Source organism: Streptomyces sp. NPDC001536 (assembly GCF_042894505.1).
Classification (GTDB): domain Bacteria; phylum Actinomycetota; class Actinomycetes; order Streptomycetales; family Streptomycetaceae; genus Streptomyces.
On record NZ_JBIAVQ010000008.1, the window covers coordinates 150,729 to 204,623 of the forward strand.

Consider the following 53,895-nt stretch of genomic DNA (forward strand, 5'->3'; position numbering starts at 1 on the left):
CGTTCTTGCGCACATGGAAGGCGCGGCCGTTCGCGGTGCGGTCGGACACGTAGTCGGTGGTGCACTGGCCGAAGCGCCCGGGTACGTAGCTGATGATCGCGTGCGGCCGGCCGGCGGAGTCGGTGAACTGGCTCTCCTGGTTCATCAGGGAGTGGTCCGGGTTCAGCGAGTCGACCACCAGGCCGCTGTCGGTGACGGCGACCTTGTCGGAGCCGCCGGTGGTGCCGACGACGGTGCCGGCGTTGTTGCGCCAGGTGCGGCCGCGGTCGTCGGAGTAGACGTAGCCGGTGTCGTGGTTGGTGATGCCGCCGCCGGAGCACATCACGGCGCCGTTCTGCTCGCGCCAGGTGAAGAAGGAGTGCAGCCGGCCGTTGACGTCGTAGTCGATGCCGTGCAGGTACATGTTGCGGGCCGTGCTCGAACCGTGCTCGCTGGTGTACGTACCTGTGGAACTGGACCACTCCCCCAGTGCCGTCCACGTCGAACCGTCGTACTCCGCGAGGGCGTTGCGGCCGTTGCCGGAGACGGCGACCCGGTAGCTGAGCTGGAGCTTGCCGTCGGGGGTGGAGATGAACTGGGGGTAGGTGAACTGGCTCGTCGGGGCCAGGCCGTCCAGCGTGGACTGGGGGGCGCCGAAGCGGCTCGCCGTCCAGGTCAGTCCGGAGGGGTTGTCCATGAGGCCGGCCACCGACTTGACGTAGGTGAAGCCGTCGCTGTGGGAGTCCATGTTGAGGTGGAGGCGGCCGTCGACCTTGGAGACGCCCATGGAGATGACGTTGTGGGAGTCGTTGGCCTTGAGCGTGTGGCCGACCTGGACCGTCGACCAGGTGCTGCCGCCGAGGACGCGGCGGCCGACGACGGCGTTCTTGTTCGCGGTGTACCAGACGGCGTACTGGTAGCCCTTGTAGGTCAACAGACCGTTCTTCTGGAACGAGTTGTTGTTGACCAGGCCGTCGTAGGAGACGAAGAAGACGGCCTGGCTGTCGAGCGTGGTGGTGCCGGTCCGGGTGACCGAGGGGCCGGGGTCGGCGGCGCGGGCGGTGCCGTTGGCGAGGGCGGAGGTGGACATGGCGGTCACGATGGCACCTGCCAGCAGCGTGCGTCTTCTCATCGGTGCGGCTCCTGATGGGGAAGTCAGGCGAGAGGCGTCAGGCGAAGAGATGTCAGGCGAGGTGGAACACTTCGGTGAGCGGTTTCATGGCCTCGTCGGGCCGGGCGCCGTCCAGCGACTCGAAGAACGGCGCCATCTCAGCCTGCCAGCGGGCGTTGACGTCGGTGGCTTCCATGCCGGCCACGGCGGCCTCGAAGTCCTCGGTCTCCAAGTAGCCGACCAACAGGCCGTCCTCTCTGAGGAAGAGCGAGTAGTTGTGCCAGCCGGTGGCCGAGAGTGCGTCGAGCATCTCGGGCCACACGGCGGCGTGCCGCTCGCGGTACTCGTCGAGGCGTTCGGCCCTGACCTTCAGCAGGAAGCACACGCGCTGCATCAACACCCCTTGGGAACTCAGAAGTTGAACTGGTCGATGTTCTTGGCGTCGAACACGGTCGGCTTGCCGAGGTTGATCACGCCGTCCTTGCCGATGGTGTAGGTGGTGCCGCCGGCCTTGAAGGTCTCGCCCTCCGCGCCGGTGATCTGGCCCGAGACCAGCGCCACGGCCGTCTGCGCGGCCAGCGCGCCGAGCTTCGCCGGGTCCCACAGCTCGAACGCCTCGACGGTGCCGTTCTTGACGTACTTGCGCATGTCGTTGGGGGTGCCGAGGCCGGTCAGCTTGACCTTGCCCTTGTACTTGGAGCCCGACAGGTACTGGGCGGCCGCCTTGATGCCGACGGTGGTCGGGGAGATGATCCCCTTCAGGTTCGGGTACTCCTGGAGCAGGCCCTGGGTCTGCTGGAAGGACTGCTGGGCGTCGTCGTTGCCGTACGCGGTCTTGACGAGCTTGATGTCCTTGTACTTGGGGTCCTTGAGCTCGTCCTTCATGAACTCGATCCAGGTGTTCTGGTTCGTCGCCGTCTGCGCGGCGGACAGGATCGCGATCTCGCCCTTGTAGTCGATCTGTTCGGCGAGCAGCTGCACCTCGGTACGGCCCAGGTCCTCGGCGGAGGCCTGCGAGACGAAGGCGTTGCGGCAGTCGGCCTTGGTGTCGGAGTCGTAGGTGACGACCTTGATGTCGTTCTTCATCGCCTGCTTGGTCGCGGTGCACAGGGCGCCCGGGTCCTGCGCGGAGATGGCCATCGCGTCGACCTGCTGCTGGGTGAGCGTGTTGACGTAGCTCACCTGCCCGGCGGTGTCGGTGGCGTTGGACGGACCGACCTCCTTGTAGCCGGAGCCCAGCTCCTTCAGGGCCGCCTCGCCGCCCTTGTCGGCGGAGGTGAAGTAGGGGTTGTTGACCTGCTTGGGCAGGAAGCCGACGGTCAGGCCCTTCTTGGTGGCCGCGTTCGGGTCGGCCTTGGCGGTGGAGGCGGCGGAGGCCCCTTCGTTCTCGACGTCCTTCTTGGTGGTGCCACCACATGCGGTGAGCGCCAGGGCGAGAGAGGTTCCGGCGGCGAGGGCCGCGCAGGCACGGCGGAGGGATGACTTACGCATGATGGTTTCCTTTTGACGAGGGTGAGCGGAGGCGCCCCTTCAGGGGCGCGGGGAACTGCGCGACCAGCCACAGCGCACCCGCAGCTTCAAACGGCGCTAGGACGTCAGCCTTTGCGCCCTGGCGATGGAGATCTGCTTGGCAACTCGCGGCCCCAGTACGGACAGCACCAGCAGGACACCGGTAACGACGATCTGCGACTGTGCGGAGACGTCCTGGAGGCTCATCACGTTCTGCAGGGCCCCGAGCAGGAACACCCCGGCGATCGCACCGCCCAACGTGCCCTTGCCACCGTCGAAGTCGATGCCACCGAGCAGCACCGCCGCGATGACGGACAGTTCGAGCCCGGTCGCGTTGTCATAGCGGGCGCTCGCGTAGTGGAACGCCCAGAAGATCCCCGTGAGCGAGGCCATCAGCCCCGTCACCGTGAACAGGATCAGCTTCTGCCGCTTGACCCGGATGCCGGCGAACCGCGCGGCCTCCTCGCTCGCGCCGATCGCGAACGTGGACCGTCCGAACGGCGTGGCGTGCAGGACGACCACGGCGATCGCGAGGAGCGCGAGGAAGGGCGGGAAGGCCTGCGGGATGAAGGTGTCCCCGATGCGTCCCGACGCGAAGTCCAGGTACTGGGTCGGGAAGTCGGTCACCGCGTCGGAGCCGAGCACGATCTGTGCGATGCCCCGGTAGGCGGCGAGGGTGCCGATGGTGACGGCGAGGGAGGGCAGCCCGAGCCGGGTGACGAGCAGGCCGTTGACGAGACCGCAGACCACGCCGAGCAGCAGGCAGATCGGGATGATCGTCTCGATCGTCATGCCCTGGTTCCACAGGGCGCCCATCACCGCGCCGGACAGACCGGCGGTGGAGGCGACGGAGAGATCGATCTCGCCGGAGACGACCAGCAGGGTCATCGGAAGGGCGATCAGGGCGATCGGCAGCGTGCTGCCGATCAGGAACGACAGGTTGAAGGAGTTTCCGAAACCGTCGACCGTTCCGAAGGACAGCAGCAGCACGACGATCAGAACGGCGCCGACGACCGTGTCCCAACGGATCGCTCGCGTAAGAGACTCAGGCATGGCGGGCGTTCCTCTTCTTCAGGGCCGAGGCCACGCGCAGCGCGACGACCCGGTCGACCGCGATGGCGAGGATGAGCAGGATGCCGTTGATGGCGAGCACCCACACGGAGCTGACGCCGAGGGCGGGCAGCACGCTGTTGATGGAGGTCAGCAGCAGGGCGCCGAGGGCGGCGCCGTAGACGCTGCCGGAGCCGCCGGTGAAGACGACGCCGCCCACCACGACCGCGCTGACGACGGTGAGTTCGTAGCCGTTGCCGGTGCCGGAGTCGACGTTGCCGAACCGGGCCAGGTACATCGCGCCGGCGAGTCCGGCGAGGGCCCCGCAGAAGGTGTACGCGGCGAGGATCCGCTTGCGGACGGGGATGCCGGCGAGCCGGGCGGCCTCGGGGTTGGAGCCGAGGGCGTACAGCTCACGGCCGCTGCCGAAGTGCTTGAGGTAGTAGGCGGTGGCCACCAGCACCGCGAGTGCGATGAGCGCCAGGTACGGGACCGCGGAGATGCCGCCGGAGCCGAAGTCGATGAACCCGTCCGGGAGGTTGGCCGCCGTGATCTGGCGGGAGCCGACCCAGATGGAGTCGATGCCGCGGATGATGTAGAGGGTGCCGAGGGTGACGACGAGCGCGGGCACCTGGCCGAGGCTGACGAGCAGTCCGTTGACCAGTCCGCAGCCGATGCCGAGCAGCACCGCGAGGGCGATCGCCACGACGGAGTTGCCGCCGCCCTGGAGATACGTACCGGCGGCGAAGGCGGTGATGCCGAGGGTGGAGCCGACGGACAGGTCGACGTTGCGGGTGATGACGACGAGCGACTGGCCGGTGGCGACCAGGACCAGGATGGTCGCGTTGAGCAGGAGGTCCTTGATGCCCTGCTCGGACAGGAACTCGCTGTTGCCCGCCTGGGTGACGCCGATCATCACCAGGAAGACGACCAGGATGGCGAGTTCGCGCATCTTGAAGACACGGTCGACCAGCCGGGTGCCGCTGGACTTGGGCACCTCGGCGACGGGGGTCTTGTCGGTGGTGGTCACCGTCATGCGGCGGCCCTCCCCGTGGCTGCGGCCATCACGGTTTCCTCGGTGGCTTCGGAGCGCGGGATCTCGGCGGTGAGGCGGCCCTCGTGCATCACCAGCACGCGGTCGGCCATGCCGAGGATCTCGGGCAGGTCGGAGGAGATCATCAGGACGGCCACTCCGTCGGCGGCCAGCTCGCTGAGCAGCCGGTGCACCTCGGCCTTGGTGCCGACGTCGATGCCTCGGGTGGGCTCGTCGACGATCAGCACCTTGGGGCCGGTGGCCAGCCACTTGGCGAGGACGACCTTCTGCTGGTTGCCGCCGGACAGGGTGTTGACCGTGTCGGCGATCCGGGCGTACTTGACCTGGAGCTTGACGGCCCAGTCGAGGGAACGGCTGCGCTCGGCGCCGCGGTCCATCAGGCCGGCCTTCACGGTCGTACGGAGTCCGGTGAGGCCGATGTTGCGCTCGATGGACATGTCCATCACCAGGCCCTGTGCCCGCCGGTCCTCGGGGACCAGGGCGAGCCCGGCGGCCATGGCCGTGGAGGGGGCGCCGTTCGTCAGGGACCTGCCGTCGACGTCGACCTCCCCCGCGTCCCAGCGGTCGATGCCGAAGACCGCCCGGGCGACCTCGGTACGGCCGGCGCCGACGAGTCCGGCGAGGCCGACGATCTCACCGCGCCGCACCTCGAAGGAGACGTCGGTGAAGACGCCCTCCCGGGTCAGCCGGCGCACACTGAGCGCCACCTCGCCCGCCTCGACGTCCTGCTTGGGGTAGAGCTCGTCGAGATCGCGGCCGACCATCCGGCGCACGAGGTCGTCCTCGGTCATGCCCTCGATCGGCTCGCTGGCGATCCAGGCGCCGTCGCGCAGGGTGGTGACCCGCTGGCAGATCTGGAAGATCTCCTCCAGCCGGTGGGAGATGAAGAGCACCGCGGCGCCCTGTTCGCGCAGGGTGCGCACGACTCCGAAGAGACGGGCGACCTCGCTGCCGGTCAGGGCCGCGGTCGGCTCGTCCATGATCAGGACGCGGGCGTCGAAGGAGAGCGCCTTGGCGATCTCGACGATCTGCTGGTCCGCGATGGACAGACCGCGTGCGGGACGGTCGGGGTCGAGTTCGACGCCGAGCCGCCGCATCAGGGCGGCCGTCGCCGTGTGGGTGGCCTTGTGGTCGATGCGGCCGAGCGCGCGCCGCGGCCGGCGGCCCATGAAGATGTTCTCGGCGATCGACAGGTCGGGGAAGAGCGTGGGCTCCTGGTAGATCACGGCGATGCCGGCGTCGCGGGCGTCGCCGGGGCCGTGGAAGACGACGGGCGCGCCGTCGAGCAGCACCTGGCCGGCGTCCGGCCGGTGCACCCCCGCGAGGGTCTTGATGAGGGTCGACTTGCCCGCGCCGTTCTCGCCGGCGAGGGCGTGCACTTCGCCGGGGAACAGCTCCAGGGACACGTCCCGCAGGGCGCGTACGGCACCGAAGGACTTCGAGATGTCCTCGAGCGCCAGCACCGGGGCCGGACCCGCGTCGGACGGGTGGGTCATGAGGGGCTCCTCGACGACGCCCGGGCCCTGCCTCACGGCGTCGTGAAAGGTTTCAACTTGGTTGCCGGGACGTTAGGCATGCGGTGCATGTCACGTCAATGGGTTCGTGTCGAAAATATTTCGATGCACGTAGGTCACAGCCGGGTCACGGGCAACAGCCTTGGTCGCAGGGGTTGACACCCCTGCGGGCTCCTCATAGCTTCCCGTCTTGAATCGTTTCACACCGAAGCTTTCTCGGAACGCTTCCTGGAGCAGTTCAGAAGCCTTCCGAACCGACGTCACAGGAGCCCTGAAGTGACCGAGCTCGCCGCGGTGAAGGCCGCGCTCAAGACCCAGGCAGTCGAGACGCCGTCGTGGGCGTACGGGAACTCGGGAACCCGCTTCAAGGTGTTCGCGCAACAGGGCGTTCCGCGTACGCCGCGGGAGAAGCTGGACGACGCCGCGCAGGTGCACGCCTTCACCGGTGTCGCCCCGACCGTCGCGCTGCACATCCCCTGGGACAAGGTCGACGACTACGCGGCGCTGGCGAAGCACGCCGAGGAGCGCGGAGTGAAGCTCGGCGCGATCAACTCCAACACCTTCCAGGACGACGACTACAAGCTCGGCAGCATCTGCCATCCCGAGGCCTCGGTGCGGCGCAAGGCGGTGGACCACCTCCTGGAGTGCGTCGACATCATGGACGCGACCGGCTCGACCGATCTGAAGCTGTGGTTCGCCGACGGTACGAACTATCCCGGGCAGGACGACATCCGGGCCCGTCAGGACCGGCTGGCCGAGGGCCTCTCCGAGGTGTACTCGCGGCTGGGTGAGGGGCAGCGGATGCTGCTGGAGTACAAGTTCTTCGAGCCGGCCTTCTACACGACGGACGTGCCGGACTGGGGGACGGCGTACGCCCACTGCCTGAAGCTGGGGCCGCAGGCACAGGTCGTGGTCGACACCGGGCATCACGCGCCCGGGACCAACATCGAGTTCATCGTCGCGACGCTGCTGCGGGAGGGGAAGCTCGGCGGCTTCGACTTCAACTCCCGGTTCTACGCGGACGACGACCTCATGGTGGGTGCGGCCGATCCGTTCCAGCTGTTCCGGATCATGTACGAGGTGGTGCGTGGGGGTGGGTTCTCTCCTGACGTGGCGTTCATGCTCGATCAGTGCCACAACATCGAGGCGAAGATTCCGGCGATCATCCGTTCGGTGATGAATGTGCAGGAGGCGACGGCGAAGGCGCTGCTGGTCGATGGGGCGGCGCTGTCTGCTGCGCAGGCTGCGGGGGATGTCCTCGGTGCCAATGCCGTGGTGATGGACGCGTACAACACGGATGTGCGGCCGTTGCTGCGTGAGGTGCGTGAGGAGATGGGGCTGGACGCGGATCCCATCGCTGCGTATGCGCGGTCCGGGTGGGCCGAGAAGATCGTTGCCGAGCGTGTTGGTGGGGAGCAGGCCGGGTGGGGCGCGTAAGCGTCTGCCGGGTTCTGTCGTCTGCGGGGTGCGGGCCGGATGTGGCTGGTCGCGCAGTTCCCCGCGCCCCTAGGTGTCTCCACTTCCCCTCTGTTCAGAAGGACTGAGAGTTCATGGCCATCCATCCTGAAGCCGCTGCTCTGCTGGCCCGGTCTCATCGGCTCGGTGCTGATCCCCGTAACACCAACTACGCCGGGGGCAACGCGTCCGCGAAGGGCACCGACACCGATCCCGTCACCGGGGGTGATGTGGAGTTGATGTGGGTCAAGGGGTCCGGGGGTGACCTCGGGACGCTCACCGAGTGTGGGCTGGCTGTGTTGCGGCTGGATCGGATGCGGGCGCTCGTCGACGTGTATCCCGGCGTCGAGCGTGAGGACGAGATGGTCGCCGCCTTTGATTACTGCCTGCATGGCAAGGGTGGGGCGGCGCCTTCCATCGACACCGCCATGCATGGGCTCGTCGACGCCGCGCATGTCGATCATCTGCATCCGGACTCCGGGATCGCGCTCGCCTGTGCCGCGGACGGGGAGAAGCTGACCGCCGAGTGTTTCGGGGACAGCGTGGTGTGGGTGCCGTGGCGGCGGCCCGGGTTCCAGCTCGGGCTGGACATCGCCGCGGTCAAGGAGGCCAACCCGCAGGCCGTCGGGTGCATCCTCGGCGGGCACGGGATCACCGCCTGGGGGGACACCTCCGAGGAGTGCGAGCGGAACTCGCTGCACATCATCCGGACCGCTGAGGCGTTCCTGGAGGAGCGCGGCAAGGCGGAGCCCTTCGGGCCGGTGATCGAGGGCTACGGTGCGCTGGAGGCCTCGGCCCGGCGCGAGCGGGCCGCCGCTCTCGCGCCGTATGTGCGTGCCCTCGCCTCGCAGGACAAGCCGCAGGTCGGGCACTTCACCGACTCCGACGTGGTGCTCGACTTCCTGGCCTCCGCCGAGCACCCTCGGCTCGCCGCGCTCGGCACCTCCTGCCCGGACCACTTCCTGCGGACCAAGGTGGCGCCGCTCGTTCTGGACCTGCCGCCGGCCGCGCCGCTGGACGAGGCCGTCGCCCGGCTCAAGGAGCTGCACGCCGCGTACCGCGAGGAGTACGCCGCCTACTACCAGCGGCACGCGCTGCCCGACTCCCCCGCGATGCGCGGTGCGGACCCGGCGATCGTGCTGATCCCGGGTGTGGGCATGTTCTCCTTCGGCAAGGACAAGCAGACCGCGCGGGTGGCCGGCGAGTTCTACGTCAACGCCATCAACGTGATGCGCGGAGCGGAGGCCGTTTCCACGTACGCGCCCATCGAGGAGTCCGAGAAGTTCCGTATCGAGTACTGGGCTCTGGAGGAGGCCAAGCTTCAGCGGATGCCCAGGCCGAAGCCGCTCGCCACGCGGGTCGCGCTGGTGACCGGTGCGGGCAGCGGTATCGGCAAGGCGATCGCGCACCGGCTCGTCTCCGAGGGCGCGTGTGTCGTCGTCGCCGATCTCAACGGTGACAACGCCTCCGCGGTCGCCGAGGAGCTCGGTGGCCCCGACAAGGCCGTCGCAGTGACCGTGGACGTGACCTCCGAGGAGCAGATCGCCGAGGCCTTCAAGGCCGCCGCGCTCGCCTTCGGCGGGGTGGACCTCGTCGTCAACAACGCCGGGATCTCCATCTCCAAGCCTCTCCTGGAGACCTCGGCCAAGGACTGGGACCTCCAGCACGACATCATGGCCCGGGGGTCCTTCCTCGTCTCCCGCGAGGCCGCCCGGGTGATGATCGCGCAGGAGCTGGGCGGCGACATCGTCTACATCGCCTCCAAGAACGCCGTCTTCGCCGGCCCCAACAACATCGCCTACTCCGCCACCAAGGCCGACCAGGCCCACCAAGTACGGCTGCTCGCAGCCGAGTTGGGCGAGAACGGCATCCGGGTCAACGGCATCAACCCGGACGGCGTGGTGCGCGGCTCCGGCATCTTCGCCGCCGGCTGGGGTGCTCAGCGTGCCGCCGTGTACGGCGTGGAGGAGGAGAAGCTGGGCGAGTTCTACGCGCAGCGGACCATCCTCAAGCGCGAGGTGCTGCCCGAGCACGTGGCCAACGCCGTCTTCGCCCTCACCGGCGGGGAGTTGACCCACACCACCGGTCTGCACATCCCCGTCGACGCCGGCGTCGCGGCCGCCTTCCTGCGGTGACGGGCGTGAAGTCGTACGCCGCGGTCGACCTCGGCGCGTCCAGCGGACGTGTCATGGTCGGCCGCGTCGGCCCGGACAGCCTGGAGCTGACCGAGGCCCACAGATTCCCGAACCGCCCGGTCCGGGTGCCCGAAGGGCTGCGCTGGGACATCCTTTCGCTCTACGGCGGTGTCCTGGACGGACTCCGGGCGGCCGGCCAGGTCGACTCGGTCGGCATCGACAGCTGGGCCGTGGACTACGGGCTGCTGGACGCCGACGGGGCGCTGCTCGGCAACCCGGTGCACTACCGGGACTCCCGTACCGAGGGGGTCGCGCAGAAGGTGTGGGCCACCGTGCCCGCACCCGAGCTCTACGCGGCGACCGGGCTCCAGCACGCGCCCTTCAACACGCTGTACCAGCTCGTCGCCGACCGACTCGCCGGTGCCCGGCGGCTGTTGCTCATCCCCGACCTCCTCACGTACTGGCTGACCGGCGAGCAGGGCACCGAGCTCACCAACGCCTCGACGACCCAGCTGATCGATCCCCGCACGCGCGCGTGGTCGTACGACATCGCCGCGCGGCTCGGGATCGACCTGGACCTCTTCGCGCCGCTGCGCCGGCCCGGTGATCCGGCCGGCGTGCTGCGGCCGGAGGTGCTGGAGGAGACCGGGCTCGCCGGACCCGTGCCGGTGACGGCCGTCGGTTCGCACGACACGGCGTCCGCGGTGGCCGCCGTGCCGGCCGGGGGCGAGCGGTTCGCCTACATCTGCACCGGCACCTGGTCGCTGGCCGGCCTCGAACTGGACGCGCCCGTGCTCACCGAGGAGAGCCGGGCCGCCAACTTCACCAACGAGCTGGGCCTTGACGGCACGGTCCGCTATCTGCGGAACATCATGGGGCTGTGGCTGCTCCAGGAGTGCGTACGGGCCTGGGGCGAGCCGGAGTTGGGGGCGCTGCTCCTCGACGCGGCGAAGGTGCCGGCGCTGCGGTCGGTCGTGGACGCGGGGGACGCGGCGTTCCTGGCGCCGGGGCGGATGCCGGAGCGGATCGCCGAGGCGTGCCGTGTCTCGGGGCAGCCGGTGCCCGTCTCGCCCGCCGAGATCACGCGCTGCATCCTGGACTCGCTGGCCCTCGCGCACCGCAGGGCGATCGCCGAGGCACAGCGGCTCGCCGGGCATCCGGTCGATGTCGTGCACGTCGTGGGCGGCGGTACCCGCAACGCGCTGCTGTGCCAGCTGACCGCCGACGCCTGCGGGCTGCCGGTGGTGGCGGGTCCGACGGAGGCGGCGGCCCTCGGGAACGTCCTGGTCCAGGCGCGGGCCCACGGGCTCGTCGGCGATCTCGCGGACGGACGGCGACTGCTCACCCGTACCCAGCCGTTGACCCGCTACGAGCCCCAGGGGGACACCGCACCGTGGCGCGAGGCGGAGGCCCGGCTCGCCGATCGGTGAGCGGGGTCTCCCCGACACCTCGCAGCCGCACTACGCTTCACTCATCCGATGATCGATCACAAGGAGCCGCGATGCGTGTCGCCCTGTTCCTGACCTGTGTCAACGACACGCTCTATCCGGACACCGGACGCGCCGTGGTGAAACTGCTGACCAGGCTGGGCGTCGAGGTCGACTTCCCGATGGCCCAGACCTGCTGCGGGCAGGCGCACTACAACACCGGCTATCGCCATGAGGCGGAGCCGATGGCCCGGCATTTCTCCGATGTCTTCGGGGAGTACGAGGCGATCGTCACTCCGTCGGGATCGTGCGGGGCGATGGTGCGGGAGCTGTATCCGCGGATGGGTGAGCGGGCCCGGGCCGAGGGGCGCGGGGACGGCCTCGCGACCACGCTGGCGCCCGTGGTCCCGAAGACGTACGAGCTCACCGAGTTCCTGGTGGACGTCCTCGGGGTCACGGATGTCGGCGCGTACTACCCGCACAAGGTGACCTACCACCCGACCTGTCACGGGCTGCGCGGTCTGGGGCTCGGTGACCGGCCCCGGCGGCTGCTCCAGGCCGTGAAGGGGCTGGAACTGGTCGAGCTGCCGGGTGCGGAGGAGTGCTGTGGGTTCGGTGGCACCTTCGCGCTGAAGAACGCCGATGTCTCGGCGGCGATGGGCGCGGACAAGGTGCGCAACGCCGAGTCGACCGGCGCCGATGTGCTGTGCGCGGCGGACAACTCCTGTCTGATGCACATCGGCGGCACGATGGCCCGGCTGAGCACGGACATGCGGCCCGTGCACATCGCGGAGATCCTGGCGGGCACGGAGGAGGAGCCGGCGACATGAGCGGAACGTTCGTAGGGATGCCGGCCTTCCCCGAGGCCGCGCACGACGCCGTCAACAACCAGACCCTGCGCGGGAATCTGCGGCACGCGACGCACACGATCCGCGCCAAGCGCGAGAAGGCCGTCACCGAGGTCTCCGACTGGGCGGAGCTGCGGGAGGCGGGCAAGCGGATCAAGGACCACACGCTGCGTCATCTCGACCGCTACCTCGTGCAGTTGGAGGAGTCGGTGACGGCCGCGGGCGGTGTCGTCCACTGGGCGGCCGACGCCGACGAGGCCAACCGGATCGTCACCGAACTCGTCAAGGAGACGGGTGAGTCGGAGGTCGTCAAGGTCAAGTCGATGGCCACGCAGGAGATCGGGCTCAACGAGGCTCTCGAAGAAGAGGGTATCCGCGCCTACGAGACCGATCTCGCCGAGCTCATCGTGCAGTTGGGCAAGGACCGGCCCTCGCACATCCTCGTGCCCGCCATTCACCGCAACCGGGGCGAGATCAGGGAGATCTTCGAGCGCGAGATGAGCGAGTGGGGGCGCCCGGCCCCCGAGGGCCTCACCGACACGCCCGCCGAACTCGCCGAAGCGGCCCGGCTCCACCTCCGCGAGAAGTTCCTGCGCGCCAAGGTCGGTGTCTCCGGCGCCAACTTCATGATCGCCGAGACGGGCACGCTGGTGGTCGTGGAGTCCGAGGGCAACGGACGGATGTGTCTGACCCTGCCCGAGACGCTGATCTCGGTCGTCGGCATCGAGAAGATCCTGCCGACCTGGCAGGACCTGGAGGTCTTCCTCCAGACACTCCCCCGCTCGTCCACGGCCGAGCGCATGAACCCGTACACCTCGATGTGGACCGGCACCTCGGACGAGGACGGTCCCCGGACCTTCCACCTGGTCCTGATCGACAACGGCCGCACCGACACCCTCGCCGACGAGGTCGGCCGCCAGGCCCTGCGCTGCATCCGCTGCTCTGCGTGTCTGAACGTCTGCCCGGTCTACGAGCGGGCCGGCGGCCACGCCTACGGCTCGGTCTACCCAGGCCCCATCGGCGCCATCCTCAGCCCCCAACTCCGGGGCACGGCAAGCGAGATCGACGCCTCGCTGCCGTACGCGTCCTCGCTCTGCGGGGCCTGCTACGAGGTGTGCCCGGTCGCCATCGACATCCCCGAGGTGCTGGTGCATCTGCGGGAGCGGGTCGTGGAGGGCGGTCCGGTGGTCCGCGAGGGCAACAAGGTCGTGCTGAAGCCGGCCAAGGGACATGCCGCCGAGCGCGCGGCGATGCGGGCGGCCCGTTGGGCGTTCGCCCACCCCGGCGCGCTGCGCACCGGCCAGCGCCTCGCCTCCCGCACCCGCCGCCTCCACCCGAGCAGGCTGCCGGGCCCCGGCAAGGCGTGGAGCGGCACCCGGGATCTGCCGCCGGTGCCGGCCGAGCCGTTCCGGGACTGGTGGCAGCGCACCAACGGCGGAAAGGACGGGGCGAAGTGAGCAGCAGGGAACGGATCCTGGGCCGGGTGCGGCGCGCGCTGGCGGACGTCCAGCAGGACGACACGCCGTACGAGCAGGCGGTCTCGCGGGACTATCTGCGCGAGCACGGCGACCGGAGTGTCGCGCAGAGCGTCGATCTGCTGGCCGAGAACCTCGCCGACTACCGGGCGATCGTGCACCGTTGCACCGCCGACGACCTGGCGGTGACGATCGCCGGGATGCTGGCTGCGCGGGGCGCGAGGACGGTGCTCGTGCCGCCGGGTCTCGAACCGTCCTGGCTCGCCGAGACCGAGGCCGAGCAGGTGCCGGACCGGATCGAGAGCACGCCTCACGAGCTGGACCGGATCGACAGTGTGGTCACGGCGTGCGCGGTGGCCGTCGCCGAGACCGGCACGATCGTGCTGGACGGCTCCCCCGACCAGGGCCGCCGCCGCATCACCCTCGTCCCCGACCACCACATCTGCGTCGTACAGGTCCCGGAGCAGGTCGTCTCCTCCGTGCCCCAGGCTCTCGAACGCCTCGACCCGGCCCGCCCGTTGACGTGGATCTCCGGCCCTTCGGCGACCAGTGACATCGAGCTGGACCGGGTCGAGGGGGTGCACGGCCCGCGCACCCTGGAGGTGGTGCTGGTGGGCGATCAGTCGAGCGAGGATGTCAACTCGTAACGGCCGGACGGCAGTCGGTAGGACGCGATGCCGTCCGCGAAGCCCAGGTACTCCACGCCCCGGACGCGTGACAGGGGTGTCCGGCCCTCGCGGACGGTGCCGGGGTCGCTCGTGGGGATACGCAGGGTGGCCGTGCTGTTGGCGGGGACCGCGGCCCGGTAGGTCAGTTCGCGGTCCTCGGCCGTCCAGGCGTTCATTTCGAGTTGTATCGATTCAGCTCGATTGACCGTTGAAGCTGGTGGCGATCGGTAAGCCTGTCTACGGGCTGAGCAGTGAGAGTTTCGCGCCCATGATTGAAACCGTTCAAATCCGGAACCCACTCATCGCCAGCCGGTGGGACCTCACGGGAAGGCGGCGGGCCACGCACGCCGTTAGCGTGAGTGCATGATCCGGTTCGAGCAGGTCAGCAAGCGGTATCCGGACGGTACGACGGCTGTGGACGGCCTGAGTTTCGAGGTGTCCGAGGGTGAACTCGTCACGCTCGTGGGCCCGTCCGGCTGCGGCAAGACGACCACCATGATGATGGTCAACCGGCTGATCGAGCCGACCTCGGGACGGATCCTCGTGAACGGCGACGACATCGCCGGCGTCGACCCGGTGCGGCTGCGGCGCCGGATCGGCTACGTCATCCAGCAGGTGGGGCTCTTCCCGCACCGCACGATCCTCGACAACACGGCGACCGTGCCGGCGCTGATCGGCTGGAAGCGGGCGAAGGCGCGGGCGCGCGCCGCCGAGCTGCTCGATCTGGTGGGCCTGGACCCCAAGCGGTACGGGCCGCGCTATCCCGACCAGTTGTCCGGCGGACAGCGGCAGCGGGTCGGTGTGGCGCGGGCGCTGGCCGCGGATCCGCCGGTGCTGCTGATGGACGAGCCGTTCGGTGCGGTCGACCCGGTGGTGCGCGAGCAGTTGCAGGACGAGTTCCTGCGGATGCAGGCCGCGGTGCGCAAGACGGTGCTGCTGGTCACGCACGACATCGAGGAGGCGGTGCGGCTCGGTGACCGGATCGCCGTGTACGGGCAGGGGCGGATCGAGCAGTTCGACACGCCCGGGTCGGTCCTCGGGGCGCCGGCGACGCCGTACGTGGCCGAGTTCGTGGGCGCCGACCGTGGGCTGAAGCGGCTGTCGGTGACGGAGATCGAGGCCGACGACCTTGAGCAGCCGCCGCTGGCCCGCCTGGACGAGCCCGCCGGGACAGCGGCGGAGCGGTTGCGGGGGGAGGGGGCACGCTGGGCCGTCGTCCTGGACGACGAGGGCGCACTGCACGGCTGGGTCGGCGTCGACGACCTCGGGGCGGGCGGCACGGTGGGCGACCGGGCGCACCGGATGAACGCCTGGGTGCCGGTGGGCGCGCCGCTGAAGCAGGCGTTCGGCGTGATGCTCCAGCATGACGCGGGGTGGGTCGCGGTGCTGGACGGGGCGCGGTTCCTGGGGGTGCTGACTCCGGCGAAGCTGCATGAGGCGTTGCGGAGATCGGTGGACGCGGATGCGTTGGGGGTGGCGCGGGGGCAGGTGCGGTTCGATTCGGTGGCCGATGCGTGAGCGCTCCGCTGGGTGTGGCGTGATGGGGTGCGTGGGGTGTGTCGGCCGTTTGTCGACTGCGGGTGCGTTGTGGCTGGTCGCGCCCGCGCGGCGGTAGCCGCAAGTTCAACACAGCCCCGCGCCCCTGGAGGGCCCTGCGGGCCTCCAGGGGCGCGGACCGTGGGCGTAGGTCAGGAACCCTTGGTCGGGCGGCGGGTCGAGTCGCGGCTCAGGAGGCCGAAGGCCCAGCGTTCGTTGAAGCCTGCCACGAAGCCGATGGCGCACCAGAAGCCCCAGAAGTCGGTGCCCTTGACTGCGGAGCCGGGGGTCGTGCAGATCTCGGCGGCCGTGGCGGGCGTCTGGAAGACGGGCACGATGCCGCCGCTGAACAGGAAGTAGACGGCCAGTGCGAGGACCCAGCCGACGAAGACGCGGTAGAGGCCTTCGTGGCGCATGCTGCGGGCCATCTGGCCGGGTACGACCACGCCTTCACGGCCGTTGGTCTGCCGGCGCGCCAGCTGGTCGGCGGTGCCGCGCAGCCGGACGAGGACGCTGAGCACCGCGCCGAACGCGCCGACACCTCCGCACACGAAGGCGCCCAGCAGGCTCCAGCGGTTGGTGCAGTTGAGCGTCACGCCCATCGCCCCGAGCAGGCCCACGCCCCACAGCAGCGGTGCGGCGAGCAGCAGCAGGCTGAGGGCGGAGCCCAGACCGAGTCCGATGTTGAGGCCCCGGCTGACGGCCGTCGCGCTGTCCTGCGCCAGCCGGCCCCTCAGGTCGGCGATCTCCTGGTCGAGGTACTCCGCCAGATGGTCGTTCGGCTTCCGGTCGGCGAGCCGCGGGTCGGTGAGCGCGTTGCCGAGCACCCGCACCACGGTCACGCGGGCCGACACTCTCGTGCGGTGTTCGAAGGCGCGTTGCGAGGCCCCGTAGAGCAGTTGCAGTTGGAGTTGCTGCTCGGGATACAGATCGCCGAACTGCACATAGGCGCTGTCGAAGCCGGCCGGCACCACGTCGACGAGTCCCTCGGGCCGCAGCTCGGTGTCCGCCCCGTCGAACGATTCACGCATTCCCCGCCACCACGGGTGGCGGTCTCCCCCGTTGTCGTCCCCCATGAACCGGGTGTACCCGCGCGGGCCGCCCCCGGGAAGCCTCCCCACCGCACCAGTACGGTCACCGATGTCGCGGAGCCGTCACGTCAGCTGTAGACGATCGGGCAGCCGCGGCGCAGGGAGTGCTGGGCGGCGCGCAGGTACAGCGCCACGTAGAAGGCGGTGTCCAGGTCCTCGCCCCATGGGCCCGGTCTGGCGGCGGCGGTCTCCTTCGCCGGTCCGTCCCGGAACCACATGGTCAGGTCAAGGTTGTCGCAGGCGGCCGGTATCCGGTCGTCGGGCAGGCCGACAGCCCTGGCCAGGCGTTCCGCGAGGGCGAGGATCTGAGGTGCCCCGGCGATGACCGTCGTATTCGTGTAAGCCGACCCGATGGGCAGCTCGATCGCCTCGTCGAGCGACATCGGTACCAGCACCGACCAGTCGAGGATTCTTTCCGCCTCCTCGCTCGACAGATGCTCGCGGCACAGCTCGACGAAGCCGTACATGGACGGCACCAGCTTCTCCTCGAACTGCGTCCCGGAGCCCCGCACGAACTCCGTCTCCGCGGGCACGGATTCGTACGGCGGCAGTCCGCGCCGCCGCAGCTCCTCGTTCAGCCCCGCCGCGACGGTCCCGAAGCCGGCGTCCTCTTCCTCGTCCTCGTCCTCACCCTCGTCGAACCACTCTTCCGCCGCCACGCTCACCAGGTAGATCCCCATGCCCCGAACGTACCGCCCACCACTGACAACGCCCCCGTCTCACTTCAGCAGCCCCTTGTCCGCCAGATACGTCCGCGCCACGTCCTTCGCCAACCGCCGCCAGCTGTCCACCTGTTGGTTCATGGAGGCCAGATCGGCCGTCGTCAGGACGTCGTTCAGCTTGCCCAGCGCCTTGGTGACCCCCTCGCTGCCGGCGCGGGAGCGGTTGACGACGGGGACGATGTAGTCGGCGTTCTGGAGGTGTTTGTCGTCGGTGAGGAGGACCAGGCCGAAGTCGCTCAACGTGGCGTCGGTCGTGGTGGTCAGCACCATCTGGTCCTGGCCGCTCTGCACGGCCCGCTTGGCCTGGGTGGTGCCGACACCCTTGGGGTCGACGCCGGTGATGTCGATGCCGTAGGTCTTCTTCAACCCCGGTTCGCAGTACGGCCGTTGGACGCACTCGTCACCGGCGGCGAGCCGTACCTCCAGTCCCGAGGCGCCGAGGTCGCTCAGGGTCTTCAGGTCGTGCCGCCGGGCGTAGGAGGCGCTCACGGCGAAGGCGTTCTGGTCGACGGCCCTGCCCGCGTCCAGCACCGTGAGTCCGCGCGGCGTGGCCAGTCGGCGCAGGGCCGTCATCGTGGCGTCGAGGTCGGGTGAGCCGACCGGGGCCGCGTCGGCGCCGTTGGTCTTGGCGTTGAGCCAGTCGGCGAAGGTGGCCGCGTACTCGGGCACGACGTCGATCTGGCCGGATTCCAGGGCCGGTTCGTACAGTTCGCGGTTTGCGACGGTGAGCAGCGAGGTCTTGTATCCGGCCTGGTTCAGCAGCAGCGCGTACATCTGGGCGAGCACGTCGCTCTCGGTGAACCCGGCGGATCCGACGGTCAGATGGTGGCTGTCGCCGGGAGCGGCGGTGACCGCGTTCTGGTTCTCCAGGGAGGGGCCCGTGGCACAGCCGGTCAGCAGGAGGACGAGACCCATGGACGCGCTTCGTCTCATCGCGTCCCCCGCGCCCACCGGGGCGCCAGCCGTTCGGCGACCTCGAAGACGCCCTCCACGATCAGCGCGAACGCCGCGACGAGCACCGCTCCGGCCACCACCTGCGGCGTACTGGCGAGGTTGAAGCCCGCCGTGATGATCCGGCCCAGCCCTCCCCCGCCCGCCAGCGCGGCGATCGTGGCCGTCGCGACGAGTTGGACGGCGGCGATGCGGACACCGGTCAGCACCATGGGGAGCGCGAGGGGCAGCTCCACCTGGAACAGCATCTGCCGTCCCGTCATGCCCATGCCCCGGGCCGCCTGGACGACGCCGCGGTCCACCTCGCGCATGCCGACGTAGGCGTTGGTGAGCAGGGGCGGGAGGGCGAACAGCACCAGGGCGACGACGGTCGGGCCCTCCCCCCAGTCCCCGACGGGGGTCAGCAGCAGGAGGACCAGTACCGCGAACGTGGGGACCGCGCGGCCGACGTTGGAGATGTTGACCGCCAGGGCGCCGCCCTTGCCGAGGTGGCCGAGGACGAGGGCCACCGGGAGGGCGATCAGACAGCTGATGGCCAGGCAGACGACGGTGAGGACGAGGTGTTGCAGCAGCCGGTGCCAGATGCCGTCGGCGCCCGCCCAGTGGGCGGAGTCGGTGAGCCAGTCCCAGGCGTCGGTCAGGGTGGTCATCCGCGGGCCGCCCTCGTCCACGGGGTGATCAGCCGCTGCACGCCCAGGAGCAGCACGTCGGCCGCGACGGCGATCACGACGCACAGGACGGAGGCGGTGAGGACCTGCGCCTTGAAGTAGGTGTTCATACCCGCGTAGATGAGGTTCCCGAGCCCGCCGAAGCCCACGATCGCGCCCACCGTCACCAGCGACACCGCGGAGACCATGGCGATGCGCAGACCGGCCATCGCGGCGGGCAGCGCGAGCGGCAGTTCGACGGTGAGCAGGAGGCGGACCGGGCCGTAGCCCATGCCGCGGGCGGCCTGCCGGGTCTCCTCGGGGACGGCGCGCAGCCCGGCGAGGATGTTCCGCACGAGCAGGGTGAGCGAGTAGAGGACGAGGCCGGCCACGACCAGGCCGGCGGAGAGCCCGTACACGGGCAGGAGCAGGGAGAACATCGCCAGGGACGGGATCGTGTAGAGGATCGTCGTGACGCCGAGGACCGGACCGGACGCCCAGCCCCAGCGGCGCGCCAGCACGGCGAGCGGCAGCGCGATGACGAGGCCGATGAGCACCGAGACCACGGTGAGCTCCAGATGCTGGACGACCGCGTCGAGGAGGATCTGCCGGCGGGTGCTCAGATACTCGCCGCAGATCCACTCGTTGCGCGCGAGGCAGTCGTCCGGGGGCGCGGTCACGTCTCCATTGCATCGGCGGGTCAGGGGGTCGGCTCGTTGGGGTGACCCGTACGGGGTGTCGCTGGGTACACCCCCCGATACGGGTTCTGGGCCCAATGTGGTCCCCTCGCCGGCTCCGTAATTTCTCTGTCAGGGCACACGGAGTGCCGGACCGAGAGGTGATGACGATGTTTCGCACAGGCTCGCGACGCACGCACGACACGGGACCCGCCGCCGAGGCGCTGCGGCTGGTCAAGGTCACCAAGACCTACGGCAGCGACGACAGCGCCGTCACCGCTCTGGACGGGGTCACGCTCAGTCTGGGCCGGGGCACCTTCACCGCGGTGATGGGGCCCTCGGGTTCCGGCAAGTCGACGCTGCTCCAGTGCGCGGCCGGGCTGGACCGGCCCGACAGCGGCATCGTCGTCGTGGACGGCACCGAGCTGACGGGCGGCGGCGAGGCCGAACTGACGAGGTTCCGGCGGGGGCGGATCGGATTCGTCTTCCAGCAGTACAACCTGCTGGAGACGCTCACCGTCGCGCAGAACACGGTGCTGCCGCTCAAACTCGCCGGGCAGCGCGTCGACCGGAAGCGGGCCCGGGAGGTCCTGACCCAGGTCGGTCTCGGCGACCGGCTCGGGCACCGGCCCGACCAGTTGTCCGGCGGTCAGCGGCAGCGGGTCGCGATCGCCCGGGCGCTGGTCGCCGAACCCCGGGTGATCTTCGCGGACGAGCCGACGGGTGCCCTGGACACGCGCAGCGCGCGGGATGTGCTGCGGCTGCTCCAGGAGGCGGTGCGGGTGCACGGGCGGACCGTGGTGATGGTGACGCACGACCCGGTCGCCGCCTCGTACGCCGACTCGGTGCTGTTCCTCGCCGACGGCCGGCTGGCCGGCGGGCTGACCGCGCCGACCGCGGACGCGGTGGCCGAGCGCCTCGCGCACCTGGGCGACGACGTGACGGCGGGGGTGTGAGCGATGTTCGTACTGGCCATGCTGTCGATCCGGCAGCGCCCCGGACGGTTCCTCGCGACGCTGCTGTCCGCCTTCCTGGGCGCGGCGATCATCATGACGTTCAACTCGATGCACGACACGGCGGCGCAGCGCGGCGTCGACTCGGTGAGCGCGGAGACGCTGACGACCGCGGCGAGCGTGGTCGGGGGGTACGGCTCCCTGCTGGTGTTCTTCGCCGTGGCCTCCACGCTCACGGTCAATGTGCGCCAGCGGGCCGCCGAGCTGGAGCTGCTGCGCTGCTCGGGGGCGACCCCGGCACAGATCAAACGGATGGTGGTCGGTGAGGCGATGGCGGTGGCCGTGGTGGGCGCCGCACTGGCGATCGGCCCCGCGATGCTCGGTGGACAGGCGCTGCTGGACGTGTTCCAGGACAACGGTCAGGTGGCGGCCTCGGTCGACCACGCCTTCGGTCCGATCGCGTTGATGTCGGGTGTCGCCATCACGCTGCTCGCCGCAGCGGGCGCCGCGTTCCTCGCGCTGCGGCGGGTGACGCGCGGTCACCGCCGACAGCACGGCCGGGGGCGGAGGTTCTTCACCTACGCCGCTCTCGTGGCCGGCGCCCTGTCCGCCACGTCCACGTTCGCCTTCTCCGGTACGGACGAGGCGCTGATGGCGCCACCGGCGTACGGGGCGATCCTGCTGTCGGTGGGCCTGGCGCTGCTGGCACCACGGCTCCTCGAAGGCGTCCTGGACCGGCTGCACCTGTCGGGTGCGGCGGGCTGGCTGGCCGTGCGCAATCTGCGGGAGCGGGCCGGGCATCTCGCCGGGATCCTGATGTCGCTGATCCTGTTCACGGCGATGACCACGGCGACCCTCACCATGCAGTCGGTGGAGAGCGACGCCATCGAGGCCTCGGGGCTCGTGAAGTCGGTGGACGCGAAGAACCTGGAGACGCTGAACTTCACGGTCGTCGGGATCATCGTGGTCTTCGTCTGCGTGATGCTGGTCAACTCGCTGTACGCGGCGACCACTTACCGCGGCCGGGAGTTCGGGCAGCAGCGGCTGGCGGGGGCGACGCCGCACCAGGTGCTCGGTGTGGTCGGGGTCGAGACGCTGGTCCTGACGGTCACCGGGGTCTTCTTCGGCACGGTCGCCGCGCTGGCGGGGATCGTCCCCTTCACCGTGGTCCGCACCGACTCGGTGCTGCCGGGTCAGACCTTCGGCATCTGGCTGGCGGTGGTGTCGGTGGCCGTGGTGGTGACGCTGGGGACGAGTCTGGCGACGGCGCGGAAGGTGCTGCGCACTCCGGCGACGGAGGCGGTGGGGCTGGCGGCCTGAGAAGGACGTACGGGATGAGGGGGGGCTGCTTCGGCAGCCGCCCCTCATCTGTTGTCGGCCCTCGGACACCGGATCCGGGGTGACACGGGCGCTGAACAAGCGCTTAGATAGGTGGACTGCCCTGGACCGCCCGCGCCGCCGACCTGGAGGCCCCCGTTGTTCACTTCCGTCGACGACGTCTCCGCACGCCTCGCCGAGACCGGATACCTCGCCTCCCCCTCGGTCGCCACGACCGTCTTCCTGGCCGACCGGCTCGGCAAGCCGCTCCTGGTGGAAGGCCCCGCCGGGGTCGGCAAGACGGAGCTCGCCAAGGCCGTCGCCCAGGTGGCGGGGGCGGAGCTGGTGCGGCTCCAGTGCTACGAGGGCGTCGACGAGTCCCGGGCGCTGTACGAGTGGAACCACGCCAAGCAGCTGCTGCGGATCAGCGCGGGCCGCGACGAGACCTGGGACGAGACCCGCACGGACATCTTCAGCGAGGAGTTCCTCCTCAGCCGCCCGCTGCTGACGGCGATCCGCGGTGACGACCCGAAGGTCCTGCTGATCGACGAGACCGACAAGGCGGACGTCGAGGTCGAGGGCCTGCTCCTGGAGGTGCTGAGCGACTTCCAGGTCACGGTGCCGGAGCTGGGCACGATCACCGCCACCCGCCGCCCCTTCGTCGTCCTCACCTCCAACGCCAGCCGCGAGCTGTCCGAGGCGCTGCGCCGCCGCTGTCTCTTCCTCCACATCGGTTTCCCCGAGGAGGAGCTGGAGCGCCGGATCGTCCAGCTGAAGGTGCCGGGGCTGGACGCGGCGCTGGCCGAGTCGGTGGTCCGGGTGGTGGGCGCGCTGCGGGCGATGGACCTGCGCAAGCTGCCGTCGGTCGCGGAGACCATCGACTGGGCGCACACCCTCCTCGCGCTCGGCGCCGACACGCTCGACGAGACCGTCGTACGCGACACCCTGGGCGTCCTCCTCAAGCATCAGGACGACGTCCTCAAGGCGGCGGCGAAGCTCGACCTGGACGCCCTGTGAGCACCCCCGTCGCCGAACGGCTCACGTCCCTCGTCGCCGCCCTGCGCGCCCACGGCATCCGTGTCGGCACCGGCGAGACGGTGGACGCGGCCCAGGCGATGGCGGCGCTCGGCCTCGCGGACCGGGAGCTGCTGCGCGAGGGACTGGCGGCGACGCTGCTGCACGGCACGGCCCAACGGCCGGTGTTCGACCCGGTCTTCGACCTCTATTTCCCGCGGGGCGTCGGAGCGCCCGAGTCCGCCACCACGGACCGGGACGACCTGCGGGACCGGCTCGCCACCGCCCTCGCCGCCAATGACGAAGCCATGATGGCCCGGCTGGCGATCGAGGCCGTCGACGGCTTCGGCGGATACGGCTCCTCCCCCGCCTCGGACGGCTGGTCGTCGTACCAGACACTCGACCGGCTCCGCCCGCAGACGCTGCTGGCCCGCGTCCGCGCCGACGTCCGGGCGCAGGGCGGGAGTTCGGGGTTCGCCGACCGGCTGCTGGACGACGAGATCCGGCGGCGTATCGAGTCCTTCCGCGCGTTGGTGGCGACGGAGGCGCGGCGCCGGGTGGCCGAGCGGCGGGATCGGGACGAGATCGCCCGGCGGGCGGTGCGGACCACGGCCGACCGGGTCGACTTCCTGTTCGCCGGGAAGGCCCAACTGGCCGAGCTGCGCAGGACGGTTCAGCCGCTGGCGCGGAAGCTGGCCACACGGCTGGCGGCCCGTCGGCGCCGGGCGGCCCGGGGCTCGATCGATCTACGGCGGACCCTGCGCGGTTCGTTGTCGACCGGCGGGGTGCCGATGAAGCCGGTGCTGCGCAGGCGTCGCCCGGCACGGCCCGAACTGGTGCTGCTGTGCGATGTGTCGGGCTCGGTCTCCGGGTTCTCGGACTTCACGATGCTGCTCGTGCAGGCCCTGCACGACCAGTTCAGCAAGGTGCGGGTGTTCGCCTTCGTCAACCGGATCGACGAGGTGACGGGACTGCTGGAACACGGCGCCGCCGACGCGGCGGGACTCGGCGCCCGGATCCAGTCGGAGGCGGCGCTCACGGGCTATCACGGCAGCAGTGACTACGGCATGGCGCTGGGCGAGTTCGCCGAGCGCTACGGCGACGCGGTCGGCTCGCGCACGACCGTGTTCGTCCTCGGGGACGCCCGTACGAACATGAGCGACCCGAACCTGGCGGCCGTCCGGCAGATCTCCGAACGGGCCCGGCGCGTCTACTGGTTGAACCCCGAGCAGCACGCGCAGTGGGGCACCGGCGACTCCGCCGCGCCGGAGTACGCCGAGCTCGTCGAGATGCACGAGTGCCGCAACGTGAAGCAGCTGGGCACGCTGGTGGGACGGCTGCTGCCGATCTGACCGCCGAACTGTGCGGAGGGACATGCGGGCCAGGGAGTACGTCCCTCGGCCGTGCTGGACCTGCTCACCGCACTGAGCCTCCCGGCGCGGCGTGCTCATCGCCGGGCACAGGACCCACCACCGCGGCCCGCACGCCTGGCGGCAAGCGCAGGGGTCCCGACCGACCGGCTCCTAGGCCGCCAACTGCGGGTACAGCACGGCGAGATCGGCCGCGAGGCCGGCCTTCACCTGCCGGGACAGGTCGTCCGCGAGCACCTCGTAGGCGTCGGACTCGATGCCGTCGAGCGCCTGGGCGGCCACGCTCTCGGGGGTGGACTTCGGGGCGTCCACCTGCGCGGCCATGTCCGTGTCGACGTACCCGACATGCAGGCCGGTGACCTCGATGCCGCGCGGCTTGAGGTCCAGGCGCAGGGAGTTGGTCTGCGACCACAGGGCGGCCTTGGAGGCACTGTAGGAGCCGAGCACACCGAGCCAGGAGAGCACCGAGTGGACGTTCAGGATGTGGCCGCCGCCGTTGCGTTCGATGACGGGGACGAAGGCGCGGGTGACCAGGAGGGGGCCGTAGAAGTTGGTCTCGAACTCGCGGCGCACGTCCTCGACGGGTGAGTCGAGGAAGCTCGCGTTCACGGAGCCGCCCGCGTTGTTGATCAGCAGGGTGACGTCCTGGGCCTGTGCGGCGGCGGCCGCCACGGACGCGGGGTCGCTCACCTCCAGGGCCAGCGGCACGGCGTCCGGGTGCGTCACCGTGCGCGGGTCGCGGGCGGTGGCGTACACCTTCTTCGCGCCGCGCTCGTACAGGGCGCTCACCAGCGCGCGGCCGATTCCGCGGCTGCCGCCGGTGACCAGGGCGACGGAACCTTCGATGGCGGTCATGGGGGTTCTCCAGAGATCTCGACACACGGGAAACCGATCGGTTCACCTGTCCGATGCAGAGTAAACCGATCGGTTTCCACATGGCAAGTCGCCCTCGAAGATCAGTCGTCAGTCTCCCTTGGCGTAGTCCTTGGCCATCCCGCCCGCGAAGTCGTAGACGACGCACTGTTCGTCGCCCACCACCCAGGCGTCGTGCCCCGCCGAGACCACGAAGACATCGCCCGGGCCGAGCTCACCCTCGGCGCCGTCGTCCATACGGACGTGCATCCTGCCCTGGACCACATAGCCGTTGTGGTGGACCTCGCAGCTGCTGGTCCCCGCGATGGGCGCGACGGACTCGGACCAGCGCCAGCCCGGTTCGAACGTCCCGACCGCGAAGTCGAGACCCGTCAGATGGACGGCTTCCAGATGCCCTCGGGGGAAGTCCCGCCGCTCGTCCGGCTTGTCGAGGATCTTCATCTCCAGCATGTCGACACTCCCTTCAGCACCGCTCGCTCGGGCCGGGCCGGTCTCCGTCTCCCGGCCGCGACACGCGGCACCGGCGGGGGCCGAGCCCCACCACTCCATCGTCCGCCCGGCAAGCGGGAGCCGCCATTCGGGTGGACTACGCCCCGGTGCCGCAGAGCTCGGCGAAGCGCGCGGCGTCGACATTGCCGCCCGAGACGATCACTCCCACCCGCCCGGGAAGCTCCCCCGCCCGACCGGACAGCAGCGCGGCCAGCGGCGTCGCGCCGCTCGGCTCGACGACGACCTTGAGGTGCTCGAACGCGAACCGCATCGCGTCCCGGATCTCGTCGTCGGTGACCAGCGCGATCGCGTCGACGAGCCGCCGGTTCACCGAGAACGTCAGCTCGCCGGGCGTGTGCAGTGCCTGGCCGTCGGCGATGGTGCGGGGCACCGGGACCGTGACGCGTCGGCCGGCCTCCAGGGAGCGCTTGGTGTCGTCGCCGGCCTCGGGCTCGACGCCGACGATCCGGATGTCCGGGTGGAGCCCCTTGGCCGCCGTGGCGCTGCCCGCGATCAGCCCGCCTCCGCCGACGGGCGCCATCAGCATGCCCAACTCCCCTGCTTCTTCGAGGAGTTCGAGAGCCGCGGTGCCCTGCCCGGCGATGACGTGCGGGTGCTCGTAGGGCGGGATCAGGGCGAGCCCCCGCTCGGCGGCCAGGGCTTCGGCGAGGGCGACACGGTCGCCGGTGTAGCGGTCGTACGTCACGATCTCGGCGCCGTAGCCGACGGTGGCCTCCCGCTTGGAGCGCGGGGCGTCCTCGGGCATCACGATCACCGCGGTGCTGCCGAGTTCGCGGGCGGCCAGCGCGACGGCCTGGGCGTGGTTCCCGGAGGAGTACGTGGCGATACCGCGGGCCAGTTGTCCGGGGGTGAGCCGGGAGGCCGCGTTGTAGGCACCGCGGAACTTGAAGGCGCCCACGCGCTGGAAGTTCTCGCACTTGAGGAGGACTTCGGCGCCGACGCGGGCGTCGAGGGTGCGGGAGCGGAGCACGGGCGTGCGGTGGGCGACTCCCTTGAGCCGCTGGGCCGCGTCACGGATGTCGTCGAGGGTGACAGGCGGGGTCGTCACTCGGTGCCTCCATCAGGGGTCGTCACTCGGTGCCCGCGCCCTCGTCCGTGGTCCGGGCCTGGGAGAGGTAGCTGTAGGCGGAGGCGCGGGAGATGCCGAGGCGGGCCGCGACCTGCTCGATCGCACGGCGCACGGCGAACACCCCGCGGTCGTCGAGGCTCCGGAACAGCGCGAGGCGTTCCGTGCGGTCGAGGGCGCCCCACGGCTGGTGGCGGTGCGTGTCGAGGATGGCGTCCACGACCGAGTCGATGTCGTCGCCGAAGGTGGTGACCGGCAGCTCGGCGGGGGCGCCGCCGATCCCGGCCAGCGCGCCGAGCAGCGCGTGGGCCTCGCTCGCGGCGGTGACGTCGAGGTTGACGCACAGGGCGCCGAACACCGCGCCCGTGGAGTCCCGCAGCACCATCGTGGACGACTTGACCGTCCGGCCGGCCCCGGTGCGGGTGACGTAGTTGAGCTCGTCGCCCGCCGCGTCCCCGCGGGCGACGATCCGCATGCCGATCTCGCTCATCGCCCCGCCCACCGCACGCCCGGTCACCGAACCGGCGAGGGCGACCACGGACTTGTCGGGGTCCCGGTAGTCGTGCAGGACCACTTCGCACACCGGGCCGAACGTCGCCGCCAACCCGTCGACGACGGGCGTCAGGGCGGCGACGATCGCGTCCCGCTCGGCTTGCAGTGCTCGCTCGGACACCATGAGACCTAGACTACACATCCAGTCCTTGGACGTGTAGTCCAGATGTACGTCCGGGCCGTCAGTACCCGACGTAGAACGTGGCGTCCTGCTGCTCGGTACTCGTGGAGATCGGGTCGATCCGCAGCGCGTAGTTCGAGTGACGGATGTAGCGGGTCGGGTTGTTGTACGAACGGAACGAGGACCAGGAGGAGTTGGCGAGTCCGGCCGTACGGTGGAAGGTCGCGTCACCGGCGAACGTGGACGTGCCGTCGTTCGCGTCCAGCCGCAGGTTGTAGCTGTAGTGCCGCAGATAGCGGGTCGGGTAGTTGACCGACTGGAAGGAGACGCCGGAGCTGTCGGCGAGGCCGGGGACGAGCTTCCACTGCGAGTCGGGGTACGGGTCGAAGGGGTACTCGTCGATGCGGCCGACGTAACCGCTGTGGCGGACGTAACGGGCCGGGTAGTTGTACGACTTGAGACGGTTCCAGGCCGGGGCGCCCCACTTGGCCAGGAGGTTGGTGTACTCGGTCGAGGTGATCGTCTCGATCGTGCAGTGCTTGGAGTTGAGGGGCTGGGTGTACAGCTTCTGGTCGACGGCCGTCCAGGTGCCGGCGGCGAGACTGCTCGACTGCCAGGCGTAGAAGACGCCGTTCGGGGTGTAGGTGTCACCCCAGAGGTAATACGTTCCCGTCGTCAGGGACTGCACCACGGTCGGCGCCTCGGTGCCGCCGTGCGCGGCGGCGGTGCTGAACTCGGTGAAGCTGCCCGGATTCAGGGAGGTGGAGCGGGCGCCGACGAGGGTCTGGTTCTTCTTGAAGTAAAGGTAGTTGACGCCGTTGACGCCCACGGTGAGGTTGCCGTCGATGACGTCGTAGCCGGGGTCGAAGAAGACCTGCGGGTTCGAGGTGGTCACGAAGTCGGTGGTGTAGCTGACCATGATGACGTTGTGGCCGCTGCTGTTCACCGACGAGTAGAGGATGCCGTACTGGCCGCGCGAGGCGTCCCAGTAGGCCTCCGGCGCCCAGCTGTGGGTGTCGGTCATGTCGTGCAGTTTCAGCAGCCGGTAGCCGGTGAAGGTGCGCAGGTCGGTGGAGTCCCAGACGTGGATGTAGACGCTGTCGTACGCCCAGTCGGTGCCGTTGAGGTCCGTTGCCAGCACGACGAAGGCGCCGTTCTGCTTGCGCATGATGAACGGGTCGCGCAGTCCCTTCGCGCCCAGGGTCGGGGTCACCACGGGGGCGTTCTGGTTCAGCGGGGTCCACTGGAGGCCGTCGGTGCTGACGGCGAGGTGCAGGCCGTAGTTGGCCTCGAGCATGGTGTTGGACTCGGTGAAGTAGCCCATGACGTACGCCGAGTCGGCGGCGTGGGCGGTGCCGGCACCGAGGGCCAGCGCGCCGGTGGTGGCCAGCGGCACGGTCGCGGCCGCGCCCAGGAACCGTCGACGCGAAAGGTGGGGGATTGCGCTCATTCGCTTCTCCAAGGGGACACCGATTGCCGATATATCGAACGAGGTTCGGTGAATCGATCAGAAGGTAGAAGCGGGTCGGGGTCGCGTCAATCGTTCTCACAGAGCTTGTTGATTCCTGTGGGGCGAGCGTGGCGGGATCGCTCTCCTCGGACTGCGTGATCCGGCCAGATCCGGCGTCTGTCAGCCGGATGACCGGTAGTTGTCAGCTTCGCGGGCTTCCATGACGCCAACTCCCTTCCCCCCACCCCGAGGAGTGAGATGACCGACACCGTTCCCGGCTTCCCGATGCCGCGCGCCGCCGGCTGCCCCTTCGACCCGCCTCCGGAGATGCTGCGACTGCGGAGCGAACGGCCCGTCGCCCGCGTCCGGTTGTGGGACGGCAGCACCCCCTGGCTCGTCACGCGCCACGAGGACCAGCGGGCGCTGTACGGCGACGCGCGGCTCAGCGTCGATCCCCGGCGGCCGGGATTCCCCCACTTCAGCGCGGCCTTCCAGGAGGCCTACTCCCAGATGCCGCCGTCCTTCCTCAACATGGACGACCCCGACCACGCGCGCATCCGGCGTATGGTCACCGCTCCCTTCACCATCAAGCGCATCGAGGCCATGCGACCGGCCGTGCAGCGCATGACCGACCGGTTCGTCGACGCGATGCTGGCCGGCCCGAACCCCGCCGACCTGGTGGCGGCGCTGGCCCTGCCGCTCCCGTCGCTGGTGATCTGCGAACTGCTCGGAGTGCCGTACGACGACCACGAGTTCTTCCAGAGCAGGAGCCAGGTCGGCGTCCGCCGGGACGCCTCCGTGGCGGAATCCCGGGCCGCGAGCGGGGAGTTGCTCCAGTACCTGGACGAGCAGCTCCAGGCGAAGCTCGCCACCCCGGGCGAGGACATGCTCTCCGACCTGGCCGCCAGGGTGCGGGACGGCGACCTCGGCCGGCTCGACGCCGCGATGCTGGGCCTGCTGCTGCTCGGAGCGGGCCATGAGACCACCGCCAACATGATCGCGCTCGGTGTCCTGGCCCTCCTGGAACACCCCGACCAGCTGGCGCTCGTCCGCGACACCGACGATCCCAAGGTCGTCGCGGGCGCCGTCGAGGAGATGCTGCGCTATCTGACGGTGGTCCACAACGGGCAGCGCCGTGTGGTCCTGGAGGACATCGAGATCGGCGGCGAGACCCTCCGCGCCGGAGAGGGCGTCATCATCCCCGGCGCCACCGGCAACTGGGAGCCCGACCGCTTCCCGGACCCCGCCCGCCTCGACGTCACCCGCGACGCCCGCCGCCACATGGCCTTCGGCTTCGGCATCCACCAGTGCCTGGGCCAGCCGCTGGCCCGCCTGGAACTCCAGGTCGTCTACAGCACCCTCCTGCGCCGCGTCCCGACCCTGCGGCGGGCGGTCGCACTGGAGAAGATCCCGTTCAAGGACGACGGGGTGGTGTACGGGGTCTACGAGCTCCCGGTGACCTGGTGACCACCGGCGCGGGCACATCGACGGCGGCCGAGTCCGCAGCGGTACGGTCCGGTGCGGTCAGCCGCGCTTGTCCGGCGCGCACGCGGTCTCGATGTAGCCGACGAAGCCGTGCCAGGGGTCCGGGGCGTCCGGACCGGCGGCGAGGCGTCGGTGTAGGTGTCCATGTGGTCGGCGAAGACGGCCGCGACCAGCTCCTCCTTCGTGGGGAAGCGGCGGAACATCGTGGCGATCCCCACCCCGGCCTCCCGGGCCACGGAGGCCATGGAGGCAGCCGGCCCGTCGCGCGCGAACACCCCGCGTGCGGCGGCGGCGATCCGCGCCCGGTTGCGCTCGGCGTCGCTGCGCAGCGGCTGAGCCGTGTCGTCGGGGCGCTGGGGGCCAGGGTTCATACCGGCCACCCCGGCCATCGGATCACCCTGTCCATTCGGGTGCCGCGTTCAGTCGAGGCGGACGCCCGTGCGGCGTTCCAGGGCTTGGAGCAGGCGGGCCTGGAACTCCGGGTCCTGGGCTGCCGGGTGGGGTGACTGGGTGCGCCGGTGGTACCAGTAGCCGCCGGTGCGCGGGGTCACGTCGGGGTGGGTGGCGAGCCACGTCTGTGTGCGGTGGCCGGCGGTCAGGTCGTCCGGGGCGCCCGCGCCGCCCATGCGGGTGGGGACCCAACCGGGGTCGACCGCATGGCTGGTGGTGCCGTCCCAACGGGAGGCGAGGGCGAGCGCGAGGGTGGTGACCCACAGTTTGGTGTCGTCGTAGGCGGCGCTGCCGGTGGTCAGTTCCCGCAGGTCGGTGGAGCCGGTTCGGTGCATCGAGCTGCTGAGGTGGATGAGCCTGGCCGGCTTGTCCATCAACGCCGTGAGCACATACGGCGCGACGGTGTTGACGGTGACCGCGTCCGGAACGTGCATGGTGCCGGCGTTGTGGATGACGACGTCGAAGCGGCCGAACTCGGCGGCCTGCCGGGCGACTTCGGGGATCTCGTCCGCCCGGGCGAGATCCCCGGTGATGACGCCCTTCCACCGGGCCGCGTCCTGCGGGCCGGTGAGACGCGCCGGGTTGCGCACATGGACGACCACGTCGTGGCCGTCGTCGGCCAGCGCGTCCGCCGTGTGGCGCCCGAGCCCGCTGGACGCTCCGGTCACCAGGATCAGTGCCATGTCGGTGCCCTTTCCTCTGTGGCGTGCCGCGCCTCAATGGGACGGAGCGCTCGGCGACTTCGGAGCGACGGCGGTGGGGTCGTGCGTGACGCGACCGCCCGGTCGGATGCTCCTCGCCCTCCGGCCCGCGCGCGAAGGGCCCCGCCGGACTTCCGTCCGCCAGGGCCCTTCGCGCCGTCGGAGCGGCAGGATCCGCGGGTCAACGCACCCGTCCCCGCGGCTTCAGCGGCACCGGCGGCAGCGCGGGAGCGGGCAGGGGCGCACCGTCGTAGCCCTTGACCTCGCCGAAGCGCGAACCGGTGGTCCAGTCCGCGCGGGCCTGTTCGATCTCCTGCTGGGTGCGGCCGATGAAGTTCCAGAACATGATCAGCTCCTCCTCGAACGGCTCACCGCCCAGGAGCATCAGGGAGGCGTCCGACTCGGCGCGCAGCGGCAGTTCGGTGCGGCCGCAGCCGAGGTAGAGCATGGAGCCGGGCAGGACCGGGACGCCGTCCACCCGGGCCTCGCCGGACATGGACAGGACGGCGTACTCGAAGTCCGGTTCCAGCGGGAGGCGTACGTCCGTGCCGTGGGCGAGGGTCAGGTCGGCGCCGACGATGGGGGTGTATGTCGTGCCGGGCGAGGTCGCGCCGTCGAGGGTGCCGAGGATCAGGGTGGCCGAGAGGCCGGGTGCGGTGACGACCGGCAGTTCGGCGTGGTGCTCGAAGTGCGGGTCGGTGTGGCGGTCGCTGTCGGGCAGGGCCACCCACAGCTGGGCGCCGTGCAGATAGCGGGCGTGGGACTTGGGGCTCTCCTCGGAGTGGCTGATGGCCCGTCCGGAGGTCATCAGGCCCAGCTCGCGCGGGCGGATCGTCTGGAGGCTGCCGGTCGAGTCGCGGTGCAGCACCTCGCCCTGGTGCAGCCAGCTCACCGTCTGAAGGCCCATGTGCGGGTGGGGCGGCACCTGCATGCCGGGTTCGTCGGCGATGTCGTCGGGGCCGTAGTGGTCGACGAAGCACCACGCGCCGACCATGCGACGCCCCAGGTTGGGCAGCAGCCGGCGGACCTCGGTGGACTCGCCGAGCTTGACGGTGCGAGGACTGAGGAGTTCGCGAACGGGCTCCGCCACCACGAAGCCGCGGCCGCCGCACAGGGCGGGAGTCGCCTCGCGATCAAGATTGCTCATGGCGCCCAACCTAGACCCGTGAGCGGCGTCCCGTCAGTCCGTCGTCCGGGCTGTCCCGGCTCGTTCGAAAATAGTAGCCATGTACATAGTAGCCATGTACTGTATTTGTCATGAGCGAGGGTTCCGAGAAGGCGACACCCGGATTCCTGGTGTGGCGACTGTCGATGAAGTGGCGGACCGCGGTGGACCGCGCGATGGCTCCGCTGGGGCTCACCCATGCGCAGTACTCGCTGGTGGCGTCCTTGTACGGCATGCAGCGCGCCGGTGAGCGCCCCAGTCAGCGGCGCCTCGCCGACCATGTGGGCCTGGAGCCGCTCTATGTGTCCAAGCTGGCGCGCTCCCTGGAGTCCGCGGGCCTCCTGGAGCGCACCCGCGACCCTCGCGACCCCCGCGCCGTGCAGCTGGCCCTCACCGAGCAGGGCCGCGACACGACCCGACAGGCCGTCAAGGTCGTCCAGGGGCTCCTGGAGCAGCTGCTGGCCCCGTTCGGCGGCCTGGACAGCGAGCGCACCCGGGACTTCAAGCACGACCTGGTGACCCTGCTCGACGCACCTCTGGATCCGCTCGCCGCCACCGGCGAGCCCGACAAGGAGCAGCCATGACCACCACCACTCCCCTGCTCAACCCCCGCGTCATAGCCCTGGCCCACTACGCCGCCCGCGGTGTCCTGGAGCGGGTCCTGGCCCGCCACGGCGTGACCTTCCAGCAGTCCGTCACCCTGCGGGTCGTGGCCGTCGCCGACGGACCGGTCGAGCGGGGCCATCTCGTCGACGGCGTCGTCGGTTCGCTGAAGATCGACGCCTCGCAGGCCCGGTCCGTGGTCGACGAGCTGATCGCGGCGAAGCTGCTGGCGCCCCTGGAGCCGTCACAGGTGCGGATCACGGACGCCGGCCAGGAGCTGTACGACCGGACGTCCGCCGAGACCGCGCCCATCACGGCCCGGATCTACGACGGCATCCCGACGGAGGATCTCGCCGTCGCCGGACGCGTGCTCACCCTCATCACCGACCGGGCCGACGCCGAGCTCACGGCCCTCGCCACGTAGTGGAATACCGAACCGATCTTCTCCGTTGACGGCCTCGAAGGAGGTCAGAGTGGAGACGACGTACTACGACCACGGAACACCGGCGGAGCGGTGGGAGCGCGCGCGGATGTTCTTCGACGCCAAGGACTACGCCGCCGCGGCGCGTGTCCTGGACGGGCTGGTCGAGGAGGTGCCGGAGCAGACCGGACCGCGGCTGCTGCTGGCCCGCTCCTACTACCACTCGGCCCAACTGCGCCGCGCGGAGACCGAGTTGCGCATCATCGTGGAGCGCGACCCGGTGGAGCAGTACGCCCGGCTGATGCTGGGCCGCACACTGGAGCGCCAGGGGCGGCACGAGGAGGCCGAGCCGCACCTGCGCCTCGCCTCCGCGCTCGCGGGCGACTTCGACACCCTCTGAGCACGACAGCAGGGGCCCGGTTCCGTCATGGAACCGGGCCCCTGCGCTGTCCCGCGGTCAGGCCGCCGCGTCGGCGCGCCCGCCCCGCCGGTGGCTGATCTCGCCGAGGACGATGTCGACGACGAGGAACGCGGCCAGCGGAATGCCGAGGAGCGGGACGTAGTACCCGAGGACCGCGATGGCCGCCACGCACGGCAGCAGGATCAGCGGGGGCACCTTCTGCCAGGCCCCGCGCGGGATCGGACGGCCGAAGGCCGAGCCGCGGCCGCGCTGCCACCACATCCGGTAGCCCCACACGATCAGCAGGATCAGGGAGAGCGCGAGCAGCATCAGGGCGATCTGGTTGACCAGGCCGAACAGCACGCCCGTGTGCAGGTCGATGCCCCAGCGGGTCAGCTTCGCGAGGATCGGGTAGTCGGCGAACCGCAGCACGTCGGTGACCTCGCCGGAGGTCGGGTCGACGGCCACCGCGTCCTGCTTCGTGGGGTAGCTGCGCCCCACCTGCTTCACCACGTACGTCGACGACTCGTCGGCGGGCGGGACGATCTCGACCGGGTCGCCGAGCCCCTCGGCCCGCGCCGCCGCCAAAACCTTGTCGAGGCCGACGCCGTGCTCGGCGTCCCCGGCCGAGGCGGACGCGCCGTGTCCGGAGTGGTCGCCGCCCGCGGTCGCGGAGATCGACGGGGTGGCCTGGTGGAGCGAGGTGCGCAGTACGTCGATGTTGGCGCCGGCGTAGGTGGACCAGGTCAGACCGGTCACCGACAGGAAGAGGAACCCGGCGGCGGCCCACGCGCCGACGCCGCCGTGCAGACCGAGGGTGCGGCGCCGCCCGCTGGTCCCGCGCAGTTTGCGCTGGGCCCGGCGGCGGGTGAACCACATCACGAGCCCCGCGCTCGCGATCACCCACAGCCAGCTCGCCGCGAACTCGCTGTAGAGGCGGCCGGTCTCGCCGAGGTGCAGATTGCGGTGGAGCCCGGAGATCCAGGTGCGCAGGGGCAGGGCGCCGGTCGAGCCGTACTGCTCCAGGGCGCCTTCGACCTTGGCGGTGTACGGGTCGACGAACACGGCGAGGGTGTGGTCGGCGTCGACGCCCTCGACGCCGGAGAGCAGGACCCGGGTCGTGGCGTCGTCCTCCGGGGAGGGACGGACGGCGGCGACGGTGCCCTCGGGGTGGGCCTCACGGGCGGCGGTGACCTGCTCCGAGATGGGCAGTTTGACGTCGCCGACCTCCGAGACGGTCAACTCGTCGGAGTAGACGATCTTCTCGGCCTGGAAGGAGGCGGCGTAGAGGAGTCCGGTGCAGGCGGCCACGAGAAGGAACGGCGCGACCAGCAGTCCGGCGTAGAAGTGCAGGCGCAGCAACAGGGGGCGGAGCGGTGCCCAACTGCTGCGTGACGGCGTCGGATCGGCGGCTTTCGGGGCCTCGTCCGTGGTCCTCGTGAGAGCGGAGGTCATCGGCGGTTCTTTTCTGGGGCAGGGGACGTTTCTCGGCTGTACCGGTCCAGTAGTCGGGGAGAGAGGCCTTCGAGTTCCCGGAGGCTTAAGTGACCTGCGTCACACAAGGGTGGGCCGGCGGGCGTGGCATCCTGGCGCGATGGCAACTCCCCGTCATCACGCGCCCCTTGCCGGGCTGGTCGAGGAACTCCTGGCCGGCGACGGCCCGCTGCCGATCGTGGCGGCCGGCGATCCGGTGCTACGGCGCGGCACCGAGCGGTTCGAGGGACAGCTGGACTCCGCGCTGCTCGCCCGGTTCGTCGAGGCGCTGCGCGTCACCATGCACGCGGCGCCGGGCGTGGGTCTGGCGGCTCCGCAGGTCGGCGTGCCCCTGCGGATCGCGGTGATCGAGGACCCGGCGCCGGTGCCGGACGAGATCAGGGTCGCGCGCGGACGGGTGCCACTGCCGTTCCGGGTGCTGGTCAATCCGTCGTACGAGGCGGTCGGCACCGCGCGCGCCGCCTTCTTCGAGGGCTGTCTGAGCGTGCCGGGCTGGCAGGCGGTGGTGGCGCGCCACGCCGAGGTGCGGCTGACGGGCGAGGACGAGCACGGTCGCGCGGTGGACGAGGTGTTCTCCGGGTGGCCGGCGCGGATCGTGCAGCACGAGACCGACCACCTCGACGGCACGCTCTACCTCGACCGGGCGGAGCCGCGGTCGCTGTCGTCGGCCCAGGCCATGGCGGAGCGCTGGGCGCAGCCCACGCCGACGGAGGCCGCGAAGGCGCTCGGCTTCGACCTGCCGTAGCTCGGTTACTTCGCGCAGGAACTGACGGACGGTGAACTCCGGGGTGTGCTGGGCCCGTTCCTTTCCTTCGGGACGACGTCGACATGGGCACGCATCCGGGCGCGGTCGTCATGGTGACCCACGACGACCGCGCCGTGCGGGCGTTGCGCCCCCTTCGGGTCCCGCCGCGTGACTCAGTTGTCGCGGTAGCTCTCCAGCAGCCGCAGCCACACCTCGCTGATCGTCGGATAGGACGGCACGGCGTGCCACAGCCTGCTGATGGGGACCTCTCCGGCGACGGCGATGGTGGCGGAGTGGATGAGTTCGCCGACGCCCGGGCCGACGAAGGTGACGCCGAGGAGGATCTCGCGCTCCAGGTCGACGACCATGCGGGCGCGGCCCCGGTAGCCGTCGCCGTACAGGCTCGCGCCGGAGACGTTGCCGAGTTCGTAGTCGACGGCGCGGACGCGGTGGCCCGCCTGTTCGGCCTCGGCCAGGGAGAGGCCGACGGCGGCGGCCTCCGGGTCGGTGAAGACGACCTGGGGTACGGCGGAGTGGTCGGCGGTCGCGGCGTGCGCGCCCCAGGGGTCCGTCTCCAGGAGCGGGACGCCGGAGGCTCGGGCCGCGATGGCGGCGCCCGCGATGCGGGCCTGGTACTTGCCCTGGTGGGTGAGGAGGGCGCGGTGGTTGACGTCGCCGACGGCGTAGAGCCAGTCGCTGCCGGTGACGCGGAGGCTGTCGTCGACCTCCAGCCAGGAGCCGGGTGCCAGGCCGACCGTGTCGAGGCCGATGTCGTCGGTGCGCGGGGCGCGTCCGGTGGCGAAGAGGATCTCGTCGGCCTCGATGCGGTCGCCGCCGTCGGTGACGACCACGACGGTGCCGTTCTCGCGGGTCACCGACGCGACCGAGGTGCCGGTGCGGACGTCGGCGCCCGCCTCGGTGAGGCCCTCGTGGACCAGTTCGCCGGCGAAGGGCTCCATGCGGTTCAGCAGGCCCTTGCCGCGGACCAGGAGGGTGACCTGGGAGCCGAGGGCCTGCCAGGCGGTGGCCATCTCGGTGGCGACGACACCGCCGCCCACCACGACCAGCCGGCCGGGCGCGGCCTTGGCGCTGGTGGCCTCCCTGCTGGTCCAGGGCTTGATCTCGTCGAGTCCTGGCAGGTCGGGCAGGACGGCGCGGGTGCCGGTGCAGACGGCCACGGCGTGCCGGGCGGTGAGCACCTTGTCGCCCACGGTGACCGTGCGGGGGCCGGTGAGGCGGCCGTGGCCGCGGTAGAGGTCGGCGCCGATGCCCTCGATCCAGCGGACCTGGCCGTCGTCCTTCCAGTGGGAGGTGTATTCGTCGCGTCGTGCGAGGACCGCGGCCGTGTCGAGGGGGCCCTGCACGGCGGGTGCGAGACCGGGCAGGCGCCGGGCGTCGGCCTGGGCGATGACCGGGCGCAGCAGGGCCTTGCTGGGCATACAGGCCCAGTAGGAGCACTCGCCGCCGACCAGCTCGCTCTCCACGACCGCGGTGGAGAGGCCGGCCGCACGGGTGCGGTCGGCGACGTTCTCCCCCACGGGCCCGGCACCGAGCACCACGACGTCGTACACAGTGGTTTCCGTTTCCGTCATGGGGTCAGTCTTACGGGTGGTGTGCGCTCAGGCCACATGGGTACGCGCGCGGAATACCTACGCGGCCTGCCGTGTTTGCGACGACGGCTTCGCCCCGACATCAGGAAGAGGGATTCACGCCATGAGCAAGACCGTGGAGCTCACCAAGGAGAACTTCGACCAGACGGTCACGGACAACGACTTCGTGCTGATCGACTTCTGGGCGTCCTGGTGCGGGCCGTGCCGTCAGTTCGCGCCCGTCTACGACAAGGCCGCCGAGGAGAACCCGGACCTGGTCTTCGGCAAGGTGGACACCGAGGCGCAGCCGGAGCTGGCGGCGGCCTTCGGGATCCAGTCGATTCCCACGTTGATGATCGTCCGTGACCGGGTGGCCGTGTTCGCCCAGCCGGGCGCGCTGCCGGAGGCCGCGCTGACGGATGTGATCGGACAGGCCCGCAAGCTGGACATGGACGAGGTCCGCAAGTCGGTCGCCGAGCAGCAGGCCAACGCCGAGCAGAACGGCCAGTGACCGCAGGGCCGTTGAGGTACCGCATCCCGGTGGGGGCTCACCACTGGAGGGGAAGTCCCGTGTAGTTCGCGGCCAGTTCGGCGGCGGCGTGCCGGGATGCGGTGATCCGGCGCAGCCGCGCGAGCTGGAGGCGGTGCTCGAAGGGGTCGGCGTCGGGCCGGGTGTGCAGCATCGTCGTCATGTCGTACGAGAACCGGGTCGCCTGCCAGACGCGGGCGAGGCACGACTGCGAGTAGGTGTCCAGGAGTCGCTCGGATCCGGTGCGGTGCAGCTCGGTGAAGGCGCGGCCGAGGAGGCGTACGTCGGACACCGCGAGGTTGAGCCCCTTGGCGCCGGTCGGCGGGACGATGTGGGCGGCGTCGCCGGCCAGCAGGAGCCGTCCGTGGCGCATCGGTTCGTGGACGTAACTGCGCATCGGAGTCACGGACTTGGCGGTGATCGGGCCGCGGCGCAGGGTCCAGTCGGCGTCGATGGCGAACCGGGCGGCGAGTTCGTCCCAGATGCGGTCGTCGAACCAGTCGTCCGGGTCGGTGCCGTTCGGGACCTGTAGGTACAGACGTGACACATGCGATGAGCGCATGCTGTGCAGGGCGAACCCGCGCTCGCCGCGGGCGTAGATCAACTCGTCGCAGGACGGGGCGACATCGGCGAGGATCCCCAGCCAGGAGTACGGGTAGTCGTGCTCGTGGGCGCGGCTCACCTCGGCGGGGACGGTGTCGCGGGCGATGCCGTGGAAGCCGTCGCAGCCGACGACCCAGTCGCAGCTCAGGGTCTGTTCGCGGCCCTCGTGCACGAACCTCACGAGGGGTGTCGCGCTCTCCGGCTTCTCGATCGCGAGCGCCTCGGCCTCGAACAACAGCGGTGGTCCGTCGGCCAGTTGGAGGGCTACGAGGTCCTTCACGATCTCGGTCTGGGCGTAGATGGTGACGGTGCGGCCGCCGGTGAGGACCGGGAAGTCGATGTGGTGCCGTTCCCGGTCGAAGCGCAGTTCGATGCCCTGGTGGACCAGGCCCCGCGCCTCCAGGCGCTCGGCCGCGCCGCACTCGCGCAGGGCGTCGACCGTGCCCTGCTCCAGCATTCCGGCGCGCTGGCGCTGTTCGATGTATGCGCGTGTCCTGGCCTCCAGGACGACACAGTCGATGCCCGCGCGGTGCAGCAGGCGGGCGAGGAGCAGTCCGGCGGGGCCGCCGCCGATGATGCCGACCGTCGTGCGCATGGCACGCCTCCCGTGAGTGACAGCCTGATGCTCAGGCTGTCAGCTGGATTCGCGGTGCACCACCGTCGCTCCCAGTACTTTGTGCGTCTCGGGTACGGCGCCGGGGTTGCGCACCGCGCGGTCGACGAGTTCGGCGAGGTCGCGGCCGGAGGGCAGTTCGAGGTGGACCGTGCTCAGCCGGGGACGCAGGAGCCGGCCGAGCATCAGGTCGTCGGCGCCGATCAGCGCCGTCTCGCCGGGCACGTCGATCCCCTGGTCCTGGAGGGCGCGCATCAGCAGCATCGCGTACTCGTCGTTGTACGCGAACACCGCGTCCAGGTCGAGCTCGCGCCAGCGGGCGGCGAGCCGGGCGGCGGCCTCCTCGGTGTGGGCGAGGGGCAGATGGGTCACGGTGGCGTCGGTGCCGCGCAGGGCGTTGCGTACGCCTGCGAGGCGGGGCAGCGAGAAGGCCTCCAGGCCCGCCTCCTCGGGGACGACGACGCCGATGCGGCGCCGGCCGCGCGCGTAGAGGTGGGTGGCGGCGCAGTGGCCGACCGCCTCGTGGTCCATGAGCAGGGCGTGGGCGCCCTCGACGGACTCGGGGCCGAGGGTGACGACGGCGCGGGCGCCGGAGCGCTTGAGGACCGCGACACCCTTGGGGCCGAGCCCGGCGCCGGGCACCAGGACGGCGACCGGGCGCAGTTCGGCCCAGGCGCGGGCGGCCTCGTCGCCGTGCAGCCCGACGCTGCCGTGCTGCACGACGGTGTAGTCGAGGCGGCTGAGGGCCCACTGGAGTTCGTTGATGAACTGGCCGTAGAGCTGGCCGACGGGGATGGTGGGGGCGGGCATCAGGACCAGGCGGCTGTGTCCGGCGCGCAGGCTGCGGGCGGCCGCGTGGGGCACGTACCCGAGTTCCTTGGCGGCCTCGTGGACACGGCGGCGGGTGGGCTCACTGATCCGGACGGCGCTGGTGTTGTTGAGGACGTAGGAGACGGTCGCGCGCGAGACGCCGGCCAGACGGGCCACATCGGCGCTCGTGGGCACGGAGCGCGGTGCGGGAGACGCGGGGGCGGGCGTTTTCGGTATCTGCACCATGACGTGACGCATCTTTGCAGAACCTGTGCGAGCCGCCTCTCAGTGGGTCGCCCCGGTGCCCGTCACGCGGGCCACCAGATCGGCCCAGCCGGCTTCGAGGCGCTCCATCGGCATGCCGCACTCCCTGGTCAGGTGGTGGATCAGGGCGGGGTCGAGAGAGCTGAGCAGGGTCCGCGCCAGCAGTTCGCAGTCGGCGTCCGGCACGATCTGGCGCAGCAGGACCGTGACGTGCATGGTGAGCGCGCGGTGCGAGGGGTGCGCGAACCGGCGGGCGGGCTCCGGCTCGGCGGCGAGGTGGAGGTCCAGCTGCTCGGCCGTGCGGTACAGCACCGCCACGCCGAACGCCCGCAGCCGCTCCAGGGGCGGCGCCCCGGGACCCAGGGGCGGCGGGCCGCCGAGGAAGTCCTCCTGGAGCCTCTTCGCCGAGTGGTCCAGCAGCGCCATCAGCAGACCCGTCCGGTCGCCGAAGCGGCGGAAGACGGTTCCCTTGCCGACCTGGGCCGCGGCGGCCACCGCCTCCATCGTGACCCCGGCGGCGCCGTGCTCGGCGATCAGCCGGGCGGCCGCCTCCAGCAGCCTGGCCCGGTTGCGTGCGGCGTCGGCACGCAGGCAGGGCTCCTCCTCGGGTGTGCCGAGCTGCAGCAACTCGGCCTCACCCGCAGGTTCCTGAGGCCTGGGAAACGGCGGCAGAGAGGCGGACATGAAGACAGCGTAAAGCATCGGGAATGAAACTGGACCGCGGTCCGGTTAGGGTGATAGAAACTAAACGGACCCCGGTCCGTATTGTGACGGCACTGTTTCAGCATCTTGGAGTTCGCATGTCTGTTCGCATCCTTGCGCTCGTCGGCAGCCTTCGCGCCGGTTCGCACAACCGCCAGCTCGCGGAGGCGGCCGTCAAGTTCGCGCCCGAGGGTGCGAGCGTCGAGCTCTTCGAGGGCCTGGCCGACATCCCGTTCTACAACGAGGACATCGACGTCGAGGGCAGCGTCCCGGCCCCGGCCGCCAAGCTGCGTGAGGCCGCCCAGGCCGCCGACGGCTTCCTGTTCTTCTCCCCCGAGTACAACGGCACCATCCCGGCCGTGCTGAAGAACGCCATCGACTGGCTGTCCCGTCCGTACGGCGCCGGCGCCTTCGGCGGCAAGCCGGCCGCCGTGGTCGGCACCGCGTTCGGCCAGTTCGGTGGCGTGTGGGCGCAGGACGAGACCCGCAAGGCGCTGGGCATCGCCGGCGCGACGGTGCTCGAGGACGTCAAGCTCTCCATCCCCGGTTCCGTGGTCCGTTTCGCCGAGACCCACCCGGCCGACGACGCCGAGGTCGCCGCGCAGCTGACCGAGGTCATCGCCCGCGTGCACGGCCATGCCGGCGAGACCGCTGCCGCCTGACCGTCTCCTCACGGCGAGGGGCTGGAGCCCAGGGGCTCCGGCCCCTTTCTCATGCCCTGGCCCAGTTCGCAGGAGAACGCGCTGTCGACGCGGTCCGGTACGGCGCGGTGGGCGTCCGCGGCGCTCAGGCCACGGCAGTGGCCGCCAGCTCCCGCAGCTGCGTCAACGCGGCCTCGACCGCGGGGCGTTCGCGTCCGCCGTGCCGGGTGCAGGTGAGCAGTTTGCGGTGCGGGTTGCCGGTGCAGGGCACCCGGGTGACGGGCAGGTGCGGGGCGAGTTGGGCGAGGCGCGGGATCAGCGCGACGCCGAGCCGATGGGCGACGAGACATGCCATGACGTTCCAGTCCACGGCGTGGTGCACCACCGAGGGGCTGAACCCGGCCTCCCCGCAGGCGGACATGATGTGCGGGCGGCAGGGGCTGTCCGGCATCGGGGCGATCCAGTCCTCGTGCGCCGCTTCCGAGAGGTCCACGCCCTCTCGCCCGGCCAGCGGATGACCGGCGGGCACGACGAGGTCGAACGGGTCGTCCAGCAGCGGCTGTTGGTCGTAGCGGGGGTCGTTCAGCGGCGGGTTGTGCGGGGTGGCCTCCACGATCGCGAGGTCGCTCTCGCCCTCGAAGAGCAGATCGAAGCTCGCCGGTACATCGGCCTCCTGGATCCGCACACTCAGCCGCGGATACCGCTCCTGGAGCCGCACCGCCATCGGCGCCAGCAGCACCGAGATGGCCACCGGGTAGCCGCTCACCCGCAACAGCCCGCCGGGCGCGCCCTGTTCGGCGCGCAGATCGAGTTCCGCCTGTTCCCAGCGGGCCTGGATGGCGTCCGCGTGCGCCAGCAGGCTCTCGGCCGCCGGGGTGAGCCGGATCCCCCGGCCCTGGGGTTCGAGGAGGTCGACGCCGAGGTCGCGGGCGAGCTGGCGGATCTGCTGGGAGGCGGCGGACGGGGTGAAGTGCAGGGCGCGGGCGGCCGCGGTGACCGTGCCGTAGTGGGCGACCGCGCGCAGGACGTGGAGCCGACGCAGATCAATCATGAAGCCCACGCTTCAAGGTGGGGTCCGGAAAGTCAACCTGGACGTGTACGAAGTGGGCGGCGCACCCTGGAGGTGTCGCGACGGTCAGCCATCCACGACGTACGAGGAGTCCCCATGACCAGCCCGACCGGCACGACCACGGCCGGCACCGTCTGCCCGCACTGCGGATGGCCGGACGGCGCCGAGCCCTTCCAGGTGGTGTCCCGGCACGCCACCGCGGCGGGTCGCACGGTGTGGACCCGCTGCGGCTGCGGCTCGCTCCAGGTGCGTGTGGTCGACGACCGCGGGATGCGGATCGTCTCCCGCAGCGGACCCACCGTCCCCCAGCCCAGTCCTGAGGTCTCTCAGTCCAGTCCCGCCAGCCGCTGAACCGCGGGGGCCGCGAACCGCTCGATGAACGCCGCCGGCTCCCCCGTGCGCGGGGAGAGGATGACGGTGTCGATGCCGAGCTTGGTGTAGCCCGTGATGTCCTGGGTGAAGGCGTCGAGGTCACCGGTGGTGAGCGGGTCCCCGGAGTAGGCGACGGTCTTGCGGATCGCGTCGTAGTCGCGGCCCTCGGTGTCGCAGTGGCCGCGCAGGACGTCGAGTTTGTGGGCGACCTCCTCGGGGGTGGTGGTGAACAGGTTGCAGGCGTCGCCGTACCGGGCCACCAGCCGGAGCGTCTTCTTCTCGCCGCCTCCGCCGATCATGATCTCGGGGCGCGGGTCGCTGACCGGGGCCGGCACGGACAGCGTCTCGGCGAGGCGGTAGTGCTTGCCCTCGAACGGGCCGTTGGTGTCCGGGTCCCACATCTGGAGGCAGATCCGCAGGGTCTCCTCCAGCCGCTCGAAGCGCTCGGAGACCGGCGGGAACGGCACCCCGAGGCCCGCGTGCTCCCGGTCGTACCAGGCGGCGCCGATCCCGAGGGTGGCCCGGCCGCCGGACAGGACGTCGAGCGTGGTGGCGATCTTGGCGAGCAGTCCGGGGTGCCGGTAGGTCACCCCGGTCACCAGGGCGCCGAGCTGGACCGTGGAGGTGCGGGCCGCGAGATAGCCGAGGGTCGTGTAGGCCTCCAGCATGGGGTCCTCGGCCCGGTCGTTGAACTCCATCTGGAAGTAGTGGTCCATCACCGACAGCCAGCTCAGTCCCGCTGCCTCGGCGGCATCGCCCGCGGCGGCGAGTTCGGCGCCGAGCGCGGGTCCTCCCCCGGGATGGTCGAACCGGTTGATGTGCACGCCCACGCGCATGGCCGTCTCCGTTCACCGAGGTCTTCACCGACCCTGGTGACGCTAGGTCCTGGAGCGCTCTCGAAGTCAAGGGGCTCGCCTAGGAGACCGGCTCCTCCTGCTTCCTGGAGGCCCTCAGACTCGTGAAGGTCGTGACGGCGAGGACCAGCACGATGAAGCCGAGCGAGAAGGGGATGCTGATCTCGGGCACATGGACGCCGGACTCGTGCAGCGCGTGCAGCACCAGCTTGACGCCGATGAAGCCCAGGATGATCGACAGGCCGTAGCTCAGGTGGACGAGCCTCTTCAGCAGGCCGCCGATGAGGAAGTACAGCTGACGCAGCCCCATCAGCGCGAACGCGTTCGCCGTGAAGACGATGTACGGATCCTCCGTGAGGCCGTAGATGGCGGGGATGGAGTCGAGCGCGAACAGCACGTCGGTGGAACCGATCGCGAGCATCACGACCAGCATCGGGGTCATGACCCGCTTGCCGTTCTCCTCGATCCACAGCTTGGTGCCGTGGTAGCGGTCGGCCACGCCGAAGCGCCGCTCGACCATCTTCAGCAGCTTGTTCTCCTGGTACTCCTCCTCGTGCTCCTCCTTGCGGGCGTCCTGGACGAGCTTCCAGGCGGTCCAGATCAGGAAGGCACCGAAGAGGTAGAACACCCAGGAGAACGTGGAGATGATCGCCGCGCCGGCCGCGATGAACACGGCGCGCAGCGCCAGGGCCAGCAGCACGCCGACCATGAGGACCCGCTGCTGGTACTGCGTGGGCACCGCGAACTTCGCCATGATCAGGACGAAGACGAAGAGGTTGTCGACGCTCAGCGACTTCTCGGTGATGAACCCGGCGAAGAACTCACCGGCCGGCTTTCCGCCGCTGAAGACCAGCAGGCCGATGCCGAAGAGACAGGCCAGCACGACCCAGACGACCGTCCAGATGCCGGCTTCCTTGATCGACACGTCGTGGGGCTTGCGGCCGATGAAGAAGTCGACGGCGACGAGCACGCACAAGGCGGCTACCGTCAGCAGCCAGACGGAGAGGGACACGTTCACTTGTTACTCCTGGTACGTGTGGGGCCTTCACAGGGTTGTGCCAGGTTCTGATCGCTTCCACCCCCGATAGGTGAACAAAAGGTCATGACATGGCAAGGTCTCCCAGGTCACGCCGGTGCCACCCGCCGTACGGCGGACAGGTTCCGCCGTACGGCGGCGCCCCGGACAGCGCGCAGGGCGCACATCATGTCCGCACGAGCCGCCGCGCTGCCGCGTGAGGAGAAGACATGAGCCTGGTGCCACCGCCCTTCGACCCGGAGCTTGCCGGAGCCCTGGAGCTGATCAAGGAGTTCGTCTCCCCCGGGATGACCCCGGAGGACATCGAGCAGATACGTCAGGGCCCCGGCATCCAGATGCTGGCCGAGCTGGACCTGACGCTCGACGGCTTCTTCAAGGTCGAGGACCGTGTGGTGCCGGGTCCCGAGGACGCCCCCGAGATCTCGCTGCTGATCTGCCGCCCCACCCTGCCCTCGGCCACGGGTCCGCGCCCCGTCGTCTACCACGTGCACGGCGGCGGCATGGTCCTCGGCAACAACCGGGTGGGCGTGGACGTGGCGCTGGCCTGGGCGAAGGAACTCGACGCCGTCGTGGTGTCGGTGGAGTACCGGCTGGCCCCGGAGGACCCCTATCCCGCGCAGATCGAGGACGTGTACGCGGGTCTGGTGTGGACGGCGGAGCACGCCGGGGAGCTGGGGGCCGACCCGGAGCGGATCGTCCTCGCGGGCGCCAGCGCGGGCGGCGGACTGTGTGCGGCCCTCGCCCTGCTCACCCGGGACCGCAAGGGGCCTCGGCCGCTCGGCCAGGTGCTGATGTGCCCGATGCTGGACGACCGCAACGACACCCCCTCCGCGCACCAGATGGCGGGCCTGGGCGTCTGGGACCGTACGGCCAACGAGACCGGCTGGACCGCGCTGCTCGGAGACGGCCGCGGCGGCCCGGACGTTCCGGCGTACGCGGCACCGGCCCGTGCCGAGGACCTGACCGGGCTGCCCCCGGCGTTCCTGGACGTGGGTTCCGCGGAGACCTTCCGGGACGAGGTCGTCGCCTACGCCTCCCGGATCTGGCAGGCCGGCGGGATCGCGGAGCTGCATGTGTGGCCGGGCGGCTTCCACGGCTTCGACGGTTTCGCCCCGCAGGCGGCCCTGTCCCAGCGCGCACGGGCGGCGCATCTGGACTGGCTGCGCAGGCTCCTCGACGCGTGAGCGTGCGGCGCGGCTCACACCGGGTGGTGCCCGGCGTGAGCCGCGGGGCTCCCCTGCCGGGCCCCGCATGCCGCACCATGGACTCATGAAAGAGCTGGCCGGGCGTCTGACCGCGCTGGACCCGGACGCCGGTGCCGCCGTCCAGGTGATCGCCTACTTCGACCGGCTGGCCGAGTCACGGGCCGGTCTGGAGGCACTGGTGCGCGGGGCGGCCGTACTGGCCGGGGTGCCCGCGCGGCTCGTCGACGCGGACCGGCGGGTGCAGGTGCGCGTGGAGGCCGACGGCACGCGCCGCGAGTCGGATCTGGCGCCGGATCCGGCCTGGCCGTCGGCGGCGCTGACGCCCGGCGGGGCGCCCGCGCTGTGGCTGGAGCGTGCGGCCGAGCCCAGCGTGGTGGACGCCGTGATCCTGGAACGGGCCGCCGGTGCCGTGCGGCTCGTCCTCGACCGCACCCGCGGCCGGGCCCCGGCCGACGATCCGGCGCTGGTGGAGACACTGCTCGACGCCACGGCCCCGGAACCGGCCCGGCTGCACGCGGCGCGGCGCCTGGGCCTCGACCCGGCGACGCCCGCGCGCGCCGTGGCCGCCGCCGACGGACTGCCCCGGATCGTCCCCGAGCAGCACGGTGCGGACCTTCCCGCCGGGCGCCTGGGCCTGGGCCCCGCCGTGCCGGTGCTCGACCTGCCGCGCTCCTGGGCCGCCGCGCGCACCGCACTGCGGTTCACCGCGGAGGGCACCGCGCAGGATCCCGGTCAGCGGGTGGTGTACGCCGACGAGCTGGGCGGCACGGCCCTGCTCGCCGATCTGGTCGTACCGGGGGCCGAACCGCCGCCCGACGTCCTCGCGTTGGAGTCCGCGGCCGCGGCGACCCCATGGCTCCTGGCCACCTTGCACGCCGTCGCGTCGACGGCGAGTCTGCGGGCGGCCGCCGCGGAGATCACCGTGCACCACTCCACGCTCCAGGACCGGTTGGTGCACGCCGAGCATCTGCTGGGCTGGCCGGTGCGCACCCCGCAGGGCCGGTTCAGGATGCAACTGGCCCTGACGATGCGCCACTTGGCCCGCTCGTAGCCGCGGTCAGCGGAACTCGTGCACGACCTGGATCTCGCCGACGATGTGCGCGTTGAACTCGTCGAGCTCCTCGGCCGGCACCCACAGCTCCAGGATCGTCTCGCCGCCCGCCCGCTGGACGGGGTAGCGGCGCAGGTAATCCGAGTCGACCTCGAAGCGGGTCACGAAGCCGGCGCCGTCGTGCTTGACGTTCCAGTCCCGGGCGATCTTCACGGCGTAGTCCTCGTTCAGGACGGGGTAGAAGATCGGCTGCTCGGGCAACCGGGGCGGCCAGGCACGCCAGTCCAGCTCGCGGACCAGATCCAGCTCGACGGGGCCGGTGGGGCGCCAGAGGGTCGTCGTCGGTCGGGGGCTGGTCATTTGGGTCGCTCTCCGTGCGGGGTGGGTCGGAACGCGGCGACCCTATCGGGGGCGGCGAGGCGCTCACCACCGGGTTTCACCGCGGCCTGCGCACCGGCCCGGATCCCGGCACGCTCGACTGACGCTCAGCGCACCTGGTTCATCAGCGCCAGCGCCGCCTCCGCGACCGAGGTGACGACCCCCGTGGACGCGTCCGCGGTCGTGGCGACGTCCGTCAGCAGGCGGACGTCCTTGCGGAGCAGCGGTCCGGCGTGGGCGGCCAGCCGGTCGAGGGTGCCGCCCGCGGCGGTGACCCGGTCCAGGGCGAAGCTCCTGCCGCTGCCGTGGGAGATGACACGGGCCAGGGCGGCGGGGTCGACGGCCAGGTCCCGGCCGAGGGCGAGGGTGCTCGCGGCGGTGGCGAGGTGGGCGGTGAACAGGACGTTGTTGAGGAGCTTGGCCACCTGGCCCGACCCCAGCGGACCCATGTGGACGACCGGATCGCCGTAGGTCTCGAAGACCGGGCGGCAGTAGGCGACGGTGCCCTGCTCTCCCCCGGCCATCACCACCAGCCTGCCCTCCGCCGCGGCCGGCCCGCCGCCGCTGACGGGTGCGTCGATGAGCGTGACCCCGTGGGTGCGGGCCACCTCGGCGAGGCGGCGGCAGGTGTCGGGGTGGACGGTGCTGTGCACCGCGACCACCCCGCCCCGGCGCAGACCCGACAGGACCCCGGACCCTCCGGTGAGGACCTCCTCCACGTCGGCGTCGTCCACGACGCACACACAGACCAGGTCGCTGACCGACGCCAGTTCGGCGGGGGACCCGGCGCGCTTGGCCGAGGTGTCCTCGAAGGGGAGCAGGGTGGCGGGGCGGCGCGCCCAGAGCGTCGTCCCGAACCCCGCCTCCACGATCCTGCGGGCCATGGGCGCGCCCTGGCTGCCCAGTCCGATGAAACCGACGCGCATCAGCCTGCCTCCTGCTCGGGGGGTTCGGGACGCCAGAACACGGCGAGCAGTCCCGCCGTCGCCACCACGGCGACGCCCAGGGCGAGAACGCCACCCGCCCAGCCGGTGACGTCGATGCCGCTCGCCTCGTCCACCGACACGCCGCCCGGTCCCAGGACGGCCAACGCCAGGGCGACGACGGCGAGGGTGAGGACGTACTCGTAGCCCTCCTTGAAGACGAAGAAGCCGTTGCGGCGGTGGGCGAGCAGGCCCGCGACGAGCATCACCGAGACGACGGCCGCGCAGGCCAGCGGGGTGAACAGGCCGAGCACCAGGAGCGCACCGGCGCCGATCTCGGTGACGACGCTCATCCAGGCCTGGAGGGTGCCGTTGCGCAGGCCCAGGCCGGTGAACCAGCGGGCGGTGCCCTCGATACGGCCGCCGCCGCGCCAGTGGTTGAGGCCGTGCGCGATCATCACGACGCCCAGGACCAGCCGTATCAGCAGCAGCGCGAAGTCGTCCATGGCCCTCAACCCGCCCTTCCCCGCGTGGAGTCGACGTCCTCGGGGCGCGCGTTCTCGCGGAACACCGCGCACTCCTCCGCGAACGACAGGACTCCGAGGTGGTAAGCCCGGGCCGAGTGACCCAGGCTCAGATTGTGGCCACTGTCCGGTTGTTCGTGAACCCTGACGCGAGGTGAGGAAGTGAACACCGAGGCGAAGGCCTTCAGCGCCCGTTCACCGGGACTCCACACCGCCTCGTGGTCGCCGAGGGTGTAGTGCACGGGGACGCGCACCCGGGCGCCCAGTTCGGGGAACTCCCTTACCCAGTCGCGCGCTTGAGCCTCATAGGCGGGCGAGGGCGCGCCGATGGCCGTACCGCCGAAGACGTCGGCCGAGTACAGACGGCTCGGCCCCCACAGCAGATCGCGCATCCGACCGCGGGCAGGCCGGCGGATGCCCAGCTCCCCGTGCTCCGCCCAGCGCGCGGTGAAGCGCGGGTGGTGCTCCTGTCCGGTTCCGGCGACCTCCAGGCCCAGCAGGGCGCGCCCGCGCTCCTCGGCCGCCATACGGATGGCCAGTTCACTGCCCGCCGAGTGGGCCATGAGGAACACGCCCGCGCCGTGCGGGCGGGAGGCGAGCAGCCGGTCGAGGGCCGCGTAGGTCAGCTCGACGCGGCGGTCCGGGTCGGTCACCTTCTCCTGGTGGGCGTGCGAGGCGCCGTAGCCCGGCCGGTCCAGGGCGATCACCGTGAAGCCGAGGGCCATACCGGTCCGGATCAGCGACAGCCGGGGCCGGCCCGGGCAGTCGAAGTACGACGAGTCGGTGCCGCCGCCGTGCAGGGCGAGGACGACGGCGCGCGGCTGCGGGGACCAACTTGCCCGGTACGACAGGGGGATGCCGTCGATGTCGATGGAGCTGTGGTTCACGTGGCCGTCCTGAGGAGAAGGACTCCGCTGGGCGTGAGCCCTCCGGAGCTGACCACGGCGACCCGCGCGCCGGGCACCTGACGGGGGCCTGCCGCGCCGCGCAGTTGGACGATCGCCTCCTGGACGAGGCCCATGCCGTGGGTGCGTCCGTGGGAGAGCTGGCCGCCGTGGGTGTTCAGGGGCAGTACGCCGTCGCGGGCGATGTTCTTTCCTCCGTCCAGGAAGTCCCTCGCCTCGCCGATGCCGCAGAAGCCCAACGCCTCTATCCAGGAGAGGCAGTTGAAGGTGAAGCCGTCGTAGAGCTCGGCCACGTCGACGTCGTCGGGTCCCAGCGAGGTACGGGTCCACAGGTGGGCCGACTGGCCAAGGACCTGGGGTTCGTGGGTGAGGGTGCTCTGGTCCCATTCGAGGCGCTCGGTGATGCGGGTGCCGACGGCCTCGACGAGAACGGGCGGTTGGGCCAGGTCCCGGGCGGTGTCGACGTGGGAGACGATCACGGCCACCGCCCCGTCACAGGGGACGTCGCAGTCGTAGAGCCCGAACGGGGTGGTGATGGGGCGGGCTTGCAGGTAGTCGTCCATCGTCATCGGGTCGCGGTAGATGGCGGTGGGGTTGAGACCGGCGTTGGCGCGCTGGTTGAGGGCGATCCAGCCGAGGGTCTCGCGGGTGGTGCCGTACTTGTGGAAGTGGCGCTGGGCGTTCTGGGCCAGGGTGTGGGCGGCGGAGGTCGCGCCGAAGGGCTTGAGCCAGCCGGCGTCCGGGCTGCTCGGCGGCTGGATCCGGCCCTGTTTGACCAGTTCGCCGTACGACGCCTCCCACAGGGTCCGGAAGCACAGCACATGCCGGGCCAGTCCGCCGGCGACGGCCAGCATCGCGGCGATGAGGGAGCCGCCGGGGCCGAAGGTCTCGCCTCCGCCGTTGTGCCAGGTGGGGCGGATACCGAGGGCGGACTCCAGGGCCGTGATGCCGCCCTCGGCGAAGCCTCCGAAGGGGCCCGCTCCGGGGTAGGTGGCCAGGCCGTCGATGTCGTCGAGGGTGAGGCCCGCGTCGGCGACGGCCTCCTCGCAGGCCTGGACGGTGAGGGACAGCGGGGGGACCATCAGGCGGCGGCCGAGCTGTGAACTGCCGATGCCGGTGATCGCGACCTTGTCCTCGAACTTCTCGGCTGTGGGCATCGGCCGTATGCCAGGGCTGGCCTCGTCCTCGGGCAGCGGTGACGGTTCGCCCTGTTCGGCAGCCGGACGGAACAGCGGCAGCCACACCTCTCCGGCCTGCTCGAAGACGACCTCCATGCGCATGCCCAGGACCAGGTCGTCGGGGTCGCACTCGACGGCGTTGGTGGTGAGCCGGACGCGGTCGTCCTCCTCGAGCGCGACCTGGGCGACGACGTACGGGGCGGGGAGGCCGGGCAGGCCGAAGCGGTGGTTGACGGTGAAGCCGATGAGGGTGGCGTGGCCGGAGACGGTCCGTACGCCCATGTCGTGGCCGCGGCAATGACGGCACACGGGTTGGGGCGGGTGGATCAGGGACGCGCACGAGGCGCACTCCTGGATGCACAGACGTCCGTCCGCCCCAGACGTCCAGAAGAACGCGTTCTGGTCGGTGAGTTGGGGCAGCGGGCGTCCCGGGTTCACGGCCACGTGGTGTTCCTCCCTCTCGGCGTTCGATGCGCTCAGCGTTCGATGTTCGCCCTGGCCGAGCGGACCGTGACGGGCTCGGCGAGGCGCTGTTCGTCGCAGGCCTTCTGGAGGTTCTCCAGGGTCTCGTCCAGCGGGGGGCCGAGACGCTTGCCCGGGGTGAAGGTCGCCGGGAGGTGGCGCATGCCCTGGATGATGCCGATGGTCTCGTAGTGCACGGTGCCGTCGGGGTCGCAGCGGTAGTCGGGCATGCGGTCCAGCACGGCCGTGACCATGCGCTTGAACACCGTGCGGGCGACGTTGGAGCCGATGCAGCGGTGGATGCCGAGGCCGAAGCTGCTGTGCCGGTTCCCCTTGCGTTCGAGGTCGACGCGGTCGGGGTCGGGGAAGACGGACGGGTCGCGATTGGCCATCGCCCAGGACAGCCAGAGGCGTTCGCCCTCCTCGAAGCGCTGCCCTGCGATCTCGCAGTCGGCGGAGATCGTACGGCCGTCCCCCGGGGCGGGCGCGTAGAAGCGCAGGAACTCCTCGGTGGCGGAGTCAAGGAGGGTGTCCCGTTCGCGGCTGAGCCGGTCGCGGTCCCCGGGGTGCTCGCCGAGCCACTCCAGGGCGTGTGCGGTGAGGGCGGTCGTGGTGTCGAAGCCACCGCCTATCAACAGGGCCAGGACGCCGGTCAGTTCCTCGTCGGGCGGGGTCCTGCCGTTGATGTCGGCGTGCACGAGCGCGTCGATCAGTCCCGGTCGGGGGTTCCGGCGGATCTCCTGGATGGACATGTACAGGCCCATCCCCATGTTCCGGCTCATCTCGGCGACGCGTGGCATGTCGGGCGAGTCGGGCGGGGTGTAGACCGAGGCGTGGGCCGGTTCGTTGTAGACCGTCCAGTCCTTCAGCGGGATGCCCATCATCGCCAGGGTGAGGACGGCCGGGACGATGTTGGCGAGGTCGTCGACGAAGTCGATCCGCCCTTCCTCGATCCTCTCGTCCAGGCAGGCGCGCACGACCTCGTCGACGAAGGGCACCCAGCGGCCGACCGCGGCCGGGGAGAGATACGGGTTGAGGGTCTGCCGGTAGTGGCGCTGCTCGGGCGGGTCCATCTCCAGGAAACCGCCCTGGACTTCACGCGCCCGCGGCGGCGAGGGGATGGTGATGCCCTTGTAGCCGCGCCGCTCCCCCTTGACGTCATGGTCGTTGGAGAGGAACTCGGCGGACCGGGCCAGTTCGAAGACCTCGCGGTTGCCGCTGGCGACCCAGTGGCCGCCGTGGGTGTCGGTCCAGGCGATGGGACACTTGGCGTGCAACTCGTGGGTGATCTCCTCGAATTGGTGGCGGTACTCGGGGGTGTGCCGGTCGAAGTGCACCTGGTGTTTGCGGCGGTCGTCGCCGCTCGCGGCCTCGTTCGTGGGGCCGTCGGCCTCGGTCATGGGCCTTTCCCTTCAGAAGGTCTGGATGGCCCGTTCCGGGCACGAGTGCGCGGCTTCCCGCACGTCCTCTTCCTGATCGGCCGGTACGTCCTCGCTGACGGCCGAGGAGTGGCCGTCGACCTCGTCCAGCTGGAACGCCTTCGGAGCGGTCATCCAGCAGAGCGTGTGGCCCTGGCAGCGCTCCGGATCGACGCGGACCTTCACGGCTTGCCTCCCTGTCGTTTCCGTTGTCCCTGGCGCTCAGCGGC

Annotated in this window: 56 protein-coding genes and 1 pseudogene (2 of these 57 running past the window's edge); 21 read left to right on the top strand and 36 right to left on the bottom strand. The window is 70.8% G+C overall.

Going from position 1 to position 53,895, the window contains the following annotated elements; genetic code table 11:
* From ACFY0U_RS22640 to ACFY0U_RS22665, 6 genes are all read right to left on the bottom strand, one after another.
* A protein-coding gene (locus ACFY0U_RS22640; RefSeq protein WP_388638507.1) for a BNR repeat-containing protein crosses the window boundary here: on the bottom strand, positions 1–1,111 show its 5' portion. The gene continues 314 nt to the left of window position 1, outside the view; 1,111 of the gene's 1,425 nt are visible here — the first part of the coding sequence; its start codon is at positions 1,109–1,111; its stop codon lies off the left edge, out of view.
* A gap of 52 nt (positions 1,112–1,163) precedes the next feature.
* Positions 1,164–1,484: an L-rhamnose mutarotase gene (locus tag ACFY0U_RS22645; RefSeq protein ID WP_388638509.1), complete on the bottom strand. Its 321-nt coding sequence runs from the start codon at positions 1,482–1,484 to the stop codon at positions 1,164–1,166.
* Between the two features lie 17 nt (positions 1,485–1,501).
* Positions 1,502–2,581, bottom strand: a complete 1,080-nt coding sequence (gene rhaS / locus ACFY0U_RS22650) for a rhamnose ABC transporter substrate-binding protein (protein WP_388638510.1) — start codon at positions 2,579–2,581, stop codon at positions 1,502–1,504.
* A gap of 96 nt (positions 2,582–2,677) precedes the next feature.
* Complete coding sequence (locus tag ACFY0U_RS22655; protein WP_388638511.1) at positions 2,678–3,652, bottom strand: ABC transporter permease; 975 nt, start codon at positions 3,650–3,652, stop codon at positions 2,678–2,680.
* A complete protein-coding gene (locus tag ACFY0U_RS22660) occupies positions 3,645–4,685 on the bottom strand; it encodes an ABC transporter permease (RefSeq protein WP_388638513.1) in 1,041 nt (346 codons plus the stop codon). The genes ACFY0U_RS22655 and ACFY0U_RS22660 overlap by 8 nt, the downstream gene beginning before the upstream one ends.
* Entirely contained in the window at positions 4,682–6,199 is a 1,518-nt protein-coding gene (locus ACFY0U_RS22665; protein WP_388638514.1) for a sugar ABC transporter ATP-binding protein, read from the bottom strand. Before ACFY0U_RS22665 ends, ACFY0U_RS22660 begins: the two co-directional genes overlap by 4 nt.
* 294 nt (positions 6,200–6,493) lie before the next feature.
* On the opposite strand from ACFY0U_RS22665, the gene rhaI reads away from it, so the two are divergent.
* The 6 genes from rhaI (at position 6,494) to ACFY0U_RS22695 (ending at position 14,204) form a co-directional block, all read left to right on the top strand.
* The gene (rhaI, locus tag ACFY0U_RS22670; protein WP_388638516.1) at positions 6,494–7,654 is read left to right on the top strand and encodes an L-rhamnose isomerase; all 1,161 of its coding nucleotides are present in this window, start codon (positions 6,494–6,496) and stop codon (positions 7,652–7,654) included.
* A gap of 113 nt (positions 7,655–7,767) precedes the next feature.
* Positions 7,768–9,807 (top strand): bifunctional aldolase/short-chain dehydrogenase, encoded by a 2,040-nt coding sequence (locus ACFY0U_RS22675; protein WP_388638518.1) that lies wholly within the window; start codon positions 7,768–7,770, stop codon positions 9,805–9,807.
* A gap of 5 nt (positions 9,808–9,812) precedes the next feature.
* Entirely contained in the window at positions 9,813–11,237 is a 1,425-nt protein-coding gene (locus ACFY0U_RS22680) for a rhamnulokinase family protein (RefSeq protein WP_388638520.1), read from the top strand.
* Positions 11,238–11,308: 71 nt separating this feature from the next.
* Positions 11,309–12,064 (top strand): (Fe-S)-binding protein, encoded by a 756-nt coding sequence (locus ACFY0U_RS22685; protein ID WP_388638522.1) that lies wholly within the window; start codon positions 11,309–11,311, stop codon positions 12,062–12,064.
* The gene (locus tag ACFY0U_RS22690) at positions 12,061–13,539 is read left to right on the top strand and encodes a LutB/LldF family L-lactate oxidation iron-sulfur protein (RefSeq protein WP_388638524.1); all 1,479 of its coding nucleotides are present in this window, start codon (positions 12,061–12,063) and stop codon (positions 13,537–13,539) included. The genes ACFY0U_RS22685 and ACFY0U_RS22690 overlap by 4 nt, the downstream gene beginning before the upstream one ends.
* A complete protein-coding gene (locus tag ACFY0U_RS22695; RefSeq protein ID WP_388638526.1) occupies positions 13,536–14,204 on the top strand; it encodes a lactate utilization protein C in 669 nt (222 codons plus the stop codon). Before ACFY0U_RS22690 ends, ACFY0U_RS22695 begins: the two co-directional genes overlap by 4 nt.
* Here ACFY0U_RS22695 and ACFY0U_RS22700 read toward each other — a convergent pair.
* Positions 14,177–14,377: pseudogene (locus ACFY0U_RS22700) on the bottom strand (hypothetical protein); the annotation flags it as partial. The gene ACFY0U_RS22695 and the pseudogene ACFY0U_RS22700 sit on opposite strands and share 28 nt — an antisense overlap.
* A 211-nt stretch (positions 14,378–14,588) precedes the next feature.
* On the opposite strand from ACFY0U_RS22700, the gene ACFY0U_RS22705 reads away from it, so the two are divergent.
* Positions 14,589–15,743, top strand: a complete 1,155-nt coding sequence (locus ACFY0U_RS22705) for a betaine/proline/choline family ABC transporter ATP-binding protein (RefSeq protein WP_388638528.1) — start codon at positions 14,589–14,591, stop codon at positions 15,741–15,743.
* Positions 15,744–15,913: 170 nt separating this feature from the next.
* Here the strand turns inward: ACFY0U_RS22705 and ACFY0U_RS22710 are convergent, their stop codons facing one another.
* The 5 genes from ACFY0U_RS22710 to ACFY0U_RS22730 all read right to left on the bottom strand — a co-directional run bounded on the left by ACFY0U_RS22710 (position 15,914) and on the right by ACFY0U_RS22730 (position 19,852).
* Positions 15,914–16,792: a hypothetical protein gene (locus tag ACFY0U_RS22710; protein ID WP_388638530.1), complete on the bottom strand. Its 879-nt coding sequence runs from the start codon at positions 16,790–16,792 to the stop codon at positions 15,914–15,916.
* Between the two features lie 128 nt (positions 16,793–16,920).
* The gene (locus ACFY0U_RS22715; protein WP_388638531.1) at positions 16,921–17,532 is read right to left on the bottom strand and encodes a hypothetical protein; all 612 of its coding nucleotides are present in this window, start codon (positions 17,530–17,532) and stop codon (positions 16,921–16,923) included.
* A 39-nt stretch (positions 17,533–17,571) separates the two neighbouring features.
* A complete protein-coding gene (locus ACFY0U_RS22720; protein WP_388638533.1) occupies positions 17,572–18,489 on the bottom strand; it encodes an ABC transporter substrate-binding protein in 918 nt (305 codons plus the stop codon).
* A gap of 14 nt (positions 18,490–18,503) precedes the next feature.
* Positions 18,504–19,175 carry an ABC transporter permease gene (locus ACFY0U_RS22725; RefSeq protein ID WP_388638535.1) on the bottom strand — a complete coding sequence of 224 codons (672 nt, stop codon included), beginning with the start codon at positions 19,173–19,175 and terminating at the stop codon, positions 18,504–18,506.
* A complete protein-coding gene (locus tag ACFY0U_RS22730) occupies positions 19,172–19,852 on the bottom strand; it encodes an ABC transporter permease (protein WP_388638537.1) in 681 nt (226 codons plus the stop codon). Before ACFY0U_RS22730 ends, ACFY0U_RS22725 begins: the two co-directional genes overlap by 4 nt.
* A 167-nt stretch (positions 19,853–20,019) precedes the next feature.
* Between ACFY0U_RS22730 and ACFY0U_RS22735 the strand changes: the two genes are divergently transcribed.
* The 4 genes from ACFY0U_RS22735 (at position 20,020) to ACFY0U_RS22750 (ending at position 24,485) form a co-directional block, all read left to right on the top strand.
* Positions 20,020–20,805 (top strand): ABC transporter ATP-binding protein, encoded by a 786-nt coding sequence (locus ACFY0U_RS22735; protein WP_388638539.1) that lies wholly within the window; start codon positions 20,020–20,022, stop codon positions 20,803–20,805.
* Positions 20,806–20,808: 3 nt separating this feature from the next.
* Entirely contained in the window at positions 20,809–22,122 is a 1,314-nt protein-coding gene (locus tag ACFY0U_RS22740; protein ID WP_388638541.1) for an FtsX-like permease family protein, read from the top strand.
* Positions 22,123–22,278: 156 nt separating this feature from the next.
* Positions 22,279–23,136 carry an AAA family ATPase gene (locus tag ACFY0U_RS22745; RefSeq protein WP_388638543.1) on the top strand — a complete coding sequence of 286 codons (858 nt, stop codon included), beginning with the start codon at positions 22,279–22,281 and terminating at the stop codon, positions 23,134–23,136.
* Positions 23,133–24,485 carry a VWA domain-containing protein gene (locus tag ACFY0U_RS22750; protein ID WP_388638545.1) on the top strand — a complete coding sequence of 451 codons (1,353 nt, stop codon included), beginning with the start codon at positions 23,133–23,135 and terminating at the stop codon, positions 24,483–24,485. The genes ACFY0U_RS22745 and ACFY0U_RS22750 overlap by 4 nt, the downstream gene beginning before the upstream one ends.
* A gap of 171 nt (positions 24,486–24,656) precedes the next feature.
* On the opposite strand, the gene ACFY0U_RS22755 is transcribed toward ACFY0U_RS22750, so the two are convergent.
* The 5 genes from ACFY0U_RS22755 to ACFY0U_RS22775 form a co-directional block, all read right to left on the bottom strand.
* Positions 24,657–25,358 (bottom strand): SDR family oxidoreductase, encoded by a 702-nt coding sequence (locus ACFY0U_RS22755; RefSeq protein WP_388638547.1) that lies wholly within the window; start codon positions 25,356–25,358, stop codon positions 24,657–24,659.
* Positions 25,359–25,466: 108 nt separating this feature from the next.
* Positions 25,467–25,826: a cupin domain-containing protein gene (locus ACFY0U_RS22760; protein WP_388638549.1), complete on the bottom strand. Its 360-nt coding sequence runs from the start codon at positions 25,824–25,826 to the stop codon at positions 25,467–25,469.
* A 136-nt stretch (positions 25,827–25,962) separates the two neighbouring features.
* Positions 25,963–26,934, bottom strand: coding sequence for a pyridoxal-phosphate dependent enzyme (locus ACFY0U_RS22765; RefSeq protein ID WP_388638551.1), 972 nt, complete (start codon positions 26,932–26,934; stop codon positions 25,963–25,965).
* Between the two features lie 22 nt (positions 26,935–26,956).
* Positions 26,957–27,628 (bottom strand): transcriptional regulator, encoded by a 672-nt coding sequence (locus ACFY0U_RS22770; protein ID WP_388638552.1) that lies wholly within the window; start codon positions 27,626–27,628, stop codon positions 26,957–26,959.
* A 58-nt stretch (positions 27,629–27,686) separates the two neighbouring features.
* Positions 27,687–29,075, bottom strand: coding sequence for a glycoside hydrolase family 43 protein (locus ACFY0U_RS22775; RefSeq protein ID WP_388638554.1), 1,389 nt, complete (start codon positions 29,073–29,075; stop codon positions 27,687–27,689).
* Between the two features lie 258 nt (positions 29,076–29,333).
* Between ACFY0U_RS22775 and ACFY0U_RS22780 the strand changes: the two genes are divergently transcribed.
* Positions 29,334–30,542, top strand: a complete 1,209-nt coding sequence (locus tag ACFY0U_RS22780; protein ID WP_388638556.1) for a cytochrome P450 — start codon at positions 29,334–29,336, stop codon at positions 30,540–30,542.
* Here ACFY0U_RS22780 and ACFY0U_RS22785 read toward each other — a convergent pair.
* The 3 genes from ACFY0U_RS22785 to ACFY0U_RS22795 form a co-directional block, all read right to left on the bottom strand.
* On the bottom strand, positions 30,518–30,931 hold the full coding sequence (locus ACFY0U_RS22785) for a TetR/AcrR family transcriptional regulator (RefSeq protein WP_388638558.1): 414 nt from the start codon (positions 30,929–30,931) through the stop codon (positions 30,518–30,520). The genes ACFY0U_RS22780 and ACFY0U_RS22785 overlap by 25 nt on opposite strands.
* A 48-nt stretch (positions 30,932–30,979) precedes the next feature.
* Positions 30,980–31,693 carry an SDR family NAD(P)-dependent oxidoreductase gene (locus ACFY0U_RS22790; protein WP_388638560.1) on the bottom strand — a complete coding sequence of 238 codons (714 nt, stop codon included), beginning with the start codon at positions 31,691–31,693 and terminating at the stop codon, positions 30,980–30,982.
* Positions 31,694–31,892: 199 nt separating this feature from the next.
* The gene (locus tag ACFY0U_RS22795; protein ID WP_388638561.1) at positions 31,893–32,858 is read right to left on the bottom strand and encodes a pirin family protein; all 966 of its coding nucleotides are present in this window, start codon (positions 32,856–32,858) and stop codon (positions 31,893–31,895) included.
* Positions 32,859–32,968: 110 nt separating this feature from the next.
* Between ACFY0U_RS22795 and ACFY0U_RS22800 the strand changes: the two genes are divergently transcribed.
* Genes ACFY0U_RS22800 through ACFY0U_RS22810 form a run of 3 tightly spaced genes read left to right on the top strand, consistent with a single transcriptional unit; the run spans position 32,969 to position 34,300 of the window.
* Positions 32,969–33,460 carry a MarR family winged helix-turn-helix transcriptional regulator gene (locus tag ACFY0U_RS22800; RefSeq protein ID WP_388638563.1) on the top strand — a complete coding sequence of 164 codons (492 nt, stop codon included), beginning with the start codon at positions 32,969–32,971 and terminating at the stop codon, positions 33,458–33,460.
* Positions 33,457–33,903, top strand: coding sequence for a MarR family transcriptional regulator (locus ACFY0U_RS22805; protein WP_388638565.1), 447 nt, complete (start codon positions 33,457–33,459; stop codon positions 33,901–33,903). The genes ACFY0U_RS22800 and ACFY0U_RS22805 overlap by 4 nt, the downstream gene beginning before the upstream one ends.
* Positions 33,904–33,952: 49 nt before the next feature.
* Entirely contained in the window at positions 33,953–34,300 is a 348-nt protein-coding gene (locus ACFY0U_RS22810; RefSeq protein ID WP_388638567.1) for a tetratricopeptide repeat protein, read from the top strand.
* Positions 34,301–34,357: 57 nt separating this feature from the next.
* Here the strand turns inward: ACFY0U_RS22810 and ACFY0U_RS22815 are convergent, their stop codons facing one another.
* Positions 34,358–35,755, bottom strand: a complete 1,398-nt coding sequence (locus ACFY0U_RS22815; RefSeq protein WP_388638569.1) for a PepSY-associated TM helix domain-containing protein — start codon at positions 35,753–35,755, stop codon at positions 34,358–34,360.
* Between the two features lie 139 nt (positions 35,756–35,894).
* Here ACFY0U_RS22815 and ACFY0U_RS22820 point away from each other — a divergent pair, with 139 nt between their 5' ends.
* Entirely contained in the window at positions 35,895–36,539 is a 645-nt protein-coding gene (locus ACFY0U_RS22820) for a peptide deformylase (protein WP_388638570.1), read from the top strand.
* Between the two features lie 173 nt (positions 36,540–36,712).
* Here ACFY0U_RS22820 and ACFY0U_RS22825 read toward each other — a convergent pair whose 3' ends face one another.
* A complete protein-coding gene (locus ACFY0U_RS22825; protein ID WP_388638572.1) occupies positions 36,713–38,131 on the bottom strand; it encodes a dihydrolipoyl dehydrogenase family protein in 1,419 nt (472 codons plus the stop codon).
* A 121-nt stretch (positions 38,132–38,252) separates the two neighbouring features.
* Here ACFY0U_RS22825 and trxA point away from each other — a divergent pair, with 121 nt between their 5' ends.
* A complete protein-coding gene (trxA, locus tag ACFY0U_RS22830) occupies positions 38,253–38,639 on the top strand; it encodes a thioredoxin (protein ID WP_388638573.1) in 387 nt (128 codons plus the stop codon).
* 37 nt (positions 38,640–38,676) lie between these two features.
* Here the strand turns inward: trxA and ACFY0U_RS22835 are convergent, their stop codons facing one another.
* From ACFY0U_RS22835 to ACFY0U_RS22845, 3 genes are read right to left on the bottom strand one after another with little or no spacing between them, the layout of a single operon-like run.
* Positions 38,677–39,855, bottom strand: coding sequence for a 4-hydroxybenzoate 3-monooxygenase (locus ACFY0U_RS22835; RefSeq protein WP_388638575.1), 1,179 nt, complete (start codon positions 39,853–39,855; stop codon positions 38,677–38,679).
* Positions 39,856–39,894: 39 nt separating this feature from the next.
* Positions 39,895–40,941 carry a LacI family DNA-binding transcriptional regulator gene (locus ACFY0U_RS22840; protein WP_388638577.1) on the bottom strand — a complete coding sequence of 349 codons (1,047 nt, stop codon included), beginning with the start codon at positions 40,939–40,941 and terminating at the stop codon, positions 39,895–39,897.
* 27 nt (positions 40,942–40,968) lie between these two features.
* Positions 40,969–41,649, bottom strand: coding sequence for a TetR/AcrR family transcriptional regulator (locus ACFY0U_RS22845; RefSeq protein WP_388638579.1), 681 nt, complete (start codon positions 41,647–41,649; stop codon positions 40,969–40,971).
* Positions 41,650–41,747: 98 nt separating this feature from the next.
* On the opposite strand from ACFY0U_RS22845, the gene ACFY0U_RS22850 reads away from it, so the two are divergent.
* A complete protein-coding gene (locus tag ACFY0U_RS22850) occupies positions 41,748–42,311 on the top strand; it encodes an NAD(P)H-dependent oxidoreductase (RefSeq protein WP_388638580.1) in 564 nt (187 codons plus the stop codon).
* Between the two features lie 124 nt (positions 42,312–42,435).
* Here the strand turns inward: ACFY0U_RS22850 and ACFY0U_RS22855 are convergent, their stop codons facing one another.
* A complete protein-coding gene (locus tag ACFY0U_RS22855; protein ID WP_388638581.1) occupies positions 42,436–43,341 on the bottom strand; it encodes a LysR family transcriptional regulator in 906 nt (301 codons plus the stop codon).
* A gap of 114 nt (positions 43,342–43,455) precedes the next feature.
* On the opposite strand from ACFY0U_RS22855, the gene ACFY0U_RS22860 reads away from it, so the two are divergent.
* A complete protein-coding gene (locus ACFY0U_RS22860; protein WP_388638582.1) occupies positions 43,456–43,710 on the top strand; it encodes a hypothetical protein in 255 nt (84 codons plus the stop codon).
* Here ACFY0U_RS22860 and ACFY0U_RS22865 read toward each other — a convergent pair.
* Together ACFY0U_RS22865 and ACFY0U_RS22870 are read right to left on the bottom strand one after the other, a co-directional pair.
* Entirely contained in the window at positions 43,686–44,567 is an 882-nt protein-coding gene (locus tag ACFY0U_RS22865) for an LLM class F420-dependent oxidoreductase (RefSeq protein ID WP_388638583.1), read from the bottom strand. The two genes, ACFY0U_RS22860 and ACFY0U_RS22865, sit on opposite strands and share 25 nt — an antisense overlap.
* Positions 44,568–44,646: 79 nt before the next feature.
* Positions 44,647–45,603, bottom strand: coding sequence for a TerC family protein (locus ACFY0U_RS22870; RefSeq protein ID WP_388638584.1), 957 nt, complete (start codon positions 45,601–45,603; stop codon positions 44,647–44,649).
* 227 nt (positions 45,604–45,830) lie between these two features.
* On the opposite strand from ACFY0U_RS22870, the gene ACFY0U_RS22875 reads away from it, so the two are divergent.
* On the top strand, positions 45,831–46,805 hold the full coding sequence (locus ACFY0U_RS22875) for an alpha/beta hydrolase (protein WP_388638585.1): 975 nt from the start codon (positions 45,831–45,833) through the stop codon (positions 46,803–46,805).
* Positions 46,806–46,890: 85 nt separating this feature from the next.
* On the top strand, positions 46,891–47,877 hold the full coding sequence (locus ACFY0U_RS22880) for a helix-turn-helix domain-containing protein (protein WP_388638587.1): 987 nt from the start codon (positions 46,891–46,893) through the stop codon (positions 47,875–47,877).
* Between the two features lie 6 nt (positions 47,878–47,883).
* Here ACFY0U_RS22880 and ACFY0U_RS22885 read toward each other — a convergent pair whose 3' ends face one another.
* The 8 genes from ACFY0U_RS22885 to ACFY0U_RS22920 all read right to left on the bottom strand — a co-directional run.
* Positions 47,884–48,237: a hypothetical protein gene (locus ACFY0U_RS22885; protein ID WP_388638588.1), complete on the bottom strand. Its 354-nt coding sequence runs from the start codon at positions 48,235–48,237 to the stop codon at positions 47,884–47,886.
* A 125-nt stretch (positions 48,238–48,362) separates the two neighbouring features.
* Positions 48,363–49,181, bottom strand: coding sequence for an NAD(P)-dependent oxidoreductase (locus tag ACFY0U_RS22890; RefSeq protein WP_388638590.1), 819 nt, complete (start codon positions 49,179–49,181; stop codon positions 48,363–48,365).
* Positions 49,181–49,684, bottom strand: a complete 504-nt coding sequence (locus tag ACFY0U_RS22895) for a DoxX family protein (RefSeq protein WP_388638592.1) — start codon at positions 49,682–49,684, stop codon at positions 49,181–49,183. The genes ACFY0U_RS22890 and ACFY0U_RS22895 overlap by 1 nt, the downstream gene beginning before the upstream one ends.
* Positions 49,685–49,689: 5 nt before the next feature.
* Positions 49,690–50,589: an alpha/beta hydrolase gene (locus ACFY0U_RS22900; RefSeq protein WP_388638594.1), complete on the bottom strand. Its 900-nt coding sequence runs from the start codon at positions 50,587–50,589 to the stop codon at positions 49,690–49,692.
* Positions 50,586–52,229 (bottom strand): OB-fold domain-containing protein, encoded by a 1,644-nt coding sequence (locus ACFY0U_RS22905; RefSeq protein WP_388638596.1) that lies wholly within the window; start codon positions 52,227–52,229, stop codon positions 50,586–50,588. Before ACFY0U_RS22905 ends, ACFY0U_RS22900 begins: the two co-directional genes overlap by 4 nt.
* Before the next feature lie 32 nt (positions 52,230–52,261).
* Complete coding sequence (locus ACFY0U_RS22910) at positions 52,262–53,647, bottom strand: cytochrome P450 (protein ID WP_388638598.1); 1,386 nt, start codon at positions 53,645–53,647, stop codon at positions 52,262–52,264.
* A 12-nt stretch (positions 53,648–53,659) separates the two neighbouring features.
* A complete protein-coding gene (locus ACFY0U_RS22915; protein WP_388638600.1) occupies positions 53,660–53,851 on the bottom strand; it encodes a ferredoxin in 192 nt (63 codons plus the stop codon).
* Positions 53,852–53,887: 36 nt separating this feature from the next.
* Positions 53,888–53,895, bottom strand: the 3' end of a protein-coding gene (locus ACFY0U_RS22920; protein WP_388638602.1) for a mycofactocin-coupled SDR family oxidoreductase. The gene runs 853 nt beyond the window's last position; 8 of the gene's 861 nt are visible here — the last part of the coding sequence; its start codon lies beyond the right edge, outside the window — the gene reads right to left on this strand; its stop codon occupies positions 53,888–53,890.

What these genes read in the sequence shown, in the direction of transcription:
- ACFY0U_RS22770 (WP_388638552.1), bottom strand. Translation starts at nt 27,628, where the DNA reads ATGGTGTCCGAGCGAGCACTGCAAGCCGAGCGGGACGCGATCGTCGCC.
- ACFY0U_RS22815 (WP_388638569.1), bottom strand. Translation starts at nt 35,755, where the DNA reads ATGACCTCCGCTCTCACGAGGACCACGGACGAGGCCCCGAAAGCCGCC.
- ACFY0U_RS22675 (WP_388638518.1), top strand. Translation starts at nt 7,768, where the DNA reads ATGGCCATCCATCCTGAAGCCGCTGCTCTGCTGGCCCGGTCTCATCGG.
- ACFY0U_RS22665 (WP_388638514.1), bottom strand. Translation starts at nt 6,199, where the DNA reads ATGACCCACCCGTCCGACGCGGGTCCGGCCCCGGTGCTGGCGCTCGAG.
- ACFY0U_RS22785 (WP_388638558.1), bottom strand. Translation starts at nt 30,931, where the DNA reads ATGAACCCTGGCCCCCAGCGCCCCGACGACACGGCTCAGCCGCTGCGC.
- ACFY0U_RS22835 (WP_388638575.1), bottom strand. Translation starts at nt 39,855, where the DNA reads ATGCGCACGACGGTCGGCATCATCGGCGGCGGCCCCGCCGGACTGCTC.
- ACFY0U_RS22845 (WP_388638579.1), bottom strand. Translation starts at nt 41,649, where the DNA reads ATGCTTTACGCTGTCTTCATGTCCGCCTCTCTGCCGCCGTTTCCCAGG.
- ACFY0U_RS22760 (WP_388638549.1), bottom strand. Translation starts at nt 25,826, where the DNA reads ATGCTGGAGATGAAGATCCTCGACAAGCCGGACGAGCGGCGGGACTTC.
- ACFY0U_RS22780 (WP_388638556.1), top strand. Translation starts at nt 29,334, where the DNA reads ATGACCGACACCGTTCCCGGCTTCCCGATGCCGCGCGCCGCCGGCTGC.
- ACFY0U_RS22720 (WP_388638533.1), bottom strand. Translation starts at nt 18,489, where the DNA reads ATGGGTCTCGTCCTCCTGCTGACCGGCTGTGCCACGGGCCCCTCCCTG.
- ACFY0U_RS22880 (WP_388638587.1), top strand. Translation starts at nt 46,891, where the DNA reads ATGAAAGAGCTGGCCGGGCGTCTGACCGCGCTGGACCCGGACGCCGGT.
- ACFY0U_RS22850 (WP_388638580.1), top strand. Translation starts at nt 41,748, where the DNA reads ATGTCTGTTCGCATCCTTGCGCTCGTCGGCAGCCTTCGCGCCGGTTCG.
- ACFY0U_RS22795 (WP_388638561.1), bottom strand. Translation starts at nt 32,858, where the DNA reads ATGAGCAATCTTGATCGCGAGGCGACTCCCGCCCTGTGCGGCGGCCGC.
- ACFY0U_RS22840 (WP_388638577.1), bottom strand. Translation starts at nt 40,941, where the DNA reads ATGCGTCACGTCATGGTGCAGATACCGAAAACGCCCGCCCCCGCGTCT.
- ACFY0U_RS22865 (WP_388638583.1), bottom strand. Translation starts at nt 44,567, where the DNA reads ATGCGCGTGGGCGTGCACATCAACCGGTTCGACCATCCCGGGGGAGGA.
- ACFY0U_RS22820 (WP_388638570.1), top strand. Translation starts at nt 35,895, where the DNA reads ATGGCAACTCCCCGTCATCACGCGCCCCTTGCCGGGCTGGTCGAGGAA.
- ACFY0U_RS22875 (WP_388638585.1), top strand. Translation starts at nt 45,831, where the DNA reads ATGAGCCTGGTGCCACCGCCCTTCGACCCGGAGCTTGCCGGAGCCCTG.
- ACFY0U_RS22805 (WP_388638565.1), top strand. Translation starts at nt 33,457, where the DNA reads ATGACCACCACCACTCCCCTGCTCAACCCCCGCGTCATAGCCCTGGCC.
- ACFY0U_RS22685 (WP_388638522.1), top strand. Translation starts at nt 11,309, where the DNA reads ATGCGTGTCGCCCTGTTCCTGACCTGTGTCAACGACACGCTCTATCCG.
- ACFY0U_RS22775 (WP_388638554.1), bottom strand. Translation starts at nt 29,075, where the DNA reads ATGAGCGCAATCCCCCACCTTTCGCGTCGACGGTTCCTGGGCGCGGCC.
- ACFY0U_RS22705 (WP_388638528.1), top strand. Translation starts at nt 14,589, where the DNA reads ATGATCCGGTTCGAGCAGGTCAGCAAGCGGTATCCGGACGGTACGACG.
- ACFY0U_RS22655 (WP_388638511.1), bottom strand. Translation starts at nt 3,652, where the DNA reads ATGCCTGAGTCTCTTACGCGAGCGATCCGTTGGGACACGGTCGTCGGC.
- ACFY0U_RS22740 (WP_388638541.1), top strand. Translation starts at nt 20,809, where the DNA reads ATGTTCGTACTGGCCATGCTGTCGATCCGGCAGCGCCCCGGACGGTTC.
- rhaS (WP_388638510.1), bottom strand. Translation starts at nt 2,581, where the DNA reads ATGCGTAAGTCATCCCTCCGCCGTGCCTGCGCGGCCCTCGCCGCCGGA.
- ACFY0U_RS22725 (WP_388638535.1), bottom strand. Translation starts at nt 19,175, where the DNA reads ATGACCACCCTGACCGACGCCTGGGACTGGCTCACCGACTCCGCCCAC.
- ACFY0U_RS22800 (WP_388638563.1), top strand. Translation starts at nt 32,969, where the DNA reads ATGAGCGAGGGTTCCGAGAAGGCGACACCCGGATTCCTGGTGTGGCGA.
- ACFY0U_RS22690 (WP_388638524.1), top strand. Translation starts at nt 12,061, where the DNA reads ATGAGCGGAACGTTCGTAGGGATGCCGGCCTTCCCCGAGGCCGCGCAC.
- ACFY0U_RS22660 (WP_388638513.1), bottom strand. Translation starts at nt 4,685, where the DNA reads ATGACGGTGACCACCACCGACAAGACCCCCGTCGCCGAGGTGCCCAAG.
- ACFY0U_RS22735 (WP_388638539.1), top strand. Translation starts at nt 20,020, where the DNA reads ATGTTTCGCACAGGCTCGCGACGCACGCACGACACGGGACCCGCCGCC.
- ACFY0U_RS22890 (WP_388638590.1), bottom strand. Translation starts at nt 49,181, where the DNA reads ATGCGCGTCGGTTTCATCGGACTGGGCAGCCAGGGCGCGCCCATGGCC.
- ACFY0U_RS22860 (WP_388638582.1), top strand. Translation starts at nt 43,456, where the DNA reads ATGACCAGCCCGACCGGCACGACCACGGCCGGCACCGTCTGCCCGCAC.
- ACFY0U_RS22885 (WP_388638588.1), bottom strand. Translation starts at nt 48,237, where the DNA reads ATGACCAGCCCCCGACCGACGACGACCCTCTGGCGCCCCACCGGCCCC.
- ACFY0U_RS22790 (WP_388638560.1), bottom strand. Translation starts at nt 31,693, where the DNA reads ATGGCACTGATCCTGGTGACCGGAGCGTCCAGCGGGCTCGGGCGCCAC.
- trxA (WP_388638573.1), top strand. Translation starts at nt 38,253, where the DNA reads ATGAGCAAGACCGTGGAGCTCACCAAGGAGAACTTCGACCAGACGGTC.
- ACFY0U_RS22710 (WP_388638530.1), bottom strand. Translation starts at nt 16,792, where the DNA reads ATGCGTGAATCGTTCGACGGGGCGGACACCGAGCTGCGGCCCGAGGGA.
- ACFY0U_RS22855 (WP_388638581.1), bottom strand. Translation starts at nt 43,341, where the DNA reads ATGATTGATCTGCGTCGGCTCCACGTCCTGCGCGCGGTCGCCCACTAC.
- ACFY0U_RS22825 (WP_388638572.1), bottom strand. Translation starts at nt 38,131, where the DNA reads ATGACGGAAACGGAAACCACTGTGTACGACGTCGTGGTGCTCGGTGCC.
- ACFY0U_RS22910 (WP_388638598.1), bottom strand. Translation starts at nt 53,647, where the DNA reads ATGACCGAGGCCGACGGCCCCACGAACGAGGCCGCGAGCGGCGACGAC.
- ACFY0U_RS22645 (WP_388638509.1), bottom strand. Translation starts at nt 1,484, where the DNA reads ATGCAGCGCGTGTGCTTCCTGCTGAAGGTCAGGGCCGAACGCCTCGAC.
- ACFY0U_RS22755 (WP_388638547.1), bottom strand. Translation starts at nt 25,358, where the DNA reads ATGACCGCCATCGAAGGTTCCGTCGCCCTGGTCACCGGCGGCAGCCGC.
- ACFY0U_RS22715 (WP_388638531.1), bottom strand. Translation starts at nt 17,532, where the DNA reads ATGGGGATCTACCTGGTGAGCGTGGCGGCGGAAGAGTGGTTCGACGAG.
- ACFY0U_RS22895 (WP_388638592.1), bottom strand. Translation starts at nt 49,684, where the DNA reads ATGGACGACTTCGCGCTGCTGCTGATACGGCTGGTCCTGGGCGTCGTG.